Below are 41,213 nucleotides of genomic sequence, written 5' to 3'. Positions count from 1 at the left end.
GGCCGGCGTCGCGCACCGGGCGCACGTCGACCTGAGAGCCGGGCAGGAAGGCCACCGCGCCACCAAGGTCGACGGTGAAGCCGCCCTTGACCCGGCCGAAGATTGCACCCTCGACGCGGGCGTCGTCGGCATAGGCCTTTTCCAGGCGGTCCCAGGCCGCCTCGCGGCGGGCCATCTCGCGCGAGAGCACGGCTTCGCCGCGCGCGTTCTCGGGCGAGCGCAGATAGACCTCGACCTCGTCGCCGACGCTGATGTCGGGCGCTTCGCCGGGGCTTGCAAATTCCTTGAGATCGACGCGGCCTTCCATCTTGTAGCCGACGTCGATGATGGCCTGTCCCGCCTCGATGGCGATGACCTTGCCCTTGACGACACTGCCCTCGGTGGGCGTGTCCATTTCGAGGCTTTCGTTCAGGAGGGCCTCGAACTCCTCCATGCTTGTATTCTGAGCCATGTGGCTTTGGGTTTCCTTCGCTTCGGTTTCTCTGGCCTGGCGGTTGTCTCCGCCGGTCTTTCGACTGTTTCTGGCGTGCTCAAAATGAAAGAGGGCCGGTTGTGCCGACCCTGCCCGTCTCCACTTGCCTGACCGTCGCCTTCGTCTCGGGCTGTCACCGCCGTTCCGACAGCGTGTCTTTAACCGCTCGTCACACCCGTGACAAGCCCCGCGCGCCCGGCCCCGGCCGCGCGCCACCGCTTGCCTGCCCCGTGGACACCCGCCGCCCTCACCACGTCCCTCTTCGGGGAGACTGCCGCGCCGCGGTTCCGGGCACCGCAGCGCGGAGAGGTTTGAGCCCCGCGACGACGATCGGGGTCCGCGCTCGGAGCGCCCACCGGCGCCGCGGCAGAGGCGTCCGGGGCGCGCGCTGCGGTCTCGTGGCGGCAGCCCCGTTTCATGTCCACGGACCACGGTGTTATCCGTCCCTATCTGCCTGCGCCCGCTCACGCCCGCCGCGGGCGCCACGCTTGCCTGCGCCCCACCCCCTTGCTACTCCGCTTGCAGGCCGGAGGAGGAAGGCGCAGATGCCCGTCGTGACCACCATCGAGGACCTGCGGCAGCTCCACGCGCGCCGCGTGCCGCGGATGTTCTACGATTACGCCGACTCCGGCAGCTGGACCGAGCAGACCTATCGCGAGAACACCGAGGATTTCCGTCAGATCCGCCTGCGTCAACGCGTGGCGGTGGACATGTCGGGCCGCTCCACGGCGACCACGATGGTCGGGCAGGAGGTGGCGATGCCCGTGGCGCTGGCCCCCGTCGGGCTGACGGGGATGCAGCACGCCGACGGCGAGATCAAGGCGGCGCGCGCCGCCGAGCGGTTCGGCGTGCCCTTCACGCTCTCGACCATGTCGATCTGTTCCATCGAGGACGTGGCGGCGCATACCGATGTGCCCTTCTGGTTCCAGCTCTACACCATGAAGGACGAGGACTACGTGACCCGCCTGATCCAGCGGGCCAGGGATGCGAAATGCTCGGCGCTGGTGATCACGCTGGACCTGCAGATCCTGGGCCAGCGGCACAAGGACCTGAAGAACGGGCTCTCCGCGCCGCCGAAGCTCACGCCGAAGACCCTGCTGAACCTCGCCACCAAGTGGGGCTGGGGGATCGAGATGCTGTCGACCCGCCGGCGCGGGTTCGGCAACATCGTGGGCCACGTCTCGGGGATCACCGACCCGTCTTCGCTCATGGCCTGGACGAACGAGCAGTTCGATCCCACGCTCGACTGGGACAAGGTGAAGAAGATCCGCGACGCCTGGGACGGGCCGGTGATCCTGAAGGGCATCCTCGACGCAGAGGATGCGAAGGCCGCGCTCAACGTCGGGGCCGACGCGATCGTGGTCTCCAACCACGGCGGCCGGCAGCTTGACGGGGCGCTCAGTTCGATCCGCGCGCTGCCCTCGATCCTCGACGCGGTGGGCGACCGGATCGAGGTGCATCTCGACAGCGGCATCCGCTCGGGGCAGGACATATTGAAGGCGGTGGCGATGGGCGCGAAGGGCACCTGGATCGGCCGCGCCTTCGTCTACGGGCTGGGCGCGATGGGCCAGCAGGGCGTGACGCGCGCGCTGGAGATCCTGCACAAGGAGCTCGACGTCTCGATGGCGCTCTGCGGGCGGCGACGGGTCCAGGAACTCGACCGCGACGTGCTGCTGATCCCGCGTGATTTCGAAGGCAACTGGCAGACCGGCTGAGGCGGCGCACGCAAGGGGGCTCCGCCCCCGTCGGCTTCGCCGACTCCCCCGGGGTATTTCCTGCAAGAGGAAGGACCGGGCTGGCGCTGCGCAGGGCTGCGTGGCAGAGCAGGCACAGGAAGGATCGCACCATGCTCAAGACCCGTCTCATTCCCTGCCTGGACGTGGCCGATGGCCGCGTGGTGAAGGGCGTGAACTTCGTCGATCTGGTGGACGCGGGCGATCCTGTCGAGGCGGCCGTCGCCTATGACGCGGCTGGCGCGGACGAGCTTTGCTTTCTCGACATCAACGCCACGCATGAAAACCGCGGCACGATGTTCGACGTGGTGCGTCGCACGGCGGAGCATTGCTTCATGCCGCTGACCGTGGGCGGCGGGGTGAAAAGCCCCGAGGACGTGCGCGCGCTGCTGCTGGCAGGCGCCGACAAGGTCAGCTTCAACTCCGCCGCGGTGGCGGACCCCACGGTGGTGGCCCGTGCGGCGGACCGCTTCGGCAGCCAGTGCATCGTGGTGGCCATCGACGCCAAGCGGGTCGCGGCGGAAAGGTGGGAGATCTTCACCCACGGCGGACGGCGTGCGACCGGCATCGACGCGGTGGAGTTCGCCACGCGGGTCGCGCGCGAGGGCGCGGGCGAGATCCTGCTGACCTCGATGGACCGGGACGGCACGAAGGCGGGCTTCGACCTGTCGCTCACCCGCGCCATCGTCGACACCGTGGGTGTGCCGGTGATCGCGAGCGGCGGGGTGGGCACGCTCGACCATCTGGTCGAGGGGGTCACGAAGGGCGGCGCGAGCGCGGTGCTCGCCGCCTCGATCTTTCACTTCGGCACCCACTCCATCGCAGAGGCCAAGGCGCACATGGCCGCGGCCGGCATCCCGATGAGGGCGGCATGAGCGTGCTGGAGCGGCTGGCAGACACGATCGCGGCGCGCAGGGGTGCGGACCCGGACGGGTCGTGGACCGCGAAGCTTCTGGCGCAGGGGCCGGAGACATGCGCCGCGAAGTTCGGCGAGGAGGCGGTGGAGGCGGTGATCGAGGCGGTCCGGGGCGACCGCGCCCGCCTGACGGCGGAAGCCGCGGACGTGCTCTATCACCTGCTGGTCATGCTGGCCGCGCTTGACGTGACGCTGGACGAGGTGCTGGCCGAACTGGAACGCCGCGAGGGGCGCTCGGGTCTGGAGGAAAAGGCCGCGCGCCCGCGCTGAGACGCGCAGCCGCCCTGCGGGCACGCACGGGACCGGGGGTGGCGCGTGGCGGACCGGCGCGGTAACTGTCCGCGCGCCGCAAGGAGAGACCGCATGTTCTACCGCCCCGAGGACGGCCACGGCCTGCCGCACAACCCGTTCAACGCGATCATCACGCCGCGGCCCATCGCCTGGGTCTCGAGCCGCGACCGCGACGGGGTGGACAACCTCGCGCCCTACTCCTTCTTCAACGGGGTGGCCTATGTGCCGCCGCAGATCATGTTCGCCTCGACCGGGGCGAAGCCCGACCGGGGCGACACGAAGGACAGCCTTGCCAACATCCGCGACACCGGGGTCTTCTGCGTCAATATCGTGGAATACGCCATGCGCGAGGCGATGAACCTGAGTTCGCAGACCCTGCCGCGCGAGGTGGACGAATTTGCCCACGCCGGCGTGGACCGCACGCCCTGCGAGGTGATCGATTGCGCCAGGGTGAAGGGCGCGCCGGCGGCGCTGGAATGCCGGCTCACGAAGATCGAGACGTTGCCGGGCAAGACCAACTACGTGGTCTTCGGCGAGGTGGTGGGCATCCACCTGCGCGACGACTGCCTTGTCGACGGCATCTTCGATGTCTCGCGATACCAGCCGCTGTCGCGGCTGGGCTATCGCGACTACACGCGGGTCACGGAAGTCTTTGCCATGCCGCGCCCCGACGACCTGTAAGGCTCAGCCGGAAAGCTTCGCCTCCAGCGCCTCGATCCGGGCCTTCAGCGCCTCGTTCTCCTCGCGCGCCTTCTGTGCCATCGCGCGGACGGCATCGAATTCCTCGCGCGTGACGAAATCGCGATCGGCCAGCCAGCGGTCGATCATCGAGTTCATCGCGGTCTGCGCCTCTTCCCGCGCGCCCTGCGCCACGCCCATGGCGTTGGTCATCAGCTGCGAGACATCGTCGAACACCTTGCTGCGGCTCTGCATCTGTCACTCCGGCATTGCAATTCGTTCCCTATATGGCGGCACGCCGGCGCCGGCTCAAGGCACAGCCCGACGAAGAGGCCCGCAAGGGCCGATAAGTCGCGGACCCGTGCCTGCTTGACGAGAGGCGGGGCACAGGGCACCAGTGGCGCCGATGCTGGCCATGATCCCCTTCCCCGACATCTCGCCCGAGCTCTTTTCCGTGGAGCTTTTCGGGATGGAGTTCGCGCTGCGCTGGTATGCGCTGGCCTATATCGTGGGCATCGTGATCGGCTGGCGCATGGCCGTGATGGCGGTGAACCGCCCCCGCCTCTGGCCCGGCGGGACCGCGCCGATGACCGCCGAACAGGTGGACGACCTGCTGACATGGGTGATCCTTGGCGTGATCCTGGGCGGGCGGCTGGGCTTCGTGCTGTTCTACCGTCCCGAATACTACCTGCAGAACCCCGGCGAGATCCTGATGGTCTGGCAGGGCGGCATGGCCTTTCATGGCGGCCTTCTGGGCGTGGCGATCGCCGCGGGCCTGTGGTGCTGGCGCAACGGCGTGGCGCCGCTCAGCGCGGCCGATGTCATGGCCTTCGCGACGCCGCCCGCGCTGCTGCTGGGGCGCATCGCGAATTTCATCAACGCGGAACTCTGGGGCCGGCCCACCGACCTGCCCTGGGGCGTGGTCTTTCCCGGCGCGGCGGCGCAAGCCTGCGGGCAGCCGGTGGGCGAGCTTTGCGCGCGCCACCCCTCGCAGCTTTACGAGGCGGCGCTGGAGGGGCTGATCCTTGGCCTCGTGCTGATCTGGCTGGTGTGGCGGCGCGGCGGGTTCCGCCGGCCCGGGTTCGTCACCGGCGTGTTCCTTGCCGGGTACGGGCTGGGCCGCTTCCTGGTGGAATTCGTGCGCCAGCCCGATCCGCAGTTCGTGTCCGAGGGCAACCCGCTGGGCCTTGCCTGGCATGTCGGCGGCTGGGGGCTGACGATGGGGCAGATCCTGTCGCTGCCGATGCTGCTGGGCGGTCTGGCGCTCGCCGTCTGGGCGGTCAGGCGGGGGCGGCCCGCCGCGGCATGACGCCGCTGGGCGCTCGGATCGCGGCGCGGATCGCGGCCGAGGGGCCGATTTCGGTGGCGGACTACATGGCGGAGTGCCTGCTGCATCCCGAGTTCGGCTACTACGCCACGCGCGACCCGCTGGGCGCGGCGGGGGATTTCATCACCGCGCCCGAGATCAGCCAGATGTTCGGCGAGATGCTGGGGCTGGCGCTGGGGCAGGCCTGGGCCGACCAGGGTGCACCGGCGCGAATCGTTCTGGCAGAACTTGGACCCGGGCGCGGCACGCTGATGGCCGACATGCTGCGCAGCCTGCGGGCGGTGCCGGGGTTTCTCGACGCGGCAGAGGTGCACCTGGTCGAGGCCTCGCCCAGGCTCGCCGCGCGCCAGCGCGAGGCGCTTCAGGAGCATGACGTAGTCTGGCATGGCGCGGCGGGCGATCTGCCCCGGGACGCACCCCTTTTCCTTGTCGCCAACGAGTTCTTCGATGCCTTGCCGATCCGGCAGTTCATGCGCGCCGAGGGCACCGACTGGCGCGAGCGGCGGGTGGGGCTGCGCGACGGGCGGCTTGCCCTGGGTCTTGCCGGGCCCGCGCCGCAGCCGGCGCTCGCGCACCGGCTGGACGACACCGCGCCCGGCGAGGTGGTGGAGCTTTGCCCCGCCCTGCCCGCCATCGCGGCGGAGATCGGCGCGCGGATCGAGCGCAACGGCGGCGCGGCGCTGATCCTCGACTACGGCGGCTGGCGCTCGCGCGGCGACACGCTGCAGGCGGTCGCGGCGCATGGCTTTGCGGACCCGCTGGCGGCGCCGGGCGAGGCCGACCTCACCGCGCATGTGGATTTCGAGGCCATCGCGCGGGCGGCGCCCTGCGCGCATGCCCGCCTGACGCCGCAGGGCGTCTTTCTGGAGCGCCTCGGCATCACGGCGCGTGCCCGGCTTCTCGTCCGCGGGCTGACGGGGGCGGCTCTGGAGAGCCATGTCGCGGCGCATCGGCGGTTGACCCACCCGGATGAAATGGGAACGCTCTTCAAGTGCCTCGCGCTCTATCCCAGCCGGGCCGCGCCGCCCCCCGGAGTCGATCCATGACGCTCGAGATCCTGACCGCCGACGCGCTCGCGCCGCTGCGCCACGGCTTCTTCACCCGGCGCGGCGGGGCCTCGTCGGGAGTCTTTGCAGGGCTCAATTGCGGGCCGGGATCCTCCGACCAGGCAGAGGTCGTGGCGCTGAACCGCGCGCGGGCGGCTCAGGCGATGCAGGTCGCGCCCGAGCGCCTCGTTACCCTGCATCAGGTGCACTCGGCCGAGGTCGTCACGATCGATGCGCCGCCCGAGGAACGGCCGCGCGCCGACGGTCTGGTCACGCGCGCCCCGGGCCTTGCGCTGGGCGTGCTGACGGCGGACTGCATGCCCGTGCTGTTCGCGGATCCCGAAGCCGGCGTGATCGGCGCGGCGCACGCCGGCTGGCGCGGCGCGCGCGACGGTATTCTGGAGGCGACGCTGGCGGCGATGGTGTCCGAGGGCGCTTGGACATCGCGTGTCGTCGCGGTGATCGGCCCCTCGATCAGTCAGGGCGCCTACGAGGTAGGGCCCGAGTTCGTGGAAAGCTTCCTCGAGGAGGACCCCGAGAACGCGCGCTTCTTTGCCTCGGGAGCGGGCGACCGCGCGCTTTTCGACCTGCCCGCCTATGGTCTTGCACGGCTGCGCGCGGCCGGCGTGGGACACGCCGAGTGGACGCGGCACTGCACCTACGCCGATCCCGCGCGCTTCTACTCCTACCGCCGCGCGACCCACGCGAAAGAGGCCGACTACGGCCGGCTCCTGGCCACCATCCGGCTCTAGGGAAGGCCGGGGTCAGCCCTGAAACACGGTCACACGGCAATGACTTGTGGCACACACCTCATGTGGGCGAGCGGGACGCGAAAGCGCCTGTCGATTGTCGCCGAACCGCCTCACACCTGCCCCAAACCAGCGTCAGACCCGATCAGGAGGCGCCAGGGCAGGCGCCCGGCCAGTCAGGAGAGACGCCATGAAAGCGCGCCACCGATTCATACAGGCCGTGATCCGGACCGCAGAGGCGCATCGGCACCTGCAGATGCCGTGGCAGCGAGGCCAGCGCCGCATCGCCGCCTCGCGCCGCCGTGCGGGTCAGTCTGCAGCGGCACTGAAGCGCGCCTGACGGCGCAAGGCGCGGAAGCCGCGTGATCGGGGCCGCCCGTCGATTCGGGCGGCCCTCGTCGTTTTCGGTCGGCGCCGGTGCGGCGCACACGCCCGATACCCGGCTTCTCGTGCAACAATCTCGACGGCGGGCACCGGATTGGCCACCCTGTCGCCCCAATTGCCGCAATCATTTGACAGCATTGTGGAAATATGGCTAATGTCGCACCCAACAAAGGCAGACCCGTCCGTCTGCGATCGCTGGTGGGGGCCGGCGCGGATGTGACCAACCTTCGGGTGATCACATGACGACCCTACACCGCCGCGGCATGGCCGCGGGACAAGTTTCAACCGTGCCGGCCCCTGAGGGCCGGTTTGCTCGGGCAGACAGGCGGCCTCGGCGCGACTCCTCTCTCTCGCGCAGGATCGAGGTCGCCTCTCTCCTGCCCGACGGCACCTCGCGGATCACCCAGCACACGGTTCCCGATCACCCCCTGTTCCTCGAATCCGCGGGAGCTCTGGCGCGCGGCACCGTGGTGCGCTCCACCCGGGGGCCGGTCGCCATCGAAGACCTGCTGCCCGGGGATGAACTGCCCTGCAAGGGCGGGCGCACCGGCCGGGTTCTCTGGATCGGCTCGACGTTGCTTGCGCCCACCGCGCCCGGCAGCCTCACGGCGCTCACGCGGATTGTTCCGGACGCCTTCGGCGCGGGCCGTCCCGCGACCGACGTGCTGGCCGGCCCGGCCGCACGCCTGCTGCACGCCCAACCCACGCTTGCCTCGCTCACGGGAGCGGCGGAGGTGCTGACGCCGCTGCGCGACTTCGTCGATGGCGAAAGCGCCGTCGCGGTGACGCCGCCCGGACCGGTGCGGACCTACCACATCCTGCTGGCGCGCCACGCGGTGTTCGAGGCGGGCGGTCTCATGGTCGAAAGCTTGCATCCCGGTCTGCGCGCGGCGGAAACGCTTGGGCCGACGCTCCGGCCGCTTTTCCTGTCGCTTTTCCCGCACCTGAGCGACCTTGCCGAATTCGGCGCGATCTGTGCGCCGCGCGTCTCGGGCGAAACGCTGACGCGGCTGACCGCCGCCTGAGGCGTCAGGCCGACCGGCTCAGCCGGTCCTCGAGAATGCCGAAGGGCACGCCCGGCTCCTCCTTGGCGGCGCGTATGACGAGCGATGTCTTGACGCTGGCCACGTTCTCGGCCGCGGTCAGCTCGCCCGTCAGGAAGCTCTGGAAGGTGGAGAGGTCGGGCGAGACGCACTTGAGGACGAAATCCACCTCGCCGTTCAGCATGTGGCACTCGCGCACCAGCGGCCAGGCGCGGCATCGGTCCTCGAAGGCCACCAGGTCGGCCTCGGCCTGGCTGACCAGCCCCACCATGACGAAGACCTGGACCTCGAAGCCAAGCTCGCGCGCGTCCACCCTGGCGTGGTAGCCCCGGATGTAGCCCTGTTCCTCCAGCGTGCGGACGCGGCGCAGGCAGGGCGGCGCCGAGATGCCGACGCGGCGCGCAAGTTCGACGTTGGTCATCCGCCCGTCGGCCTGCAATTCCGCGAGAATTTTCCGGTCGATCGGATCGAGCCGCGAACCCGGCATCCTGCCCTCCCCTCGGTTTGCGGTTCTTATAGCGGCCAATACACCACGGGCAATATTGTTTCGCCGCGGCGCAACATTCTTAGCCTGCGGGGTCGGACAATCTGACGCGACGACGAGCATCGGCGCAGCTGCGGCCTTTCTCTGACGGGCGGCATGGCATATATGCTCGCTTCCGAATGAATGGAGGTCGGCACATGGGCGAGAAAAGGCACACACGGCTACTGATCATCGGCTCGGGTCCCGCGGGCTATACTGCCGGTGTCTATGCCGCGCGCGCCATGCTGGAGCCCCTGCTGGTGCAGGGGATCGAGCCGGGCGGACAACTGACCACCACGACCGAGGTCGAGAACTGGCCCGGCGACACCGAGGTGCAGGGCCCCGACCTGATGGTGCGGATGGAGGCCCACGCGCAGGCCATGGGTTGCGAGATCGTGGGCGACATCATCACCGACCTGGACCTGTCGCGCCGGCCCTTCACCGCAAAGGGCGACAGCGGCACGACCTACACCGCCGAGGCGGTGATCCTGGCGACCGGCGCACGCGCGAAATGGCTGGGCCTGCCCTCGGAGGAGAAGTTCAAGGGCTTCGGCGTCTCGGCCTGCGCCACCTGCGACGGCTTCTTCTACCGCGGGCAGGAAATCGTGGTCATCGGCGGCGGCAACACGGCCGTCGAAGAGGCGCTGTTTCTCACGAATTTCGCGTCCAAGGTCACGCTGATCCATCGCCGCGACGAGTTGCGCGCGGAAAAGGTGCTGCAGGACCGGCTGTTCAGGAACCCGAAGATCGAGACGCTGTGGTTCCACACGCTGGAAGAGATCGTCGGCACAGAAGATCCGCTGGGCGTCGAGGGCGTGCGCGTCAAGGATGTTCGCACCGGCGCCGTGACGGAGATCCCGGCCAAGGGCGTCTTCATCGCCATCGGCCATGCACCGGCGAACGAACTGGTGAAGGACGTGCTCGAAACGCACCACGGCGGCTACGTCAAGGTCGAGCCCGGCAGCACGCGCACCTCGATTCCAGGTGTCTTCGCGGCGGGCGACATCACCGATCACATCTATCGCCAGGCCGTCACCAGCGCCGGGATGGGCTGCATGGCAGCACTCGATGCCGAGAAATTCCTCGCCGAACAGGGCCAGGCCGAGGGCGCGCAGGCGGAGGACACGCAGGCCGCCGAATAGCTTCGTTCGGCACGGCGGATCTGTTTCCCGCGCGGGGCTGCCGCGAGGGCCTTTCGATGCCGGTCGGCGGCAACGGTGGCAGCGCAGCGCCGACCGTGGCGGACCGGTCACATGACCGGGACGCAGCAGCTTGCGTCAGCAAAACGACCGGTCCACAGAGCGGTTGATGCATTTCCGGGCCCCGTGCCGTACGATGAAAGACTGGTCATGACCGAAAACCTCACCCCCCTGCCGGAACTCTACGTGTCCTCCGAGAGCGCCCAGAAACTGAAGGCCGAAGCGGCAGAGCTCGTGAGCTGGGACCTGACTCCGCGGCAGATCTGCGATCTCGAACTGCTGATGAACGGGGGGTTCTTTCCGCTGAAGGGGTTCCTCGGCCAGGCGGACTATGAGGCGGTGGTCGAGACGATGCGGCTGGCAGACGGTTCGCTCTGGCCGATGCCGATCACGCTGGATGTGTCCGAAGCCTTCGCGGAGAAGATCGCACCCGGACAGGACATCGCGCTGCGCGACCAGGAGGGCGTCATCCTCGCCACCATGACGGTGACCGACAAGTGGTCGCCCGACAAGGCGCGCGAGGCGGAGAAGGTGTTCGGTGCCGACGACGCGGCGCATCCGGCCGTCAACTATCTGCACAACACCGCCGGCCCTGTCTATCTGGGCGGTCCGGTCACCGGCATCCAGACGCCCGTGCACTACGATTTCCGCGGTCGCCGCGACACGCCGAACGAGCTGCGCGCGCGCTTCCGCAAGCTGGGATGGCGGCGCGTGGTCGCCTTCCAGACGCGCAACCCGCTGCACCGCGCCCATCAGGAACTGACCTTCCGGGCCGCGCGCGAGGCACAGGCGAATCTGCTGATCCACCCCGTGGTCGGCATGACCAAGCCCGGCGATGTCGATCACTTCACGCGCGTGCGCTGCTACGAGGCGGTGCTCGACAAGTATCCCGCCGCCACCACGACCATGTCGCTGCTGAACCTTGCCATGCGGATGGCCGGCCCGCGCGAGGCGGTTTGGCACGGGCTCATCCGCCGCAACCATGGCTGCACCCATTTCATCGTCGGACGGGACCACGCGGGCCCCGGCAAGAACAGCCAGGGCGAGGATTTCTACGGACCCTACGATGCGCAGGAGCTTTTCCGCGAACACCAGGCGGAAATCGGCATCGAGATGGTCGACTTCAAGCACATGGTCTATGTGCAGGAGCGCGCGCAATACGAGGCCGCCGACGAGATCGAGGAGGGCGCAACCGTCCTCAACATTTCCGGCACGGAGCTGCGGCGGCGCCTGCGCGAGGGGCTGGAGATCCCCGAGTGGTTCTCGTTTCCGGAGGTCGTGCGCGAGTTGCGCCGCCGCTATCCGCCGCGCTCGCAGCAGGGCTTCACCGTGTTCTTCACCGGCTTCTCGGGCTCGGGCAAGTCCACGATCGCCAACGCGCTGATGATCAAGCTGATGGAGATGGGCGACCGCCCGGTGACGCTGCTCGATGGCGACATCGTGCGCAAGAACCTCAGTTCAGAGCTGGGCTTTTCCAAGGAGCATCGCGACCTCAACATCCGCCGTATCGGCTATGTCGCGAGCGAGATCACCAAGAACGGCGGCATCGCGATCTGCGCCCCCATCGCGCCCTACGCGGCGACCCGCCGCGCCGTGCGCGAGGAGATCGAGCAATACGGCGCCTTCGTCGAGGTGCATGTCGCCACCAGCCTCGAGGAATGCGAGCGGCGCGACCGCAAGGGCCTCTACAAGCTGGCGCGCGAGGGCAAGATCAAGGAGTTCACCGGCATCTCGGACCCCTACGACGTGCCCGATGCCCCGGAACTGCGTGTCGACACCGAGGGCCTCGACGTGGACAACTGCGCCCACCAGGTCCTGCTGAAGCTCGAGTCGATGGGGCTCATTGCCGGCTGAGGCCGAGCCTCGAAGGGCCGCTCATCGCGCCCTTGCAGGCGCTCTTCGCGAAGAGGCCCGTTCAGGGCCGATGAGCGGCCTGCAGCCGTCAATGCACGGTGACGGGCGCGAGGTCGTTCTGGCGGGCCAGCACGAAGGCCAGCTGGCGATCGCGCACGAGCGCGAGGCGCTCGCCGTCTTCGGCGTGCACGGCATAGAGCGTGTCGATGCCGCTGGCCTGCTCACGCACCTCTTCGGGCAGGTCGGCCACCTTGACGGACCGGACATACACGATCCGCCGATCCTCGGCCGCGCCGAAATCGAATCTCTCGTTCATTTCGCTCCCCCTTTTCTGATGCTGATCGTCTGGACGACGCTTTCGGGCCGCTCCCGCGCAAGGTCGATGTGCAGCAGCCCGTTCTCCATCACGGCCTCGCCCACCTCGACGCCTTCGGCCAGAACGAAACTGCGCTGGAACTGCCGCGCGGCGATCCCGCGATGCAGGAACACCCTGTCGTCGCAATCCTCCGCCTGCCGCCCACGGATCACGAGTTGCCGGTCCTCGACCGTGATCGACAGATCCTGCTCGGAAAATCCCGCAACGGCGAGCGTGATCCGCCAGGAACAGTCCGAGGTCTGTTCGATATTGTAAGGGGGATACCCGTCATTGCCAGTCTTTGCCGTGCGTTCGAGCAGCCGTTCCAGCTGATCGAAGCCCAGCATGTGGGGATAGGTCCCCAAGCCCATCTTGCTCATCGACACGTCCTGTTCAAAGCGACCGTCTGCTGCGCCGGCCCCGTTATGGCGACCGGGCGCAGCGGAAATATGGGGCCGGCCCACCACCCGCGCAAGGTCTTTGCGCCGGCCGGCCTCTGCGCTACTCTCGTCGCGGAATCCGACGGGAACACGCGCTATGAACGCCCCCTCCGACATGTCGATGAAGTCCGAGGAGATCCTCCGCCACGAGCTGGAGGTCTTCCGGCACGAGCATCGCGACCTCGACGAGGCGATCACCGCGCTGCAGGAACGCGGCACCGCCGACCGGCTGACGCTGCAGCGCCTGAAGAAGAAGAAGCTGCAGCTCAAGGACAGGATCGCCTACATCGAGGATCTGCTCTATCCCGACATCATCGCGTGACAGAAGCCCGGGCTGCGTTGCGCGTGGCTCCCCGATCTCTATAGTCGCGCTCTCGCAGCGCGGAGGAGCGAATGACCCAACCGCAGGTCGGCATCGTCATGGGCAGCCAGTCGGACTGGACCACCATGAAGGGCGCGGCAGGGATGCTGGACGCGCTGGACGTTCCCTACGAGGCGCGGATCGTGTCGGCCCACCGCACGCCCGACCGGCTCTGGGATTACGGCCGCTCGGCAGTCGGGCGCGGGCTCAAGGTGATCGTCGCGGGCGCCGGGGGGGCCGCGCATCTGCCCGGCATGCTGGCGTCCAAGACGCGCCTGCCGGTGATCGGCGTGCCGGTCGAGACCCGCGCGCTCAAGGGCGTGGACAGCCTTTATTCGATCCTCCAGATGCCGCGCGGCTATCCGGTGGCGACCATGGCGATCGGTGCGGCTGGCGCCGACAACGCGGGTCTGATGGCAGCGGAAATCCTCGCCCTCTCCGACCCCGACCTTGCCAACCGGCTGGAACGCTGGCGTGCAGATCTGACCGCGTCGATCCAGGAAGTGCCGCAGGATGAGTGACCCGCTCAAGCAAGGCTCCGTCATCGGCATCCTGGGCGGCGGACAGCTGGGCCGGATGCTCTCTGTCGCCGCGGGGCGGCTGGGCTACCGCTGCCACGTCTACGATCCTGCCCCCGCCCCGCCCGCGGGCGACCTGGCGCATGCCGTGACGACGGCGGGCTGGGACGACGCCGAGGCGCTGGCAGCCTTCGCACAAGGCTGCGCCGTGGTGACCTACGAGTTCGAGAACGTGCCTGCCCCCGCGCTCGACGCGGTCGAGGCCCATGCCCCCGTGCGCCCGGGCCGCCGCGCGCTGGAGGTCAGCCAGGACCGGCTGACGGAGAAGCGACTCCTGGCCGGGCTGGAGCTTGCCACCGCGCCCTTCGCGCCGGTGGCCGATGACGGCGAACTGGCGCTGGCGCTGGCAGAGATCGGCCTGCCCGCGATCCTCAAGACGCGGCGGCTCGGCTACGACGGCAAGGGGCAGGTGCGAATCGACCGCGCCGCCGACGCGCACGCAGCGCTCGAAGCGATGCAGGGGGCGCCCGCCATCCTCGAGCGGGTGGTGGACTTCTCGCGCGAGATCAGCGTGATCGCCGCCCGCGACCTTGCCGGCGACGTGGCGGCCTATGACCCGGGCGAGAACGAGCACCGCGAGGGCATCCTGCGCCGCACGACAGTGCCCGCGCGGATCTCGGCCTGGGAACGGGCGGATGCCGCGCTGATCGCGGGCAGGATCCTCAATGCGCTCGACTATAGCGGCGTGATCGGTGTGGAGCTTTTCGTGACGCCGCAGGGCCTTGTGGTCAACGAATTCGCGCCGCGCGTGCACAACTCGGGCCACTGGACACAGGCGGGCTGCGCGGTGGACCAGTTCGAGCAGCACATCCGCGCCATCGCGGGCTGGCCGCTGGGCGACGGCACGCGTCACGCGGACGTGGTGATGGAGAATCTGATCGGCCCGGAGGTGGAGGGGGTGACGGAGCTTGCCCGCAAGCCCGAGGTGTCGATCCATCTTTACGGAAAGGGCGCGGCGCGGCCCGGGCGCAAGATGGGGCACGTGAACCGGGTGACGGGGCCTGCTCATCGGCCCTGACGGGCCTCTTCGCGAGGAGCGCCCGCAAGGGCGCGACCGAGCGCACGTCAGTCCAGGAACCGCGCCGCTACCGCCCCCGCCATGTAGCGCGGCACGCCTGCGGCGAAGGTCGCGCCGACCCGCCCCGAGGCATCCAGCACCAACAGATCGGCGCGCAGGCCGGGCTCCAGACGCCCCCTGTCGGCAAGCCCCAGCATCGCCGCCGGCCGTTCGGAGATCAGCGCCCAGGCGGCGGCTAAGCCCAGCCGCGGTGCAAGCCTAAGCGCCGCCGCGCGCAGCGATGGCACATGGTAATCCGAGGCAAGCGCGGTCACGAGGCCCTGTTCCACAAGCTCTTCCGCCGCGACCTTGCCGTCGTGCGAGCCGCCACGCACGATGTTGGGGGCGCCCATCACCACCGGATCGCCCGCGGCCACCGCCGCCGCGGCGGCCTCTCGCGTTTCGGGAAACTCCGCGATCCGAACGCCCCGCGCGCGCCACGCGGCGCGATCGCCGGGCGTGCGGTCGTCATGGCTGCCCATCAGGACATCGCGTGCAGACAAGCGCGCGGCCAGCACGTCGAGCGCGGCAGGCACCTCTGGCCCGCGCGCGTGAAGCCGCTGCATCAGCGCCAGATGCGCCTCCGGGCTGCGGCCCGACTTGAGCGCCTGCCCGGCCAGGCGCGGTGGCTTGCGCCCCTCGGCAAGCCGGTCGTGCGGGAGGTGGTCGTTGAAGACCACGTAGCGCACGCGATGCGCCGCCACCGCCGCGTCCAGCGCGGCGTAGTCGTCCAGCAGATGCGTCTCGAATCGCAGTTGCGCGCGCAGGTCCGTGCCGCCGCCGTCGAAAGTCTCGAGCGCGGCGAGCAGGCGGCGCGCGAAGTCCGGCCCGCGCATCCCGCCCTCCCAGCTCCAGAACTGGGCGAGCACGGCGGTGGTGACGCCGTTGGCCGCGAAGTCCGCCTCTGCCGCGGCAAGGCCCGCGCCAAGGTCGGTCATCGCGCCCCGCCGCGGCGCCAGATGCCGCTCGAAGCCGTCACCATGCGCATCCACGATCCCCGGCAGAACGCGGAAGCCGGTCAGATCGACGCATCGGGCGTCCCCCGGCGCCTCTGCCAGGATCATCCCGTCCGCGACACAGAGGTCGCCCGGCGCGAGGCGCCCGTCCCGCAGCACCTCCGCGCCGCTCAGAAGCAGCGGCCTCATGGCGGGGGGGCCGCGCCGCAGGCGGGCATCACGCAGGCTTCCGGCAGCTTCGCCACCGCGTCGCCGAAGGTCATCGCATGATCGAAGCGCCCGGTCTCGAGGAAGGTCAGCACCTGCGCGATGACCAGCGGGCTGTTCATCATGAAGGTATGCGTCACCGGCAGGACGATGTGATCGGCCATTCCCTCGACCCGCGTGGAGGCGACCGCGACCTTGCCGTCGTCGGGGCCGTCGATGATCGTGGAAAAGAACGGGTTGAGCGACCGGTCGCCGGCGATCACGCCAAGCTCGAAGCGCACCGGCGGCAGGCTGGCGGGCAGCCCGTCGGTGCCCATCTGCGCGCCGGCGGGGCCGTTCAGCCACTCGAACAGCTCAAGGCCGCCCAGCGCATCGGCCAGATCGGTGCCCTGGTTGGGCGGGCCCAGCATCACCGCGCGGCTGCCCTCGGGCAGCGGATGCGTCTCCGCCCAGACCCGCAAGAGGATGCCGCCCATGGAGTGGGTCACGAAATGGGTTGGCTCGTCGCCGCAGCGCGCCAGCGCGCGGGGCAGCACCTCGCCCACCAGTTCCTGGACCGGAGCCTCCGTCGAGGCGTAGCCCGGCGTGACCACGCGGTAGCCCGAGCCCTTCAGCACCGTCTCCATCAACAGGAACGAGGCGTCGGAACGCGCCAGCCCGTGCAGCAGCACGACGCACTCCGCGCGCGCCGGAAGCGCGGGCAGAAGCAGCAGCAGGGCAAGGGCGGCAAGCCGGGACATGGCCGGCAGATAGGCGACCCCGGACCGGCGCGAAAGGACGCGCCGGCCGCAACGCGCCGTCAATACGCCCGGCCCAGGAAGCGCGGGCGGAACAGCTTTTCCGCGATCGCGCCCAGCCCCGCGAGCGACAGTGCCAGCGCGAAGAGCCAGCCGAGGAAGGGGATCGCGGCCACGATCCCGGCCACAAGCGCGCCGACCCCGGCCGACAGCGCCCTTTCCCCGATGCTGCCGGGCTCCGGCCGGCCGAAGGCCATCAGAAGCCCGACGCCGAAGGAATAGACCCCCACGACATAGCCCGCGACGGCCGCGACCATGGCCAGCAGCACGAAGGCCGGAATGGCGAAGATGCCGATGATGGTCATGGCGAAGACCACCATTCCGCCCACGATCACCGACTGCGCGAGAAAGCCCACCCAGAGCGACCCGAAGGGCGCGGCCAGCAGGCGGCGCCGCATCTCGGCCAGCGCCTCGGGGATCAGCGCCGCAACGAGCGTGGCAAGCGCGGTAAGCCCGAGGATCCCGGCGAGGAAGCTCGCCAGCACCCGGCCCGCGTCGACGGGCCGGAAGTCTTCCATCGGCGACTCCCACTCCTCGACCTCGCGGCGGGTGATGCGGTCTTCGGCGATCACGCTGGCCGGCACCTCCGCCGCCTCGCCCTCTGCCTCGTAGAGGAACAGCTGCCCGCCGATCCGGGCGCCGTTCTCGAATTCGATCTCGCGCGCGGCGATGTGCATTTCACCCTCCACCTCGGCCTCGAGCACGACGCGCTCTGCGGTGACGGCGGCGTAGCCCGCGACCGGCCCCTCGATCCGCACCTCGGAGCCGGTGGCGCGCAGGTCGCCGCCGATCTCGCCCGTCTCGATCCGATATCCGAGCAGCGAGGCATCGCCGGAGACCGGGGCGGTCAGGGCGACATACATCCCGGCGGCATGGACGTCGCCGGCCACGGGCGCCGTGACCTTGACGTTGCGCCCCGCGATCATGGCGTTGCCGCCAAGCGCCGCGGCGCTTTCCACCGTCTCGCCCGCCATCAGCAGGTCGTCGGCGCCCTCTGCCGCGTGCCTCACCGTCTGTCCGGCGGTGAAGACGTCGCCGCCGACGGTCTGCGCGACCGTATCCCCCGACTGCGCCACCGCGCCGCCCGCCAGACCGAGCGACAGAATCGTTACCATCGCGCGAATCATCGGCTTCACTCCCTTGCCGGATAACGCCGTGAGTTTATGCGTGCCGCGTGGCAGCCACCTTGCGCGGGATCAAGGCGGCCAGGCACGAAAAAGGGGGCCGCATCGCTGCGGCCCCCCGTTGGTCTCGCAATCCCCGGTGGGATTACATCATGCCGCCCATGTCGGGCATGCCGCCACCGGCACCGGCGCCGGCACCTTCCTTCTGCGGCTTGTCGGCGACCATCGCCTCGGTCGTGATGAGCAGGCCGGCGATGGAGGCTGCATCCTCCAGCGCGGTGCGCACCACCTTGGCCGGGTCGATCACACCGAACTTGAACATGTCGCCATACTCGTCGGTCTGGGCGTTGTAGCCGAACTTGAGGTCGTCCGTCTCGCGGATCTTGCCCGCCACGACCGAACCGTCGACACCGGCGTTCTCCGCGATCTGGCGCAGCGGCGCCTCGAGCGCCTTGCGCACGATCTTGATGCCGGCGTCCTGGTCGGAGTTGACGCCGCTGAAGCCGTCGAGCGACTTGGCACCCTGCACGAGGCTGACGCCGCCGCCGACCACGATGCCTTCCTGCACCGCGGCGCGGGTCGCGTTCAGCGCATCGTCCACGCGGTCCTTCCGCTCCTTCACCTCGACCTCGGTCATGCCGCCGACGCGGATCACTGCGACACCGCCGGCAAGCTTGGCCACACGCTCCTGCAGCTTCTCGCGGTCGTAATCGCTGGTGGTGTCCTCGATCTGCTGACGGATCTGGCTGACACGCGCCTCGATCTCTGCCTTGTCGCCGGCACCGTCGACGATGGTGGTTTCGTCCTTGGTGATGTCGACCTTCTTGGCCTGGCCGAGCATGTCCATCGTGACGCTCTCGAGCTTCATGCCCAGGTCTTCCGAGATCACCTGGCCGCCGGTCAGGATCGCGATGTCCTGCAGCATGGCCTTGCGGCGGTCACCGAAGCCCGGCGCCTTGACTGCGGCGATCTTGAGGCCGCCGCGCAGCTTGTTGACCACGAGCGTGGCCAGCGCCTCGCCTTCCACGTCCTCGGCGATGATCAGCAGCGGCTTCTGGCTCTGGATCACCTGCTCGAGCAGCGGGACCAGCGGCTGCAGCGACGAGAGCTTCTTCTCGTGCAGCAGGATCAGGCAGTCCTCGAGCTCGGCCACCATCTTTTCGGAGTTGGTGACGAAATAGGGCGAGAGATAGCCGCGGTCGAACTGCATGCCCTCGACGACTTCGACGTCGGTCTCCATGCCCTTGTTCTCTTCGACGGTGATCACACCCTCGTTGCCGACCTTCTGCATGGCGTCGGCGATCATGCGGCCGATGGCGGCCTCGCCGTTGGCAGAGATGGTGCCGACCTGGGCGACCTCGTCGGAGCCTTCGACCGGGCGGGCGGCGCTCTTGATGTGCTCGACGACCTTGAGCGTGGCCGCGTCGATGCCGCGCTTGAGGTCCATCGGGTTCATCCCCGCGGCGACGGCCTTCATGCCTTCGCGGACGATGGCCTGGGCCAGGACGGTTGCGGTGGTGGTGCCGTCACCCGCCTCGTCGTTGGTGCGCGAGGCGACTTCCTTCACCATCTGCGCGCCCATGTTCTCGAACTTGTCCTCGAGCTCGATCTCCTTGGCGACGGTGACGCCGTCCTTGGTGATGCGCGGCGCTCCGAACGACTTGTCGATGACCACGTTGCGGCCCTTGGGGCCCAGCGTCACCTTCACCGCATCGGCGAGGATGTTGACGCCCTTGAGCATCTTGTCGCGGGCGCTCGTGTCGAATTTCACGTCCTTTGCAGACATGCGTGTTCTCTCCTGATGTCAGGGTTGATCCGAAAGCTGTGCGATCTGCGGCGGGCGGCTCAGGCGGCCTTGGCTTCGGCCTTGCCTTCGAGGATGCCCAGGATGTCGCTTTCCTTCATGATCAGAAGCTCTTCGCCATCCACGGTCACCTCGGTGCCCGACCACTTGCCGAAGAGGATGTGATCGCCTTCGGTCACGTCCATCGGGATGCGGTCGCCGTCGTCGTCCTTGGCGCCGGCGCCAACCGCCACCACCACGCCCTCCTGGGGCTTCTCCTTGGCGCTGTCGGGAATGATCACGCCACCGGCGGTCTTTTCGTCGCTCTCGACGCGGCGGACCAGCACACGGTCATGAAGCGGTTTGAATGCCATCCTTGAGGCTCCTTGCTCAAAGGGTTGAAAATGACCCCTCGCTCCCGGGGCATTAGCACTCACACCTTTCGAGTGCTAACGCGAAAGGAAGTAGGCAAAGCGCCCGGAGCTGTCAATATCCGCAAGCGCGGTTTTTTTGCCGCCGCTCCACGGACACGGCAAGACGTGCCGCGCGCCTGCCCGTGACGCGCCCCCCGTGTCTCACCCCCGCGTGGCGCCCTGCCCGCCGGGAACGACACCGGGCGCTCGGGCCAGCCGGCTACGGCTCCCTCGCGAAACGGGGGCCGACGCGCAGGCGGCGCACCCGCTTCGTCGGAGGCGGCCGTGCTTGACGGAGGCGTCCCGCGGTTCGAGAAAACGCTTGACCGGCGGCCGGGGGTCCCGAGGACCTCGAACGGAAGAACCGCCCCCTGACACCCGCAGACCCACGCAAGGAACCTGCACATGCCCGGACGCATCGCTGCCATCTTCCTCTGGATCGGTTTCGCCACGCCGCTGGCAGCGGCCTGCGCGGGCGAGGATCTGCGCCGACAACTGGACGCGGAGGTGCGCGCCGAGATCGCCCGCGCAGTGGCGGAGACCCCCTACGCCGAAGGCAACCGGTGGCGCGCCGCGCGCGACGGACGCGTGATCGACATCCTGGGCACGCTGCACCTGGATGACCCGCGGCTCGATGCAGTGGCCGAGGCGTTCCGCCCCACGGTGGAGAATGCCGACATGCTCCTTGTCGAAATGTCGCCGGAGGACGAGGCGGCCCTGACGCGCAGTCTGGCCGAGGATCCCGGGCAGCTTCTGCTGTCCGGCGCGCAGACGCTGCCCGGCCTGATGGACGAGCGCGACTGGAACAGGGTCGCAAGCGAGATGCGCAAGCGCGGGATCCCGCCGCCGATGGGCGCGCGCATGCAGCCCTGGTATCTGTCGCTGCAACTGGCGATCCCCGCCTGCGCGGCCGAGACGCTCGCGGCGGGCGGTCGCGGGCTGGACCACAGGGTGACCGCGATCGCGGCGGACGCGGGCGTGCCCGTGCGCTCTCTGGAAGACCCGCAGACGCTGTTCGCGCTCTTCTCGGACGAGCCGCCGGAGCGGCAGGTGCGGCTGATGCTGGCAAGCCTGCTGCCGCAGGGGCGCGGAGAGGACATGTTCGCGACCCTGGTGGAGAGCTATTTCGACGAGGCGCATGCCGCCGGCTGGGAAGTGTCGCGTCATCTGGCCATCGAGAGCGTCGACCTCCCCGAGGCCGAGGTGAAGGCCCTTTATGACGACCTGCACGACGAGATGCTTGTCGCCCGCAACAAGGCGTGGATCGACATCATCGAAGCCGCGCCGGGCGACCGCCTGGCGATGGCCTTCGGCGCGGCGCACCTCTTCGGCAGGGAGGGCGTGCTCGCCCTGCTCGAACGCGAAGGATACGCCCTGAGCAGGCAGGCCTTCTGAGCGGCGACGATATCGCCGCGACCGGATCGCGTCACCGCACCGCCCAGCGGCACCGTCCTGCGCCCGCGCGCCCCGGTGCGCAACTGCCGCCACCCCGGGCACCGGCCCCCTTCGTCCGCGCGCTCCCTGCCTTGTGACTGGACAGGCAGGCCCCGCGCAGGCCCTAATCATGCCATGCGTGCCGTGCTCGCCAGCCTGCCCCTGCTCTTTCCCGTCGCTGCCCCTGCGTGGGAAACGGATGGCATGGAGGTGGATCTCGAACTCGTGCTCGCCGTCGACGTCTCGCGCTCGATGTCGCCCGACGAGCTGGAGGTGCAGCGGCGCGGCTACGCCGAGGCCCTGCGTTCGGCCGAGGTGGTCGAGACGATCACCTCCGGCATGATCGGGCGGATCGCGGTCACCTACGTCGAATGGGCCGGCGAATACAGCCAGCACAGCTCGGTGGACTGGACACTGATCGAGAGCGCCGCGGATGCCGAGGCGTTCGCCGCACGGATCGGCGCGCATGTCGTGCCGGGGATGCGCCGCACCTCGATCTCGGGCGCGCTGCTCTACGCGACGGACAGCTTCGAGGACAACGGTTTTCACGGGCTGCGGCGGGTTGTCGACATTTCCGGCGACGGGCCGAACAACCAGGGGCGCCCGGTCGACATGGCCCGCGACCGGGCGCTGGAACGGGGAATCAGCATCAACGGCCTGCCGCTGATGACGCCGGAGGATGAGCTCGCGATCTGGGACATCGCCGATCTCGATGTCTACTACGAGGACTGCGTGGTGGGCGGACCCGGCGCCTTCGTGCTGCCGGTCTACGGCTGGGACGAGTTCCCTGACGCGGTCAAGCGAAAGCTGGTGCTGGAGATCGCCGGGAAGGTGCCCGCCGCGCCCGAGCGGATCTGGCAGGCGCAGGATCGCGCGGAGGCGGGGGCCGACTGCACGATCGGAGAGAAGACCTGGGAGCGCTATCGCGGCCACTGGGGCGAACCCTGAGCGCGCACGCCAAGCCCGGAAAGTCGAATCGCCGCCCCGGTGGCGGAAGTTCTGTCGCGCGCGGCGCCTGACGCGGCCGGACGCGCCGCATCGCGCGTCCCTTTGCAGGGGTGCCGAGCCGGCGGCCTCAGCACCTGCGGGCGAAGGACACGACCGGAGCGCACCGCCGCCCTGCCCGGCGCGGCGAGCTCCGGCGCCGGCTACCGGACCGCAGCCCCTCGCGGCACCGGCACCGCCGTTCCGAAGGCCACCGTGTGCTCCCATGCGCCCGTCTGCCCGGCCAGATGCAGCGCGGCCTTGATCGTGCCCATGTGCGTGACCACGACCACCGGCTCCGCCGGCAGCCGGGCCAGCCCCGCCGCCACCCGGTCGCGCAGCTCCGCCACACTCTCGCCGCCGTGCGGGCGCGCGCCGTAGAAATCCGCCGCCCAGGCGTCGAGCTCGTCGCGCGGCAGCTCGGCCCAGGGCACGCCTTCCCAGCGCCCGAAATCCATCTCGGTCCAGAGCGGCGCGACCTCCGCGCGCAGCCCGCGCGCCTCGGCGATGCGCTCCGCGAGCCGAAGGCAGCGGCCCAATGGGCTGGTCACCACATGCGCGACCTCCGGCAGCCCCGCGATGACCCGGGCGGCCTCCGCCTCGAAACTGTCGGCCAGCGCAAGGTCGGTGCGCCCGTAGCAGGTGCCCGGCGCCACGGCAGGCGTGGTGTGGCGCAACAGCGTCAGAGCCATGCCAGCGCCCCAAGGTAAAGGCCAAGTTCCGCCATCTGCTGCGTCGCGCCAAGGCAGTCGCCGGTGTAGCCGCCAAGCCGCCGCAGGTAGGCCCGCGCGATGAGCGCAGCGAAGAGCGCACCCCCCGCGAGCGCAGCGAGCGCCGCCGCGGGACCGATGGCGAGTGCCAGCGCCAAGGCCAGCACCACCGCCGTCGCCAGCGCCACGCGGTGCCCGGTGGCGGAGACTGAGGGTGCGACGAACTTCGCCCCCGTCTCGCGCGCATAAGGGTGCCGCGCGACCACGGCAACCGGCGCATAGCGGCTCAGCCCATGGCCCAGCACGACTAGCGCGGCGGCCTGCGCCGGCGCGAACGCCATGAGCGCCGCGGCCTTCAGCGCCAGCGTCAGGCCCAGCGCGAGTGTGCCATAGGTGCCGATCCGGCTGTCGCGCATGATCTCCAGCGCGCGCTCGCGCGTCAGCCCGCCGCCCAGCCCGTCCGCGGCATCCGCCAGCCCGTCCTCGTGAAAGGCGCCCGTGGCAAGCAGCGTGGCCGCCATCGACAACAGCACCGCGACCGACCAGGGAAGCACGGCCGCCGCCCCAAGCAGCACCCCCGTCCCGATCGCGCCGACGATCACGCCCACGGCGGGGTAGTAGCGGGTGGCCCGCAGCAAACGGCCCTCGGAAAAAGCCAGGTCGCGCGGGACCGGCAGCCGCGTCAGGAACTGCACGGCCAGCGCAAGGACGCCGATCTCGTCGCGCCATCCGGAATAGGGAGCTTCCCGCGTCATGGCATTGCCCTAGCCGCGCCGCCCCGGCGCGGCAAGCGGCAGGTTTTCGGCTTGACCTGCCGTGCAGTCCTGCGAATTAGGCGGCATGGCCGAGGCCGAGCTGCACATCGATCTGGGCGCGCTGGTGGCGAACTGGCGCGCGCTCTCCGACCGCTCGGCCGGAGAGGCTGGCGCCGTGGTCAAGGCCGATGCCTACGGGCTGGGCCTCGCCCCCGTCGCACAGGCACTGGCAGAGGCCGGCGCGCGGCGCTTTTTCGTGGCCCTTGCGGAAGAGGGCGCCGCACTGCGCGCGGCGCTGGGCGCGGGGCCGGAGATCTTCGTCTTCGGCGGGCACATGGCCGGCGACGCGGGGCTGATCCGCGATGCCGCACTGGTCCCGCTGCTGAACTCCCCCGAACAGATGGCGAGACATCTGGAGGCCGCGCCCGGTGCGCCCTTCGGCATCCAGCTCGATTCGGGCATGAACCGGCTGGGGATGGAGCCCGCCGACTGGGCCGCGGTCAAGGGCCGCGCGCTGGACCTCGGGCCGCGGCTGGTGATGAGCCACCTCGCCTGCGCGGACGAATCCGGCCACCCGATGAACGCCCGCCAGCTCGCAACCTTCCGCCAGATGACGGACGGCATCGAGGCCCCCCGCTCGCTGGGCGCGACGGGCGGCGTGCTGATGGACCCGGCCTACCACTTCGATCTCACCCGCCCCGGCATCGGCGTCTACGGCGGTCTGCCCTTCGCCGAGGCGCGGCCGGTCGTCACCCTGCGCCTGCCGGTGATCCAGACACGGCAAGTCGCCGTGGGCGAAAGCGTGGGCTACGGCATGGCGTGGATCGCGCAGGAACCCACCCGCATCGCCACCGTCTCGGGCGGCTACGGCGACGGGCTCATTCGCGCGATGGCGCCGCGGCTGTCCTTCCATCACGCGGGCACGCCCTGCCCGGTGCGCGGGCGCATCTCGATGGACCTGATCGGGGTGGACGTGACCGCCCTGCCCGAGCCGCCCGAGACGCTGGAACTGCTGGGCGCGCATCAGAGGGTCGACGACCTGGCCGAGGCGGCCGGGACCATCGGTTACGAGATACTGACCTCGCTGGCCAACGGGCGCTACGCGCGCCGCTATTCGGGCGCATGAGGGCGCTTGCCCCCCTCGGCGCGCTGGGCCGCACCGTTCTGGTCCTGCTGGGCGCGGTCGGGCATGTGACCCTCTATGCGCTCTCCGCCATCAGCCACATATTCCGCCCGCCGTTCTATGCGCGCGAATTCGGGCAGGCGCTGGTCCAGATCGGCTGGCTCTCGCTGCCGGTCGTCGGGCTGACGGCGCTCTTCACCGGCGGCGCGCTCGCGCTGCAGATCTACGCCGGCGGCGCCCGCTTCAACGCAGAGGCCGTGGTGCCGCAGATCGTGGCCATCGGCATCGCGCGCGAACTTGGCCCGGTGCTGGGCGGGCTGATGGTGGCGGCGCGCGTGGCCTCGTCCATCGCGGCAGAGATCGGCACCATGAAGGTCACCGAACAGATCGACGCGCTGGTCACGCTTTCGACCGACCCGATGAAATACCTCGCCACGCCGCGTATCCTTGCGGCGACGCTGGCGGTGCCCGTGCTGGTGGCGGTGGGCGATTCCATCGGCATCATGGGCGGCTGGCTGGTGGGCGTCGTGCGGCTGGATTTCAGCGGCGCGGCCTACCTGCAGAACACCGTCAACTTTCTCGAGGCATGGGACGTCCTGTCGGGCCTCGTGAAGGGGGCGGCCTTCGGCTTCATCGTGGCGCTGATGGGCTGCTATCACGGCATGACCTCGCGCGGCGGCGCGCAGGGCGTGGGCCGCGCCACCAAGCAGGCCGTCGTCTCGGCCAGCGTGCTGATCCTTGCCGCCAACTACATCCTGACGGAGGTGTTCTTCGCCGCATGATCGAGCTTGAGGGCGTTGAAAAGGCGTTCGGCGACAACCGCGTGCTCCGGGGCGTGGACCTGAACGTGCCGCGCGGCTCCTCGGTGGTGGTGATCGGCGCCTCGGGCACCGGCAAGTCGGTGCTGCTGAAATGCGTCCTGGGTCTGGTGGAGCCCGACGCGGGGCGCATCACGGTGGACGGCATCGACGTGCGCGAGGGCGACCGCGACGCCTTTCTCGCGCGGTTCGGGATGCTCTTTCAGGGCGCGGCGCTCTTCGATTCGCTGCCCGTCTGGCAGAACGTGGCCTTTCGCCTGCTGCGCGGCGCGCAGAAGCGCCCGCGCACCGAGGCGCGCGAGATCGCGGTGGAAAAGCTGCGCCGCGTGGGCCTTTCGCCGGATGTGGCCGACAAGTTCCCGGCCGAGCTGTCGGGCGGCATGCAGAAGCGCGTGGGCCTTGCCCGCGCCATCGCCGCAGAGCCGGAAATCATCTTCTTCGACGAACCCACCACCGGCCTCGACCCGATCATGGCGGGCGTCATCAACGACCTGATCCGCGAGATCGTGACCGAGATGGGGGCCACGGCCGTCGCCATCACGCACGACATGGGCAGCGTGCGCGAGATCGCGGACACGGTGGCCATGCTGCACGACGGGGTCATCAAGTGGATCGGCCCGGTGGGCACGCTGGACGCCTCGGGCGATCCATACGTCGATCAGTTCATCCACGGCCGCACCAGGGGGCCCATCGCGGCGCTGCGCTGATGTCCGAGATCCTGCAACCCGATCCCGTCCTTCTGGCCTTCATCGGCTTCCGCCAGACGCTTTATCTGGAGGTTCTGGCGGTGCTGGCGCTGGTGCGCGCGCTCGCCGCGCGCGGGGCCTGCCGGGCGCTGGCGCTGGCGGCGCTGGCGGTGGCGGGCGCCGCCGTGGCGGTCAAGCTCGCCGCGCTGATGCCCGGTGCGCCGCTGGCACAACCCGCGGGTTTCGTGCGCAATGCAGGCGGCGGCATGGCCGTGCCGCTGCTGGCCTCGGGCCTGATGCTGGCCGCCGCCGTGGCGCCCGGGCGGCGATGGCGCTGGATCGACGCGCTGCACCTGCTGTGGCTGGCCGCGCTGCTGGGCTTCTGGGCCTACGCCACATGGGCCTGAGCCGGCCGCTGGCTCCGCCCGCGCTGGTCGCGCTCAACCTCTCCCTGCTCGTGCTCTACCCGGTCGCCTGGGCTGCGCCGCTGTTGCGCGCGGGCCTTCTGCCGCTGTTCGGGATGTCCGAGATCAGCGTGCTCTCGGGGCTCGCCGCGCTGTGGGACAGCGACCGCGCGCTGGCAGCGGTGGTTGCCCTCTTCGCGCTCGTCGCGCCCTATGCCAAGACGCTCGCGCTTGCAGCGCGGCACTTCGGTCTTCTCTCCGCACGCTGGACGCCCCTGCTTGAATGGATGGGCCGCCTCGCCATGGCCGACATCTTCCTGATCGCGATCTACATCACGGTGGCGAAGGGCCTCGGCATAGGCCGGGTCGAGGTGGCCTGGGGCCTGTGGCTCTTCACGGCCTGCATCCTCGCGTCGCTCGCGCTGGGGATGGCCGAGGCGCGGCGGCAACGATGAGGGCCGGCCCCCGGGACGCGGCAGGATCAGGCAGCGTCCCGGTCGTCCGGTGGAGGCGAAATGCCCGCCGCCAGAGGCCGCGCGCCGTCCGCTGCCAGCAGGACCGCTCGACCGCCCAAAGGCGTGAAAGGCGCGCGCACCGCCGGAAGCCGCGATTGCCGCGCGGCGCCGCTTGCAGAGGTGCCGCCGGCGCGCCACAAGGCGTGCATGGCCCGCTCGTCCCCCCGCTATGTCTGCACCGCCTGCGGCGCCTCCCATGCCAAGTGGGCGGGGCAATGCGACGCCTGCGGCGCCTGGAACACGCTTGAGGAAGAGGGCGCCAAGGCAGGCCCCGGCCCCGCGCCGAAGGCCGGGCGCAGGATCGCGCTCGCCGGCCTCGACGCCGAGGAGCGGCCGGCACCGCGCGCCGCCTCCGGGATCGCCGAGCTTGACCGGGTGCTGGGCGGCGGGCTGGTGCCCGGCTCCGCGGTGCTGGTGGCCGGCGATCCGGGCATCGGCAAGTCCACCCTGCTCTTGCAGGCCGCCGCGCGTTTTGCGGCGGGCGGGCTCTCCACCCTCTACATCTCCGGCGAAGAGGCCGCGGCACAGGTGCGGATGCGCGCGAAGCGGCTGGGCCTTCAGGACGCGCCGGTGCGGCTGGGCGCGGAAACCGCCCTGTCGGACATCCTCGCCACGCTCGACGCCGAACGCCCCGGCCTTGCCATCATCGATTCGATCCAGACGATGTGGTCGGACACCGCCGACAGCGCGCCGGGGTCCGTGACACAGGTGCGCGCGGTGGCCCATCAACTCACCGCCTTCGCCAAGCGGCGGGGCACGGCGATCATCCTCGTGGGGCACGTGACGAAGGAGGGGCAGATCGCCGGTCCCCGCGTGGTCGAGCACATGGTAGACACGGTGCTGCACTTCGAGGGCGAGCGCGGGCATCAGTTCCGCATCCTGCGCGGGGTGAAGAACCGCTTCGGCGCCACCGATGAGATCGGCGTCTTCGAGATGACGGGACAGGGACTGGCCGAGATCGCCAATCCCTCGGAGCTGTTCCTGTCCGAGCGCGGCCAGCCCGCACCCGGCTCGGTCGTCTTCGCGGGGATCGAGGGGTCGCGGCCGGTGCTGGTGGAGCTACAGGCCCTTGTCGCGCCCACCCCGCATGCCCAGCCGCGGCGGACGGTGGTGGGTTGGGACGGCGGGCGGCTGGCGATGATCCTCGCCGTGCTCGAGGCGCGCTGCGGCATCCCCTTCGCGGGTCTCGACGTCTATCTCAACGTGGCCGGCGGGCTGAAGATCGCCGAACCCGCCGCGGATCTCGCGGTGGCCGCGGCGCTGCTCTCGGCGCGGGAGGGCGAGCCGCTCGCACACGACACGGTGGTCTTTGGCGAAATCAGCCTGTCGGGGGCGCTGCGCCCGGTCGGCCAGACCGAAAACAGGTTGAAAGAGGCGCGAAAACTTGGTTTCACCGCGGCCATCCTGCCCAAGGGCGGCAAGCCGGGGCCAACCGGCGGGCTCGGACTGACCCGGATGGGTCAACTCGCGGATCTTGCGGGCGGGGTGTTCGGCGCCGGCTGACGGTGCCGCGGGGGCGGGCAGAGGGGCGAACAGGCGCACATGGAAGGCTTCACCCTCATCGACGGCGTGGTGGCGCTGGTTGTCGTCCTCTCGGCGCTTCTGGCCTATGCGCGCGGCCTCGTGCGCGAGCTGCTGGCCATCGGCGGCTGGATCGCGGCCGCGTTCGTCGCCTTCATCTTCGCACCGCAGGCCACACCCCTGATACGCGAGGTGCCGGTGCTGGGCGAGTTTCTTGCCGACAGCTGCGAACTATCCGTGATCGCGGCCTTCGCTGCCGTCTTCGCCGTCGCGCTGCTGGTGGTGTCGCTCTTCACGCCGCTGTTTTCCTCGGCCGTGCAACGCTCGGCGCTGAGCGGGATCGACCAGGCGCTGGGATTCCTCTTCGGCGTGGCGCGCGGCATCCTTCTGGTGGCGCTCGCCTATTTCGTCTACCAGACCGTCGTCAGCACGCAGCAGGTCGCGATCGTCGACGACAGCCGCTCGGCACGGGTGTTCACCCGGCTGGCCGCCGAGATCGACACGCGGAGCGATCCCGACGCGGCCCTTGGCTGGATCACCCGGCAGTACGAGGAACTGGTGAGCGTCTGCGACACCCCGGCCTGAGACGGGCGGCGGCCGCCCCGGCGCACAGGATCATGATCCCTTGATGACATCGGGGCACGAAGCCCTTATGTGATTGCAGGACACTTCCCCGGCACAGAATCGGAGCCCGTCGGCATGCCCGACCAGCCCCCCGCCTTCCGCGCACACCCTTTCGACGACGACAAGCTCCGCGAAGAGTGCGGCGTCTTCGGCGTGCTGGGCGCGGCCGACGCGGCGAACTTCGTGGCCCTCGGCCTGCACGCGCTTCAGCACCGCGGTCAGGAGGCCGGAGGCATCGTCACCTACGACCCCGATCAGGGCTTCAACTCGGCCAGGCGCTTCGGCTACGTCCGCGACAGCTTCACCTCGCCCGACGTGATGCAGACCTTGCCGGGCAGCCTCGCCATCGGGCACGTGCGCTACTCCACCTCGGGCTCGAAGGGCCCGAGCCAGATCCGCGACGTGCAGCCCTTCTTCGGCGAATTCTCGATGGGCGGCGCGGCGATCGCGCACAACGGCAACATCACCAATGCCGTGGCGCTCCGGCGCGAGCTGATCGAGCGCGGCTCGATCTTCCAGTCCTCCTCCGACACCGAATGCATCATCCACCTGATGGCGCGCTCCCTGCAAAAGGGCATCCCCGAGCGGATGGAGGACGCGCTGCGCCGGGTCGAGGGCGCGTTTTCCATCGTCGCCATGACGCGCACGAAGCTGATCGGCGTGCGCGACCCGCTCGGCGTACGCCCGCTGGTGCTGGGCCGCGTGGGCGACGGCTGGGTGCTCTCGTCGGAGACCTGCGCGCTCGACATCATCGGTGCCGATTTCGTGCGCGAGATCGACCCCGGCGAGATGGTGGTCATCACCCAAAAGGGCGTCGAGAGCCTGCGCCCCTTCCGGCCGGCACGCCCGCGCTTCTGCATCTTCGAGCACGTCTATTTCTCCCGCCCCGATTCGATGATCGGCGGGCGCTCGGTCTATGAAACCCGCCGCCAGATCGGCGTGGAACTGGCGCGCGAGGCGCCGGTCGAGGCCGACCTCGTCTGCCCGGTGCCCGACAGCGGCACGCCCGCCGCCATCGGCTACAGCCAGGAATCGGGCATCCCCTTCGCCATGGGGATTGTGCGCAACCAGTACATGGGCCGCACCTTCATCGAGCCCACCGAGCAGATCCGGAACATGGGCGTGCGCCTCAAGCTGAACGTCAACCGCGCGCTCATTCGCGGCAAGCGGGTGATCCTGGTGGACGATTCGGTGGTGCGGGGCACCACCTCGCGCAAGATCAAGGAGATGGTGCTCGACGCCGGGGCGGCAGAGGTGCACTTCCGGATCGCCTCGCCGCCGACGGCCTGGCCCTGCTTCTACGGCGTGGACACGCCCCAGCGCGAAAAGCTTCTGGCCGCCAGCATGTCCGAGGAAGAGATGCGCAGGCATCTGGCCGTCGATTCGCTGCGCTTCATCTCGCTCGACGGGCTTTACCGGGCGGTGGGCGAGGCCGCGGGCCGCAACGACGCCGCCCCGCAATACTGCGACGCCTGCTTCTCGGGCGAATACCCTGTAGAGCCCTCCGACATGATCGAGCAGGGCTTCGCGATGAAGGCCGCGGAATAGGAAACGGCCCCCGAAGGGGCCGCTCCTCCGCCCTGTCGGGCGTCCTCGCTCAGCGGCGCGCGGCGCCCAGCGCCTTCCAGCCGCCCGCGACGGTCACCGCGGCGATCGCGCATTTCACCGCATCCCCCGGCAGGAAGGGCAGCGCGCCCGCGGCGACGGCGGCCGAGAGATCAAGGCCGAACGCCAGGTGCAGCCAGGCCACGCCCGGCACATACAGCAGCGCGGCCGGGATCGCCGATGCCGCGAAGAGCCGCAGCAGGCCCCCGTCGAACCCGCGCTCGGCAAGCCAGCCGGTCAGCCAGGCCATCGCCACGAAGCCCCACAGGAAGCCTGCCGTGGGCCCCACGAGGTGATGTGCGCCGGCGTCACCGCCGGAAAATACCGGCAGGCCCGCCGCGCCCTGCGCGAGATAGGCCAGCACCGTCAGCGCCGCGAGGCGCGCGCCGAAGGTCAGCCCGATCAGCGTGACGCCAAGCGTCTGCAGCGACATCGGCACAGGCACCATCGGCACCTCGACCTGCGACAGAAGCCCCAGCGCAACGGAGCCCGAAAGCACCAGCAGCGCCTGGGTGGTGAAGGAACGGTGGCCGAGCGCGGCCTGGGCAAGTGTCACGGTGCTCTCTCCAGATTGACTGTCCTGCGCGACAATTTCCCTCATCACGCTCCGAAAGAAAACCCCCCGCAGGTTCTGCCGCGGTCGTCTTGCCGGCGCGAAACGCTGGCTGAGGCGACGAAGCCGCCAATGGTGGCTGGAAGCCCCGCCTGGCCGCTTGCCACCGGCGCCGCGCCGTGGAATGAGCGCACCATGACCGAAGACCGTCCCCTCGCCCTCGTCACTGGCGCCTCACGGGGCCTTGGCGCCGCGCTGGCCGAGGCGCTGGCCCCGACCCACCATGTGCTCGCCGTCGCCCGCACGCAGGGCGCGCTCGAGGAACTCGACGACCGCATCCGCGCAGCCGGCGCGCAGGCCACGCTCGCGCCGATGAACCTTACGCAACCCGATGCCGTGGCAGGGCTTGCGCGCGGGATCTTCGACCGCTGGGGGCGGCTCGACCTCTGGGCGCACACGGCGGTCGAGGCGCCGCCTCTCTCGCCTGTTCCCTCGATCGACGACAAGGGGCTGGCGCGGGCGCTGGCCACCAACGTGACCGCCACCGCCGCGCTGATCGCCGCACTCGCGCCCCTGCTGGGCACCGAGGGCCGTGCGCTCTTCTTCGACGACCCTCGGGCGGGCGAGAAGTTCTTCGGCGCCTATGGTGCCACAAAGGCCGCCCAGATCGCGCTGGCGCGGAGCTGGCAGGCGGAGGGCGCGCGCATCGGGCCGCGGGTGCACATCCTGTCGCCGCAGCCCACCGCGACGGCGTTACGCGCGCGTTTCTACCCCGGCGAGGACCGGGCGAAACTGGCCGACAGGCACGAGGAGGCGCGCAGGCTTCTGGCCGAACTCGACTGAGCGCGGTTTGCTTGCCGCGCCCCGCGCCGTTCTCTAGGAGAGGGGCCGGGGCAGAGCGGGGCGATCCATGCGCATCCTTGTGACGAACGACGACGGCATCAACGCGCCCGGTCTCGCCGTGCTCGAACGGATCGCCGCCGAGATCGCCGGGCCGGAGGGTGAGGTCTGGGTCGTGGCACCCGCCTTCGAGCAGTCGGGCGTCGCGCACAAGATCAGCTACACCCACCCGATGCTCATCGCGCAGATGGGCGAACGGCGCTACGCGGCCGAAGGCAGCCCGGCAGACTGCGTGATGGCCGGGCTTTACGACGTGCTCGACGGCGCGACGCCCGATCTTGTGCTCTCGGGCGTGAACCGGGGCAACAACTCGGCCGAGAACGCGCTCTACTCCGGCACGCTCGGCGGCGCGATGGAAGGGGCGCTGCAGGGCCTGCCCGCGATCGCGCTCTCGCAGTTCTACGGGCCGCGCGTCGCGCATCTTGAAAACCGCTTCGACGCGGCGGAACGCCACGGCGCCGAGGTCGTGCGGCGCATCCTTTCCGCCATGCCGGAGGAGAGCGCCGATTACCGCCTGTTCTTCAACGTGAACTTCCCGCCGGTGCCGGCGGACGAGGTGCAGGGCCTGCGCACCGCCGCGCAGGGCTTCCGCCGCGGCACCAGCTTCCGGACGGAGCCGCATCTGTCGCCCTCGGGCCGCCGCTTTTTGTGGATCCGTGGGGTCAACCAGCAGGTGCCGACCGCGCCCGGCACCGACGCTGCCGTGAACCTCGAGGGCTGGATCTCCGTCACGCCGATGCGCGCGGATCTGACGGCCCACGACGCGCTCGACCACTTCAGGGAGAGGCTGTGACCGGCGACGCGCCCGACGATCCCGCGGAGCGCAAGATGCGCTTCCTCTTCGCCCTGCGCTCACGCGGGGTAACGGACAAACGCGTTCTGACCGCGATGGAAAAGGTCGATCGCGGCGCCTTTGTCCGGCATTACTTTCACGATCGCGCCTACGACGACATGCCGTTGCCCATCGCCTGCGGCCAGACGATCAGCCAGCCCTCCGTGGTCGGCCTGATGACGCAGGCACTGAACGTGACGAGCCGCGACAAGGTGCTCGAGATCGGCACCGGCTCGGGCTATCAGGCAGCGGTACTCGCGCATCTCGCGCGCCGGGTCTATACCGTGGACCGGCACGCACGCCTCGTCCGCGAGGCGCGCGAGATCTACGCCGCACTGGATTTCACCAACATCACGGCGGTGATCGCCGACGGCAGCCACGGTCTGGCCGATCAGGCGCCCTTCGACCGTATCCTCGTGACCGCGGCGGCCGAGGATCCGCCAGGCCCGCTATTGGCGCAACTCAAGATCGGCGGTATCATGGTCCTGCCGGTGGGGCAGTCGGATGCCGTCCAAAGCCTGATCCGCGTGACGCGGACCGAATCGGGCTACGATTACGACGAACTTCTGCCGGTGCGGTTCGTGCCGCTTGTCGAGGGGCTCGGACGCGAGGAGTGAGGCGGACGAGTGCCGCGCGTGCAACAGACGTCCCGTCACAAGGGGCGCGTAACGAGGGAATGTCGAGCCATGCGTGTCCCTGCCCGGACCGGCGTGCGCGTGTTGTCGGGAACCGCCGCGCTGCTTGCGCTGACCGCCTGCACCGAGCCGATGGATTTCGACCTGCGGCCGAGCGACATCACCACCGCCGAGGCGGCGAGCCGTGCGGTGGCGGACCGGCCGGAGCCGGACCGCCGCGGCGTGATCTCCTATCCCAACTACCAGGTCGCCGTGGCGCGGCGGGATGACACGCTGGGTGACGTGGCGGCACGGGTGGACCTGCCGGCAGGGGAGCTTGCGCGCTACAACGGCGTGCAGCCCGACACGCTGCTCAGGCAGGGCGAGATCATCGCGCTGCCACGGCGCGTGAGCGAGCCCGCCGGAGCGGAACCGGCTGCGACCGACCGCCGCGGCGAGCTCGATGTGGCCGCGCTCGCCGGCCCGGCAATCGACGGCGCGGCCCCCTCGCCGGTCGAGACGCAGCCGCTGCCCGCGGCCGAGCCTGCGCCGTCCCGGCCCGCATCGGAGCCGGAGGACGAAGAGCCGATCCGCCATCAGGTCGAGCGGGGCGAGACCGCCTATTCCATCGCCCGGCTCTACGATGTCTCCGTGCGCTCGCTGGCGGAGTGGAACGGCCTTGGCCCGGATTTCGGGGTGCGCGACGGGCAGCACCTGCTGATCCCCGTCGCCCAGGAACCGGCCCGCCGGACCGCGGCCGAGACCGAACGCGAGACGCCGCCGCCGGGCACGGGCTCCCCCACCCCGCCGCCGCCCAGCGCAACGCAGCCACTGCCCGAGGACGATGCGACGCCCGCCGCGGAGCCCGCGCCCGCCCCGCCCTCGCCCGAGCTGGGGCGCGAACAGACCGAAGCTGACACGGCGCCCCTGTCCATGCCGGTGGATGGCCCGATCATCCGCGAATTCGCACGGGGCAGGAACAACGGTATCGCCATTGCCGCCGACCCCGGGACGCCGGTGCGCGCCGCCGCCGCCGGACAGGTCGCCGCCGTGACCGAGACGACCGACGAGGTTTCCATCGTCGTGATCAAGCACGAAGACAACCTGCTCAGCGTCTACGTGAACCTGCAGGACATTGAGGTCGCCCGCGGCGACCGTGTCTCTCGCGGCGACCGCATCGCCGCCGTGGCGCCGGGATCGCCGTCGTTCCTGCATTTCGAGGTCACGCGCGGGACCGAGCGGGTGGACCCGATGCCCTTGCTGAACCCCTGACTTACGGGTCCGGCCCTGGGGGTTCCGACTTCTGCGTCCGTGATTTCGGGCTCTTGATGCCCGGAATGGCGGCAAGGCCGGCATCCTTGGCATCGCGCCGCCGCCCGAGCCAGTCGATCGCGACATGCAGCGCCCCCGCGACGAGAAGAACCGCGGGCCAGCCGAAGGCGACCATCACCGCCGTCAGGATCCCGAACAGATTGACGAAGAAGAGAACGAGACAGGTTCCCGTGTAATCCTCGACACGGCCAGGGGGGCTGTCGCGCATCGCTCGGTCCTTTCGCTTGGCTCGATCCTTTCGCTTGCCCGCGCGAACGATAGCGCGATGGCACGCCCGCGCCAGGCCCCGGCGCCTTGGCTCCCACCTGCCTTTTCCCACGCGCGCTGCCGTCCTATGTTCCGATCGGCAAACGGAAGGGGATTGCATGAGCGGCACGGAACGCAGGGTGCTCAGGATCTCGGGCGACGAAGCGCACGATTTCCTGCAGGGGCTGGTCACCAACGATCTGCGCAAGCTGGACGAGGGGCTCGTCTACGCGGCGATGCTGACCCCGCAAGGCAAGTATCTGGCCGACTTCTTCCTGGTGCCGGAAGGCGACGGCGCGGTGCTGCTGGACGTTGCCGCGCCGCTGGCGCCGGATCTGGTCAAGCGGCTGTCGCTCTACAAGCTGCGCGCGAAGGTCGCAATCGACGAGACGGACCTGAAGGTGCGGCGCGGCACCGGCCCCGCGCCCGAGGGCGCCTTTTCCGATCCCCGCCATCCCAGCCTGGGCTGGCGGCTCTACGGCGCCGAGGGCGGCGACGACGGGACCAACTGGGAGGTATTGCGCGTCGCGGCCTGCGTGCCGGAAACCGGGGTGGAACTGACCCCTGACACTTTCATCCTGGAGGCCGGGTTCGAGCGTCTGAACGGCGTGGATTTCCGCAAGGGCTGCTACGTCGGCCAGGAGGTGACCGCCCGGATGCACCACAAGACGGAACTGAAAAAGGGCCTCGCCACCGTCGAGGTCGAGGGGGCGGCCCCCGTGGGCACGCCCATCGAGGCCGGCGGCAAGGCCGCCGGAACCCTCTATTCCCAGGCCGGCGGGCGCGGCATCGCCTACCTGCGCTATGACCGCGCGGGAGAGACGATGACCGCGGGCGATGCGCGCGTGCGCTGGCACCCGTGAGGCCGTCCGCGCGAGCCCGGGTGTCGCGCTAGGCCGGCGCCCGGCCTGCGGCCACGACGCGCAACTCGGTCTGCCATCCGGCGCAGCGCCGTGACAGGCCCGCGGGCAACGGCCCGTCGGTATAGATCGCATCGAGATCGGCCAGCGAACCGATCCGCGCCGGGGCCGAGCGGTGGAACTTCGAGGCGTCCGCCACCAGCACCCGGCGGCGCGACTGGCGCAGCACCGTGCGGCTGACCTCGACCTCGGCGATGTCGAAGTCCAGGATGTCGCCATCCGCGTCCAGCGCCGAGCAGCCGATCACCGCGATATCGACCTTGAACTCGGCCACCGCGCGGCTGGCCAGCGGCCCCACAAGGCCCCCGTCGGCGCGGCGCAGCGTGCCGCCCGCGACCGCGATCTCGCAGTCGGGATTGGCCAGCAGGATGTTGGCGGCATTCAGATTGTTGGTGACCACCATCAGGTCACGGTGCCGCAGCAGGTGGCGCGCCACGGACTCCGTTGTCGTCCCGATGGCAAGGAAGACCGAGGCGCTTTCGGGGATCTCTGCCGCGCAGGCGGCGCCGATCGCCTCCTTTGCCCCGGCGTTGAGCGCGCGGCGTTCCTCGTAGCCGATGTTGGCCACGCCGGAGGGCAGAACCGCGCCGCCGTGCACCCGCTCTAGCCTTCCGGCATCGGCAAGGTCCGACAGATCGCGGCGGATGGTCTGGACAGTCACGCCGAAACGCTGGGCAAGGCCCTCGACGGTCACCTTTCCCTCGCGGCGGGCGATCTCGAGGATCTCGCTGTGGCGGAAGGTGCTGGACATCGGGGGCGGCCCAGCCGGCGAGCGCGCTCAGGCGCGCTCGGCGTATTCCATCGTTTCGGTGTTCACCACGATCTCTTCGCCCTGCGCGATGAAGGGCGGCACCGTGATCCGCACACCGTTGTCGAGCACCGCGGGCTTGAAGCTGTTGGCTGCCGTCTGCCCCTTCACCACCGGCTCGGTCTCGGCCACGGTGCAGGTCACCTTCTGCGGCAGCGTCGCGCTGAGCGCCTCGTTTTCGTAATACTCGATCTGGATCGTCATGCCGTCCTGCAGGAACGGGCGCCGTTCGCCCAGGATCTCGGCGGGCAGCTCGATCTGCTCGAAGGTGTCCGCATCCATGAACACCAGCATCCCGTCGTTTTCGTAGAGAAACTGCTGGTCCTTCTGCTCGAGGCGCACGCGTTCGACCTTGTCGGCGGAACGAAATCGCTCGTTGAGCTTTGACCCATTACGAAGGTTGCGCATCTCGACCTGGGCAAATGCGCCACCCTTGCCGGGTTTCACATGCTCGACCTTCACGGCCACCCAGAGGCCGCCGTTGTGCTCCAGCACATTGCCGGGGCGGATTTCATTGCCGTTGATGCGAGGCATGATGCGAAACCTTGACGAATGGTTGATCGAGACGCGGGCGTTCCTATATCTCGCGTCACGACCTGTGACAACCCGGCGTATTTCGTGTATCCGGCGGGACAAGCCATGCACGTAACGCATGACAGACTTGCAACGGTAGGGTATCCGAATCGTCCCAAGTGCGCGATAACCACCGGCACGCCTACCACGCAAGAGCAATAACAAGGACGACGAGATGAAGGATTTCGTTGACGGCACCGCGTTCAATGCAGAGCAGGGCATGCGTGCGCGCAAGCTTTTCGCCGCTGTCGTGCTGGCCGCGCTTGACGACGCCATCGCCGACGACAAGAAGTACGGCAACGGCCCGGACCAGATCGCCCGCTGGGCGCGTTCGCGCGACGGGCGCGAAGTTCTGTCTTGCGCCGGCATCGATCCCACCGAACGTGTCGTCAACGGTCTGATGGAGTTCGTCTCCCGCGGCGTGCGCACCTCGGTCGCACTGTCGCGCGAAGAGAGCGAACGCCGGAACGCCGCCGCGGCTGCGGAGCGTGCAGAAGCGGCCTGACGTCCTACGGAAACCGGAGAAAGGCGCGCCGCCATGGCGCGCTTTTTTTGTCGAGGGATGCCTGCCTAGTCGAAGAGCTGCGCAGTCAGCGCGCGATGGATCTCGCGCCGCACGAGCTTGCGCACGTTGCGCGTGATGCGTTCGCCCAGTTCGCCCTGCAATTCCTGGCGCACGATGCCCGCCACCAGGTCGCGCAGCATCTCCTCATCCAGGACTGCCGTCTCGGGCTCGGACGCCGCGTCGGACCGCTCGCCGGGATGCGCTGCGCTCTCGTCGTCTTCCGCCTCGGGCCCGCTCGTCGCGGTGAAGGGGGGCTCGTCCCCCTCGTCGGCCTCCCATCCGCCGTGCATTCCGATCATCGCCTCCAGCTCGGCGATCTTGTTCTCGAGCGAGACGGTTCGCCCGGTCACGTCCGCGGCGGCCTCTGCGCCGTTCTCCGGCTGTCGTGGCCCGGCCGATTCCATGGCCGCATCTGGAAACGCGGCTTCAGACCCTGCATCGCCGCCGGCGGCATCGGCAACCGGCGGGTGCGGCGCCTCCGCGGCCTGCGGCCATGACGTGGCCTCCAGCGGGAGCGGTTCGGCATCGCTCATCCTGCGCGCCTGCGGATCCCTGCCCGGCTCGGCGGGCTCGACGCCGTCTCTCGGCGCCGCCGGGTCCGGTGTCGTATCCGGCGACATCTGCGCAGCCCGCGCCTCGGCCTGCTCCGGGCCTTCTGCCGCCGGTCGCGCGTCCCCTGCCGCACCCGCGTCGGAGACGTGGCGCGCGCCATTGGGCAATGCGTCCTTCTCGCCCGGTCGATTAAGGGCACGGGCCGGCGCGGCCTCTTCGGTCGCCGTGTCGACAGGATCCGTGCCGCGCGCCTGCCCTTCAGGCTGCGATGTGCCCCCGCCTCCCTGGCGTTCCGGGTCCACGGGACGTTCCGCCCCCGTATCGGGAACTGCCGAAGCCCGCTCTGCGCCATCCGGCGATGGCCGATCGTGAACCCGAAGCGCCGGCGTCAGCACCAGCTTGTCGCGCGCGCCTGCATGGCCGGACCCGCGCGACGGCTCGGCCGGGGAGGTCCGGTCTTCCGCGACCAGACGCCGGATCGCGGCGAGCACGTCCTCGAGCTCGGACTGGGTGACGGAATTGCTCATCTTGCGCGTTTGCCGCTCTTGCCTCGTTGGAAAGTCTAGACCGGCCCCGCCCGTCGCACAACAGGTGCAGCGGCTGCGCGGCGGATCGCCTAATCCCTGCCGATCGACTGCAGCACGCGGTCCAGCGCCTGGCCCTGCGGCGAGTTCACCGCAGGCGCAGACTTCACAAGGTTGTAGTACTCCGACGGATCGTAGCGCGGCACGGACAGCCCAAGGTGCTCTGCGGTCATCAGGCCGGTCGCAGCCAGCAGCGAATAGGCCGCGATGTATTCGTCCGCGCTGGCCGAGATCAGACCCGCCCGCGCGTCGAGCAGTTCCTGCTCGGCATTGAGCACGTCCAGCGTGGTCCGCGCCCCGAGCCTAGCCTCCTCGCGAATACCGTCGAAGGCGACCTCTGCGGCGCGGATCTGCCGGATGCTCGCTTCTCGCGCGGCACGAGCAACCTGCAACTGCGCCCAGGCGTCGCCGGCCTGCTGCGCAAGCTGATCGCTGATGACGATCAGGTCGGCCCGCGACGCATCCCGGCGGGCCTGCGCCTGGCGCACGAGCGACGAGAGCTCGCCGCCCCGGTAGATCGGTCCGCCGACGCCGAGCGAAATCTCGCCGCTGCGTGTATAGTCCGGCCGATCGTATGTCTCCGTCAGGCCAAGGCGGCCGCCCAGGTTGACCGTCGGCTGCATGGCAGCCCTGGCCACCGCCACGTTGAGTTCCGCAACGGTCACTTCGCGCTGCGCCTGCAGGATTTCCGGATGGCTGCGCACGGCAAGCGACCGCGCCTCCGCCGCGCTGGACACGGTCTGCGGGACGCGCCCCGGCTCCGGCAGGTTGCCCGGACGCATCCCGACAACCGCCCGGTATTCCTCGACCGCTTGCGCCAGGTTCCCCTGTGCGAGCGCGAGGTTGGCGCGGGCGCCGGCGAGGCGCGCCTCGGCCAGCGAGACATCGGTGCGGGTGACCTCGCCCACCTCGAAACGGTCCTCGGCCGCGCGCAGCTCGCGGGTGATGAGCCGCATGTTGTTCTCGCGAAGCGCGACGTTCTCGCTTTCGCGCCGGACGTTCATGTACGCCCGCACCGCCCGCAGCAACACCTGCTGCTCAACGGCGACCAGCCCCTGGCGGGTGGCAAGCACCGTTTCCTTGGCGGCATCGATGCGCAGCCGGGAGCGCCCGAAATCGTAGAGCAAGAGATCGAGATCTATCCCGACCGTCACGTCGTTCGTGGCGAAACCCTGCGCCTGATCGATGGCGACGCCCGGCGCCTGGCTGGACGGCTGGGCGGATTTGCGCTCGCCGAACTGGCGCCGCACCCGTGCCGACCAGCTGATC

At 69.8% G+C, this 41,213-nt stretch carries 47 protein-coding genes; 29 read left to right on the top strand and 18 right to left on the bottom strand.

What is annotated here, in order from left to right; all coding sequences use genetic code 11:
• Positions 1-451 (bottom strand): S1 RNA-binding domain-containing protein (locus ACLFOB_RS03215; RefSeq protein WP_410924842.1); only part of this gene is annotated, 451 nt, incomplete at its 3' end.
• 566 nt (positions 452-1,017) lie between these two features.
• On the opposite strand from ACLFOB_RS03215, the gene ACLFOB_RS03210 reads away from it, so the two are divergent.
• From ACLFOB_RS03210 to ACLFOB_RS03195, 4 genes are all read left to right on the top strand, one after another.
• Positions 1,018-2,187, top strand: a complete 1,170-nt coding sequence (locus ACLFOB_RS03210; protein WP_410924840.1) for an L-lactate dehydrogenase — start codon at positions 1,018-1,020, stop codon at positions 2,185-2,187.
• Between the two features lie 131 nt (positions 2,188-2,318).
• Positions 2,319-3,080: an imidazole glycerol phosphate synthase subunit HisF gene (gene hisF, locus ACLFOB_RS03205; protein WP_410915769.1), complete on the top strand. Its 762-nt coding sequence runs from the start codon at positions 2,319-2,321 to the stop codon at positions 3,078-3,080.
• Positions 3,077-3,391 (top strand): phosphoribosyl-ATP diphosphatase, encoded by a 315-nt coding sequence (locus ACLFOB_RS03200; protein WP_410915768.1) that lies wholly within the window; start codon positions 3,077-3,079, stop codon positions 3,389-3,391. Before hisF ends, ACLFOB_RS03200 begins: the two co-directional genes overlap by 4 nt.
• Positions 3,392-3,484: 93 nt before the next feature.
• Positions 3,485-4,093: a flavin reductase family protein gene (locus ACLFOB_RS03195; RefSeq protein WP_410924839.1), complete on the top strand. Its 609-nt coding sequence runs from the start codon at positions 3,485-3,487 to the stop codon at positions 4,091-4,093.
• A gap of 3 nt (positions 4,094-4,096) precedes the next feature.
• Here ACLFOB_RS03195 and ACLFOB_RS03190 read toward each other — a convergent pair whose 3' ends face one another.
• Positions 4,097-4,345: an accessory factor UbiK family protein gene (locus ACLFOB_RS03190; RefSeq protein ID WP_410915766.1), complete on the bottom strand. Its 249-nt coding sequence runs from the start codon at positions 4,343-4,345 to the stop codon at positions 4,097-4,099.
• Between the two features lie 151 nt (positions 4,346-4,496).
• On the opposite strand from ACLFOB_RS03190, the gene lgt reads away from it, so the two are divergent.
• The 4 genes from lgt (at position 4,497) to ACLFOB_RS03170 (ending at position 8,621) form a co-directional block, all read left to right on the top strand.
• Positions 4,497-5,399 (top strand): prolipoprotein diacylglyceryl transferase, encoded by a 903-nt coding sequence (lgt, locus tag ACLFOB_RS03185; RefSeq protein ID WP_410915765.1) that lies wholly within the window; start codon positions 4,497-4,499, stop codon positions 5,397-5,399.
• On the top strand, positions 5,396-6,463 hold the full coding sequence (locus ACLFOB_RS03180; protein WP_410924838.1) for a class I SAM-dependent methyltransferase: 1,068 nt from the start codon (positions 5,396-5,398) through the stop codon (positions 6,461-6,463). The genes lgt and ACLFOB_RS03180 overlap by 4 nt, the downstream gene beginning before the upstream one ends.
• Positions 6,460-7,215, top strand: coding sequence for a peptidoglycan editing factor PgeF (gene pgeF / locus ACLFOB_RS03175; RefSeq protein WP_410924836.1), 756 nt, complete (start codon positions 6,460-6,462; stop codon positions 7,213-7,215). The genes ACLFOB_RS03180 and pgeF overlap by 4 nt, the downstream gene beginning before the upstream one ends.
• 620 nt (positions 7,216-7,835) lie before the next feature.
• Positions 7,836-8,621 (top strand): Hint domain-containing protein, encoded by a 786-nt coding sequence (locus tag ACLFOB_RS03170; RefSeq protein WP_410915762.1) that lies wholly within the window; start codon positions 7,836-7,838, stop codon positions 8,619-8,621.
• Between the two features lie 4 nt (positions 8,622-8,625).
• Here the strand turns inward: ACLFOB_RS03170 and ACLFOB_RS03165 are convergent, their stop codons facing one another.
• The gene (locus tag ACLFOB_RS03165; protein ID WP_410915761.1) at positions 8,626-9,126 is read right to left on the bottom strand and encodes an Lrp/AsnC family transcriptional regulator; all 501 of its coding nucleotides are present in this window, start codon (positions 9,124-9,126) and stop codon (positions 8,626-8,628) included.
• Positions 9,127-9,320: 194 nt separating this feature from the next.
• On the opposite strand from ACLFOB_RS03165, the gene trxB reads away from it, so the two are divergent.
• Together trxB and ACLFOB_RS03155 are read left to right on the top strand one after the other, a co-directional pair.
• Positions 9,321-10,304 carry a thioredoxin-disulfide reductase gene (trxB, locus tag ACLFOB_RS03160; RefSeq protein WP_410924835.1) on the top strand — a complete coding sequence of 328 codons (984 nt, stop codon included), beginning with the start codon at positions 9,321-9,323 and terminating at the stop codon, positions 10,302-10,304.
• Positions 10,305-10,511: 207 nt separating this feature from the next.
• A complete protein-coding gene (locus ACLFOB_RS03155; RefSeq protein ID WP_410924833.1) occupies positions 10,512-12,215 on the top strand; it encodes a bifunctional sulfate adenylyltransferase/adenylylsulfate kinase in 1,704 nt (567 codons plus the stop codon).
• Between the two features lie 88 nt (positions 12,216-12,303).
• Here ACLFOB_RS03155 and ACLFOB_RS03150 read toward each other — a convergent pair whose 3' ends face one another.
• Both ACLFOB_RS03150 and ACLFOB_RS03145 read right to left on the bottom strand, forming a co-directional pair.
• The gene (locus tag ACLFOB_RS03150; RefSeq protein ID WP_410915758.1) at positions 12,304-12,531 is read right to left on the bottom strand and encodes a DUF1150 family protein; all 228 of its coding nucleotides are present in this window, start codon (positions 12,529-12,531) and stop codon (positions 12,304-12,306) included.
• Positions 12,528-12,950: an Hsp20 family protein gene (locus ACLFOB_RS03145; protein WP_410915757.1), complete on the bottom strand. Its 423-nt coding sequence runs from the start codon at positions 12,948-12,950 to the stop codon at positions 12,528-12,530. Before ACLFOB_RS03145 ends, ACLFOB_RS03150 begins: the two co-directional genes overlap by 4 nt.
• A 157-nt stretch (positions 12,951-13,107) precedes the next feature.
• Between ACLFOB_RS03145 and ACLFOB_RS03140 the strand changes: the two genes are divergently transcribed.
• From ACLFOB_RS03140 to ACLFOB_RS03130, 3 genes are all read left to right on the top strand, one after another.
• Entirely contained in the window at positions 13,108-13,332 is a 225-nt protein-coding gene (locus tag ACLFOB_RS03140) for a YdcH family protein (protein ID WP_410915756.1), read from the top strand.
• Positions 13,333-13,403: 71 nt separating this feature from the next.
• A complete protein-coding gene (gene purE, locus ACLFOB_RS03135) occupies positions 13,404-13,892 on the top strand; it encodes a 5-(carboxyamino)imidazole ribonucleotide mutase (protein ID WP_410915755.1) in 489 nt (162 codons plus the stop codon).
• Positions 13,885-14,967 (top strand): 5-(carboxyamino)imidazole ribonucleotide synthase, encoded by a 1,083-nt coding sequence (locus ACLFOB_RS03130; RefSeq protein ID WP_410924831.1) that lies wholly within the window; start codon positions 13,885-13,887, stop codon positions 14,965-14,967. Before purE ends, ACLFOB_RS03130 begins: the two co-directional genes overlap by 8 nt.
• Positions 14,968-15,014: 47 nt before the next feature.
• Here ACLFOB_RS03130 and ACLFOB_RS03125 read toward each other — a convergent pair whose 3' ends face one another.
• From ACLFOB_RS03125 to groES, 5 genes are all read right to left on the bottom strand, one after another.
• Positions 15,015-16,151, bottom strand: a complete 1,137-nt coding sequence (locus tag ACLFOB_RS03125) for an alpha-D-ribose 1-methylphosphonate 5-triphosphate diphosphatase (RefSeq protein ID WP_410915753.1) — start codon at positions 16,149-16,151, stop codon at positions 15,015-15,017.
• Positions 16,148-16,909 carry an esterase/lipase family protein gene (locus ACLFOB_RS03120; protein WP_410915752.1) on the bottom strand — a complete coding sequence of 254 codons (762 nt, stop codon included), beginning with the start codon at positions 16,907-16,909 and terminating at the stop codon, positions 16,148-16,150. Before ACLFOB_RS03120 ends, ACLFOB_RS03125 begins: the two co-directional genes overlap by 4 nt.
• A gap of 59 nt (positions 16,910-16,968) precedes the next feature.
• The gene (locus ACLFOB_RS03115) at positions 16,969-18,081 is read right to left on the bottom strand and encodes a hypothetical protein (protein ID WP_410924830.1); all 1,113 of its coding nucleotides are present in this window, start codon (positions 18,079-18,081) and stop codon (positions 16,969-16,971) included.
• Positions 18,082-18,235: 154 nt separating this feature from the next.
• Complete coding sequence (gene groL / locus ACLFOB_RS03110) at positions 18,236-19,876, bottom strand: chaperonin GroEL (RefSeq protein ID WP_410915750.1); 1,641 nt, start codon at positions 19,874-19,876, stop codon at positions 18,236-18,238.
• Between the two features lie 59 nt (positions 19,877-19,935).
• Positions 19,936-20,247 carry a co-chaperone GroES gene (groES, locus tag ACLFOB_RS03105; RefSeq protein ID WP_410915749.1) on the bottom strand — a complete coding sequence of 104 codons (312 nt, stop codon included), beginning with the start codon at positions 20,245-20,247 and terminating at the stop codon, positions 19,936-19,938.
• 444 nt (positions 20,248-20,691) lie between these two features.
• Here groES and ACLFOB_RS03100 point away from each other — a divergent pair, with 444 nt between their 5' ends.
• On the top strand, positions 20,692-21,681 hold the full coding sequence (locus ACLFOB_RS03100; protein ID WP_410924829.1) for a TraB/GumN family protein: 990 nt from the start codon (positions 20,692-20,694) through the stop codon (positions 21,679-21,681).
• A gap of 174 nt (positions 21,682-21,855) precedes the next feature.
• Positions 21,856-22,668: a DUF1194 domain-containing protein gene (locus ACLFOB_RS03095; RefSeq protein WP_410915747.1), complete on the top strand. Its 813-nt coding sequence runs from the start codon at positions 21,856-21,858 to the stop codon at positions 22,666-22,668.
• Between the two features lie 200 nt (positions 22,669-22,868).
• Here the strand turns inward: ACLFOB_RS03095 and cobC are convergent, their stop codons facing one another.
• Together cobC and cobS are read right to left on the bottom strand one after the other, a co-directional pair.
• Positions 22,869-23,396, bottom strand: coding sequence for an alpha-ribazole phosphatase family protein (cobC, locus tag ACLFOB_RS03090; protein ID WP_410915746.1), 528 nt, complete (start codon positions 23,394-23,396; stop codon positions 22,869-22,871).
• Positions 23,387-24,169, bottom strand: a complete 783-nt coding sequence (cobS, locus tag ACLFOB_RS03085; RefSeq protein WP_410924827.1) for an adenosylcobinamide-GDP ribazoletransferase — start codon at positions 24,167-24,169, stop codon at positions 23,387-23,389. Before cobS ends, cobC begins: the two co-directional genes overlap by 10 nt.
• 85 nt (positions 24,170-24,254) lie before the next feature.
• Between cobS and alr the strand changes: the two genes are divergently transcribed.
• The 8 genes from alr (at position 24,255) to purF (ending at position 31,408) form a co-directional block, all read left to right on the top strand.
• Positions 24,255-25,295: an alanine racemase gene (alr, locus tag ACLFOB_RS03080; RefSeq protein WP_410924826.1), complete on the top strand. Its 1,041-nt coding sequence runs from the start codon at positions 24,255-24,257 to the stop codon at positions 25,293-25,295.
• Complete coding sequence (locus ACLFOB_RS03075) at positions 25,292-26,074, top strand: MlaE family ABC transporter permease (RefSeq protein ID WP_410924824.1); 783 nt, start codon at positions 25,292-25,294, stop codon at positions 26,072-26,074. The genes alr and ACLFOB_RS03075 overlap by 4 nt, the downstream gene beginning before the upstream one ends.
• Positions 26,071-26,817 (top strand): ABC transporter ATP-binding protein, encoded by a 747-nt coding sequence (locus ACLFOB_RS03070; protein WP_410924822.1) that lies wholly within the window; start codon positions 26,071-26,073, stop codon positions 26,815-26,817. Before ACLFOB_RS03075 ends, ACLFOB_RS03070 begins: the two co-directional genes overlap by 4 nt.
• On the top strand, positions 26,817-27,203 hold the full coding sequence (locus tag ACLFOB_RS03065) for a hypothetical protein (RefSeq protein ID WP_410924820.1): 387 nt from the start codon (positions 26,817-26,819) through the stop codon (positions 27,201-27,203). The genes ACLFOB_RS03070 and ACLFOB_RS03065 overlap by 1 nt, the downstream gene beginning before the upstream one ends.
• A complete protein-coding gene (locus tag ACLFOB_RS03060) occupies positions 27,194-27,655 on the top strand; it encodes a paraquat-inducible protein A (protein WP_410924819.1) in 462 nt (153 codons plus the stop codon). Before ACLFOB_RS03065 ends, ACLFOB_RS03060 begins: the two co-directional genes overlap by 10 nt.
• A 207-nt stretch (positions 27,656-27,862) precedes the next feature.
• Positions 27,863-29,218 (top strand): DNA repair protein RadA, encoded by a 1,356-nt coding sequence (gene radA / locus ACLFOB_RS03055; RefSeq protein ID WP_410924817.1) that lies wholly within the window; start codon positions 27,863-27,865, stop codon positions 29,216-29,218.
• A gap of 39 nt (positions 29,219-29,257) precedes the next feature.
• Positions 29,258-29,821 (top strand): CvpA family protein, encoded by a 564-nt coding sequence (locus ACLFOB_RS03050; RefSeq protein WP_410917710.1) that lies wholly within the window; start codon positions 29,258-29,260, stop codon positions 29,819-29,821.
• A 114-nt stretch (positions 29,822-29,935) separates the two neighbouring features.
• The gene (gene purF / locus ACLFOB_RS03045; protein WP_410924815.1) at positions 29,936-31,408 is read left to right on the top strand and encodes an amidophosphoribosyltransferase; all 1,473 of its coding nucleotides are present in this window, start codon (positions 29,936-29,938) and stop codon (positions 31,406-31,408) included.
• Between the two features lie 49 nt (positions 31,409-31,457).
• On the opposite strand, the gene ACLFOB_RS03040 is transcribed toward purF, so the two are convergent.
• Entirely contained in the window at positions 31,458-32,021 is a 564-nt protein-coding gene (locus ACLFOB_RS03040; protein ID WP_410924813.1) for a biotin transporter BioY, read from the bottom strand.
• A gap of 192 nt (positions 32,022-32,213) precedes the next feature.
• Here ACLFOB_RS03040 and ACLFOB_RS03035 point away from each other — a divergent pair, with 192 nt between their 5' ends.
• From ACLFOB_RS03035 to ACLFOB_RS03020, 4 genes are all read left to right on the top strand, one after another.
• Complete coding sequence (locus ACLFOB_RS03035) at positions 32,214-32,861, top strand: SDR family NAD(P)-dependent oxidoreductase (protein WP_410917004.1); 648 nt, start codon at positions 32,214-32,216, stop codon at positions 32,859-32,861.
• Between the two features lie 67 nt (positions 32,862-32,928).
• A complete protein-coding gene (gene surE, locus ACLFOB_RS03030) occupies positions 32,929-33,711 on the top strand; it encodes a 5'/3'-nucleotidase SurE (protein WP_410917003.1) in 783 nt (260 codons plus the stop codon).
• Between the two features lie 35 nt (positions 33,712-33,746).
• On the top strand, positions 33,747-34,367 hold the full coding sequence (locus ACLFOB_RS03025) for a protein-L-isoaspartate(D-aspartate) O-methyltransferase (RefSeq protein WP_410917007.1): 621 nt from the start codon (positions 33,747-33,749) through the stop codon (positions 34,365-34,367).
• A 69-nt stretch (positions 34,368-34,436) separates the two neighbouring features.
• The gene (locus ACLFOB_RS03020; RefSeq protein WP_410924811.1) at positions 34,437-35,636 is read left to right on the top strand and encodes a peptidoglycan DD-metalloendopeptidase family protein; all 1,200 of its coding nucleotides are present in this window, start codon (positions 34,437-34,439) and stop codon (positions 35,634-35,636) included.
• 1 nt (position 35,637) lies between these two features.
• On the opposite strand, the gene ACLFOB_RS03015 is transcribed toward ACLFOB_RS03020, so the two are convergent.
• On the bottom strand, positions 35,638-35,904 hold the full coding sequence (locus ACLFOB_RS03015; protein WP_410917000.1) for a hypothetical protein: 267 nt from the start codon (positions 35,902-35,904) through the stop codon (positions 35,638-35,640).
• A 157-nt stretch (positions 35,905-36,061) separates the two neighbouring features.
• Between ACLFOB_RS03015 and ACLFOB_RS03010 the strand changes: the two genes are divergently transcribed.
• Complete coding sequence (locus tag ACLFOB_RS03010) at positions 36,062-36,805, top strand: YgfZ/GcvT domain-containing protein (RefSeq protein ID WP_410924810.1); 744 nt, start codon at positions 36,062-36,064, stop codon at positions 36,803-36,805.
• A gap of 28 nt (positions 36,806-36,833) precedes the next feature.
• On the opposite strand, the gene ACLFOB_RS03005 is transcribed toward ACLFOB_RS03010, so the two are convergent.
• Positions 36,834-37,613, bottom strand: coding sequence for a DeoR/GlpR family DNA-binding transcription regulator (locus ACLFOB_RS03005; protein ID WP_410916997.1), 780 nt, complete (start codon positions 37,611-37,613; stop codon positions 36,834-36,836).
• Positions 37,614-37,640: 27 nt separating this feature from the next.
• Positions 37,641-38,204, bottom strand: a complete 564-nt coding sequence (efp, locus tag ACLFOB_RS03000) for an elongation factor P (RefSeq protein ID WP_410924808.1) — start codon at positions 38,202-38,204, stop codon at positions 37,641-37,643.
• Between the two features lie 214 nt (positions 38,205-38,418).
• Between efp and ACLFOB_RS02995 the strand changes: the two genes are divergently transcribed.
• Positions 38,419-38,748, top strand: coding sequence for a DUF6280 family protein (locus ACLFOB_RS02995; protein WP_410916994.1), 330 nt, complete (start codon positions 38,419-38,421; stop codon positions 38,746-38,748).
• 65 nt (positions 38,749-38,813) lie between these two features.
• Here the strand turns inward: ACLFOB_RS02995 and ACLFOB_RS02990 are convergent, their stop codons facing one another.
• Positions 38,814-39,887 carry a hypothetical protein gene (locus ACLFOB_RS02990; RefSeq protein WP_410916993.1) on the bottom strand — a complete coding sequence of 358 codons (1,074 nt, stop codon included), beginning with the start codon at positions 39,885-39,887 and terminating at the stop codon, positions 38,814-38,816.
• A gap of 89 nt (positions 39,888-39,976) precedes the next feature.
• A partial coding sequence (locus ACLFOB_RS02985; protein ID WP_410924806.1) for a TolC family outer membrane protein occupies positions 39,977-41,213 on the bottom strand: 1,237 nt, incomplete at its 5' end.

Source organism: Rhodosalinus sp. (assembly GCF_046542825.1).
Classification (GTDB): Bacteria; Pseudomonadota; Alphaproteobacteria; order Rhodobacterales; family Rhodobacteraceae; genus Rhodosalinus.
The sequence above is the reverse complement of the archived record's forward strand: the minus strand, read 5'-3'. Positions and strand labels throughout refer to the sequence as shown.

What these genes read in the sequence shown, in the direction of transcription:
- ACLFOB_RS03210 (WP_410924840.1), top strand. Translation starts at nt 1,018, where the DNA reads ATGCCCGTCGTGACCACCATCGAGGACCTGCGGCAGCTCCACGCGCGC.
- hisF (WP_410915769.1), top strand. Translation starts at nt 2,319, where the DNA reads ATGCTCAAGACCCGTCTCATTCCCTGCCTGGACGTGGCCGATGGCCGC.
- ACLFOB_RS03200 (WP_410915768.1), top strand. Translation starts at nt 3,077, where the DNA reads ATGAGCGTGCTGGAGCGGCTGGCAGACACGATCGCGGCGCGCAGGGGT.
- ACLFOB_RS03195 (WP_410924839.1), top strand. Translation starts at nt 3,485, where the DNA reads ATGTTCTACCGCCCCGAGGACGGCCACGGCCTGCCGCACAACCCGTTC.
- ACLFOB_RS03190 (WP_410915766.1), bottom strand. Translation starts at nt 4,345, where the DNA reads ATGCAGAGCCGCAGCAAGGTGTTCGACGATGTCTCGCAGCTGATGACC.
- lgt (WP_410915765.1), top strand. Translation starts at nt 4,497, where the DNA reads ATGCTGGCCATGATCCCCTTCCCCGACATCTCGCCCGAGCTCTTTTCC.
- ACLFOB_RS03180 (WP_410924838.1), top strand. Translation starts at nt 5,396, where the DNA reads ATGACGCCGCTGGGCGCTCGGATCGCGGCGCGGATCGCGGCCGAGGGG.
- pgeF (WP_410924836.1), top strand. Translation starts at nt 6,460, where the DNA reads ATGACGCTCGAGATCCTGACCGCCGACGCGCTCGCGCCGCTGCGCCAC.
- ACLFOB_RS03170 (WP_410915762.1), top strand. Translation starts at nt 7,836, where the DNA reads ATGACGACCCTACACCGCCGCGGCATGGCCGCGGGACAAGTTTCAACC.
- ACLFOB_RS03165 (WP_410915761.1), bottom strand. Translation starts at nt 9,126, where the DNA reads ATGCCGGGTTCGCGGCTCGATCCGATCGACCGGAAAATTCTCGCGGAA.
- trxB (WP_410924835.1), top strand. Translation starts at nt 9,321, where the DNA reads ATGGGCGAGAAAAGGCACACACGGCTACTGATCATCGGCTCGGGTCCC.
- ACLFOB_RS03155 (WP_410924833.1), top strand. Translation starts at nt 10,512, where the DNA reads ATGACCGAAAACCTCACCCCCCTGCCGGAACTCTACGTGTCCTCCGAG.
- ACLFOB_RS03150 (WP_410915758.1), bottom strand. Translation starts at nt 12,531, where the DNA reads ATGAACGAGAGATTCGATTTCGGCGCGGCCGAGGATCGGCGGATCGTG.
- ACLFOB_RS03145 (WP_410915757.1), bottom strand. Translation starts at nt 12,950, where the DNA reads ATGAGCAAGATGGGCTTGGGGACCTATCCCCACATGCTGGGCTTCGAT.
- ACLFOB_RS03140 (WP_410915756.1), top strand. Translation starts at nt 13,108, where the DNA reads ATGAACGCCCCCTCCGACATGTCGATGAAGTCCGAGGAGATCCTCCGC.
- purE (WP_410915755.1), top strand. Translation starts at nt 13,404, where the DNA reads ATGACCCAACCGCAGGTCGGCATCGTCATGGGCAGCCAGTCGGACTGG.
- ACLFOB_RS03130 (WP_410924831.1), top strand. Translation starts at nt 13,885, where the DNA reads ATGAGTGACCCGCTCAAGCAAGGCTCCGTCATCGGCATCCTGGGCGGC.
- ACLFOB_RS03125 (WP_410915753.1), bottom strand. Translation starts at nt 16,151, where the DNA reads ATGAGGCCGCTGCTTCTGAGCGGCGCGGAGGTGCTGCGGGACGGGCGC.
- ACLFOB_RS03120 (WP_410915752.1), bottom strand. Translation starts at nt 16,909, where the DNA reads ATGTCCCGGCTTGCCGCCCTTGCCCTGCTGCTGCTTCTGCCCGCGCTT.
- ACLFOB_RS03115 (WP_410924830.1), bottom strand. Translation starts at nt 18,081, where the DNA reads ATGGTAACGATTCTGTCGCTCGGTCTGGCGGGCGGCGCGGTGGCGCAG.
- groL (WP_410915750.1), bottom strand. Translation starts at nt 19,876, where the DNA reads ATGTCTGCAAAGGACGTGAAATTCGACACGAGCGCCCGCGACAAGATG.
- groES (WP_410915749.1), bottom strand. Translation starts at nt 20,247, where the DNA reads ATGGCATTCAAACCGCTTCATGACCGTGTGCTGGTCCGCCGCGTCGAG.
- ACLFOB_RS03100 (WP_410924829.1), top strand. Translation starts at nt 20,692, where the DNA reads ATGCCCGGACGCATCGCTGCCATCTTCCTCTGGATCGGTTTCGCCACG.
- ACLFOB_RS03095 (WP_410915747.1), top strand. Translation starts at nt 21,856, where the DNA reads ATGCGTGCCGTGCTCGCCAGCCTGCCCCTGCTCTTTCCCGTCGCTGCC.
- cobC (WP_410915746.1), bottom strand. Translation starts at nt 23,396, where the DNA reads ATGGCTCTGACGCTGTTGCGCCACACCACGCCTGCCGTGGCGCCGGGC.
- cobS (WP_410924827.1), bottom strand. Translation starts at nt 24,169, where the DNA reads ATGACGCGGGAAGCTCCCTATTCCGGATGGCGCGACGAGATCGGCGTC.
- alr (WP_410924826.1), top strand. Translation starts at nt 24,255, where the DNA reads ATGGCCGAGGCCGAGCTGCACATCGATCTGGGCGCGCTGGTGGCGAAC.
- ACLFOB_RS03075 (WP_410924824.1), top strand. Translation starts at nt 25,292, where the DNA reads ATGAGGGCGCTTGCCCCCCTCGGCGCGCTGGGCCGCACCGTTCTGGTC.
- ACLFOB_RS03070 (WP_410924822.1), top strand. Translation starts at nt 26,071, where the DNA reads ATGATCGAGCTTGAGGGCGTTGAAAAGGCGTTCGGCGACAACCGCGTG.
- ACLFOB_RS03065 (WP_410924820.1), top strand. Translation starts at nt 26,817, where the DNA reads ATGTCCGAGATCCTGCAACCCGATCCCGTCCTTCTGGCCTTCATCGGC.
- ACLFOB_RS03060 (WP_410924819.1), top strand. Translation starts at nt 27,194, where the DNA reads ATGGGCCTGAGCCGGCCGCTGGCTCCGCCCGCGCTGGTCGCGCTCAAC.
- radA (WP_410924817.1), top strand. Translation starts at nt 27,863, where the DNA reads ATGGCCCGCTCGTCCCCCCGCTATGTCTGCACCGCCTGCGGCGCCTCC.
- ACLFOB_RS03050 (WP_410917710.1), top strand. Translation starts at nt 29,258, where the DNA reads ATGGAAGGCTTCACCCTCATCGACGGCGTGGTGGCGCTGGTTGTCGTC.
- purF (WP_410924815.1), top strand. Translation starts at nt 29,936, where the DNA reads ATGCCCGACCAGCCCCCCGCCTTCCGCGCACACCCTTTCGACGACGAC.
- ACLFOB_RS03035 (WP_410917004.1), top strand. Translation starts at nt 32,214, where the DNA reads ATGACCGAAGACCGTCCCCTCGCCCTCGTCACTGGCGCCTCACGGGGC.
- surE (WP_410917003.1), top strand. Translation starts at nt 32,929, where the DNA reads ATGCGCATCCTTGTGACGAACGACGACGGCATCAACGCGCCCGGTCTC.
- ACLFOB_RS03025 (WP_410917007.1), top strand. Translation starts at nt 33,747, where the DNA reads ATGCGCTTCCTCTTCGCCCTGCGCTCACGCGGGGTAACGGACAAACGC.
- ACLFOB_RS03020 (WP_410924811.1), top strand. Translation starts at nt 34,437, where the DNA reads ATGCGTGTCCCTGCCCGGACCGGCGTGCGCGTGTTGTCGGGAACCGCC.
- ACLFOB_RS03015 (WP_410917000.1), bottom strand. Translation starts at nt 35,904, where the DNA reads ATGCGCGACAGCCCCCCTGGCCGTGTCGAGGATTACACGGGAACCTGT.
- ACLFOB_RS03010 (WP_410924810.1), top strand. Translation starts at nt 36,062, where the DNA reads ATGAGCGGCACGGAACGCAGGGTGCTCAGGATCTCGGGCGACGAAGCG.
- ACLFOB_RS03005 (WP_410916997.1), bottom strand. Translation starts at nt 37,613, where the DNA reads ATGTCCAGCACCTTCCGCCACAGCGAGATCCTCGAGATCGCCCGCCGC.
- efp (WP_410924808.1), bottom strand. Translation starts at nt 38,204, where the DNA reads ATGCCTCGCATCAACGGCAATGAAATCCGCCCCGGCAATGTGCTGGAG.
- ACLFOB_RS02995 (WP_410916994.1), top strand. Translation starts at nt 38,419, where the DNA reads ATGAAGGATTTCGTTGACGGCACCGCGTTCAATGCAGAGCAGGGCATG.
- ACLFOB_RS02990 (WP_410916993.1), bottom strand. Translation starts at nt 39,887, where the DNA reads ATGAGCAATTCCGTCACCCAGTCCGAGCTCGAGGACGTGCTCGCCGCG.